Origin of the sequence: Citrobacter sp. RHBSTW-00887 (assembly GCF_013728095.1) — a bacterium.
Lineage (GTDB): Bacteria > Pseudomonadota > Gammaproteobacteria > Enterobacterales > Enterobacteriaceae > Citrobacter > Citrobacter braakii.
Map to the genome: position 1 here is coordinate 2,415,272 of NZ_CP056267.1, position 57,223 is coordinate 2,472,494.

General features: G+C 52.0%; 52 protein-coding genes and 4 pseudogenes (2 of these 56 cut by a window edge). 18 read left to right on the top strand and 38 right to left on the bottom strand.

Annotated elements, in window-relative coordinates; translation table 11 throughout:
* The 3 genes and pseudogenes from HV314_RS11500 to HV314_RS27600 all read left to right on the top strand — a co-directional run.
* Positions 1-942, top strand: the 3' portion of a protein-coding gene (locus tag HV314_RS11500; RefSeq protein WP_046275019.1) for a D-amino acid dehydrogenase. It extends 357 nt beyond the left edge of the window; 942 of the gene's 1,299 nt are visible here — the last part of the coding sequence; its start codon lies off the left edge, out of view; its stop codon occupies positions 940-942.
* A gap of 12 nt (positions 943-954) precedes the next feature.
* Entirely contained in the window at positions 955-2,025 is a 1,071-nt protein-coding gene (gene dadX, locus HV314_RS11505; RefSeq protein ID WP_046275018.1) for a catabolic alanine racemase DadX, read from the top strand.
* A 53-nt stretch (positions 2,026-2,078) separates the two neighbouring features.
* Positions 2,079-2,195: pseudogene (locus tag HV314_RS27600) on the top strand (hypothetical protein); the annotation flags it as partial.
* Here the strand turns inward: HV314_RS27600 and HV314_RS11510 are convergent.
* Both HV314_RS11510 and ldcA read right to left on the bottom strand, forming a co-directional pair.
* Positions 2,142-3,872: pseudogene (locus HV314_RS11510) on the bottom strand (potassium/proton antiporter); the annotation flags it as partial. The pseudogenes HV314_RS27600 and HV314_RS11510 sit on opposite strands and share 54 nt — an antisense overlap.
* A 97-nt stretch (positions 3,873-3,969) precedes the next feature.
* The gene (ldcA, locus tag HV314_RS11515; RefSeq protein ID WP_181548026.1) at positions 3,970-4,884 is read right to left on the bottom strand and encodes a muramoyltetrapeptide carboxypeptidase; all 915 of its coding nucleotides are present in this window, start codon (positions 4,882-4,884) and stop codon (positions 3,970-3,972) included.
* A gap of 98 nt (positions 4,885-4,982) precedes the next feature.
* On the opposite strand from ldcA, the gene emtA reads away from it, so the two are divergent.
* Entirely contained in the window at positions 4,983-5,594 is a 612-nt protein-coding gene (gene emtA / locus HV314_RS11520; protein ID WP_016153365.1) for a membrane-bound lytic murein transglycosylase EmtA, read from the top strand.
* Between the two features lie 11 nt (positions 5,595-5,605).
* On the opposite strand, the gene ycgR is transcribed toward emtA, so the two are convergent.
* Positions 5,606-6,340 (bottom strand): flagellar brake protein YcgR, encoded by a 735-nt coding sequence (gene ycgR, locus HV314_RS11525; RefSeq protein ID WP_016153364.1) that lies wholly within the window; start codon positions 6,338-6,340, stop codon positions 5,606-5,608.
* 200 nt (positions 6,341-6,540) lie between these two features.
* On the opposite strand from ycgR, the gene HV314_RS11530 reads away from it, so the two are divergent.
* Positions 6,541-6,795, top strand: a complete 255-nt coding sequence (locus HV314_RS11530; RefSeq protein ID WP_016153363.1) for a GlsB/YeaQ/YmgE family stress response membrane protein — start codon at positions 6,541-6,543, stop codon at positions 6,793-6,795.
* 41 nt (positions 6,796-6,836) lie between these two features.
* On the opposite strand, the gene HV314_RS11535 is transcribed toward HV314_RS11530, so the two are convergent.
* The 17 genes from HV314_RS11535 to HV314_RS11615 form a co-directional block, all read right to left on the bottom strand.
* Positions 6,837-8,807 (bottom strand): TonB-dependent receptor plug domain-containing protein, encoded by a 1,971-nt coding sequence (locus HV314_RS11535; protein ID WP_095715923.1) that lies wholly within the window; start codon positions 8,805-8,807, stop codon positions 6,837-6,839.
* Positions 8,808-8,830: 23 nt separating this feature from the next.
* The gene (modD, locus tag HV314_RS11540) at positions 8,831-9,688 is read right to left on the bottom strand and encodes a ModD protein (protein ID WP_181548027.1); all 858 of its coding nucleotides are present in this window, start codon (positions 9,686-9,688) and stop codon (positions 8,831-8,833) included.
* A complete protein-coding gene (locus tag HV314_RS11545) occupies positions 9,685-10,497 on the bottom strand; it encodes a class I SAM-dependent methyltransferase (protein ID WP_094761114.1) in 813 nt (270 codons plus the stop codon). The genes modD and HV314_RS11545 overlap by 4 nt, the downstream gene beginning before the upstream one ends.
* A gap of 9 nt (positions 10,498-10,506) precedes the next feature.
* Positions 10,507-11,268: an ABC transporter ATP-binding protein gene (locus tag HV314_RS11550; protein WP_151222596.1), complete on the bottom strand. Its 762-nt coding sequence runs from the start codon at positions 11,266-11,268 to the stop codon at positions 10,507-10,509.
* Complete coding sequence (locus tag HV314_RS11555; protein ID WP_369707202.1) at positions 11,265-12,224, bottom strand: FecCD family ABC transporter permease; 960 nt, start codon at positions 12,222-12,224, stop codon at positions 11,265-11,267. Before HV314_RS11555 ends, HV314_RS11550 begins: the two co-directional genes overlap by 4 nt.
* Before the next feature lie 26 nt (positions 12,225-12,250).
* Positions 12,251-13,273 carry an ABC transporter substrate-binding protein gene (locus tag HV314_RS11560; protein ID WP_181548028.1) on the bottom strand — a complete coding sequence of 341 codons (1,023 nt, stop codon included), beginning with the start codon at positions 13,271-13,273 and terminating at the stop codon, positions 12,251-12,253.
* A 209-nt stretch (positions 13,274-13,482) separates the two neighbouring features.
* Positions 13,483-15,195 carry an alpha,alpha-trehalase gene (locus HV314_RS11565; protein WP_016153356.1) on the bottom strand — a complete coding sequence of 571 codons (1,713 nt, stop codon included), beginning with the start codon at positions 15,193-15,195 and terminating at the stop codon, positions 13,483-13,485.
* A gap of 171 nt (positions 15,196-15,366) precedes the next feature.
* The gene (dhaM, locus tag HV314_RS11570; protein WP_046275008.1) at positions 15,367-16,797 is read right to left on the bottom strand and encodes a dihydroxyacetone kinase phosphoryl donor subunit DhaM; all 1,431 of its coding nucleotides are present in this window, start codon (positions 16,795-16,797) and stop codon (positions 15,367-15,369) included.
* Positions 16,798-16,807: 10 nt separating this feature from the next.
* Positions 16,808-17,440 carry a dihydroxyacetone kinase subunit DhaL gene (gene dhaL / locus HV314_RS11575; RefSeq protein WP_053389078.1) on the bottom strand — a complete coding sequence of 211 codons (633 nt, stop codon included), beginning with the start codon at positions 17,438-17,440 and terminating at the stop codon, positions 16,808-16,810.
* A gap of 11 nt (positions 17,441-17,451) precedes the next feature.
* Complete coding sequence (dhaK, locus tag HV314_RS11580; RefSeq protein ID WP_181548029.1) at positions 17,452-18,522, bottom strand: dihydroxyacetone kinase subunit DhaK; 1,071 nt, start codon at positions 18,520-18,522, stop codon at positions 17,452-17,454.
* 325 nt (positions 18,523-18,847) lie between these two features.
* Positions 18,848-20,122, bottom strand: coding sequence for a Glu/Leu/Phe/Val family dehydrogenase (locus tag HV314_RS11585; RefSeq protein WP_181548030.1), 1,275 nt, complete (start codon positions 20,120-20,122; stop codon positions 18,848-18,850).
* 321 nt (positions 20,123-20,443) lie between these two features.
* Positions 20,444-21,412: a Csu type fimbrial protein gene (locus HV314_RS11590; protein WP_049269127.1), complete on the bottom strand. Its 969-nt coding sequence runs from the start codon at positions 21,410-21,412 to the stop codon at positions 20,444-20,446.
* A gap of 13 nt (positions 21,413-21,425) precedes the next feature.
* A complete protein-coding gene (locus HV314_RS11595; protein ID WP_181548031.1) occupies positions 21,426-23,711 on the bottom strand; it encodes a fimbria/pilus outer membrane usher protein in 2,286 nt (761 codons plus the stop codon).
* 55 nt (positions 23,712-23,766) lie between these two features.
* Positions 23,767-24,489: a fimbrial biogenesis chaperone gene (locus tag HV314_RS11600; RefSeq protein WP_115190519.1), complete on the bottom strand. Its 723-nt coding sequence runs from the start codon at positions 24,487-24,489 to the stop codon at positions 23,767-23,769.
* A 14-nt stretch (positions 24,490-24,503) separates the two neighbouring features.
* Positions 24,504-25,034 (bottom strand): Csu type fimbrial protein, encoded by a 531-nt coding sequence (locus HV314_RS11605; RefSeq protein ID WP_016153348.1) that lies wholly within the window; start codon positions 25,032-25,034, stop codon positions 24,504-24,506.
* A 320-nt stretch (positions 25,035-25,354) separates the two neighbouring features.
* Positions 25,355-26,086, bottom strand: coding sequence for a MerR family transcriptional regulator (locus tag HV314_RS11610; protein WP_032931597.1), 732 nt, complete (start codon positions 26,084-26,086; stop codon positions 25,355-25,357).
* A 221-nt stretch (positions 26,087-26,307) separates the two neighbouring features.
* Positions 26,308-27,519 carry a diguanylate phosphodiesterase gene (locus HV314_RS11615; protein WP_016156768.1) on the bottom strand — a complete coding sequence of 404 codons (1,212 nt, stop codon included), beginning with the start codon at positions 27,517-27,519 and terminating at the stop codon, positions 26,308-26,310.
* Between the two features lie 318 nt (positions 27,520-27,837).
* On the opposite strand from HV314_RS11615, the gene ycgZ reads away from it, so the two are divergent.
* From ycgZ to HV314_RS11640, 5 genes are all read left to right on the top strand, one after another.
* A complete protein-coding gene (gene ycgZ, locus HV314_RS11620; protein ID WP_016153345.1) occupies positions 27,838-28,074 on the top strand; it encodes a regulatory protein YcgZ in 237 nt (78 codons plus the stop codon).
* Between the two features lie 42 nt (positions 28,075-28,116).
* A complete protein-coding gene (locus tag HV314_RS11625; protein WP_181548032.1) occupies positions 28,117-28,389 on the top strand; it encodes a hypothetical protein in 273 nt (90 codons plus the stop codon).
* A gap of 34 nt (positions 28,390-28,423) precedes the next feature.
* A complete protein-coding gene (locus HV314_RS11630) occupies positions 28,424-28,690 on the top strand; it encodes a biofilm development regulator YmgB/AriR family protein (RefSeq protein ID WP_016153343.1) in 267 nt (88 codons plus the stop codon).
* 128 nt (positions 28,691-28,818) lie between these two features.
* Positions 28,819-29,064 carry a hypothetical protein gene (locus HV314_RS11635; RefSeq protein WP_181548033.1) on the top strand — a complete coding sequence of 82 codons (246 nt, stop codon included), beginning with the start codon at positions 28,819-28,821 and terminating at the stop codon, positions 29,062-29,064.
* Entirely contained in the window at positions 29,064-29,615 is a 552-nt protein-coding gene (locus tag HV314_RS11640; protein WP_016156766.1) for a LuxR C-terminal-related transcriptional regulator, read from the top strand. The genes HV314_RS11635 and HV314_RS11640 overlap by 1 nt, the downstream gene beginning before the upstream one ends.
* Before the next feature lie 142 nt (positions 29,616-29,757).
* Here HV314_RS11640 and HV314_RS11645 read toward each other — a convergent pair whose 3' ends face one another.
* Positions 29,758-30,549 carry an SDR family oxidoreductase gene (locus tag HV314_RS11645; protein WP_181548034.1) on the bottom strand — a complete coding sequence of 264 codons (792 nt, stop codon included), beginning with the start codon at positions 30,547-30,549 and terminating at the stop codon, positions 29,758-29,760.
* A gap of 148 nt (positions 30,550-30,697) precedes the next feature.
* Between HV314_RS11645 and HV314_RS11650 the strand changes: the two genes are divergently transcribed.
* The gene (locus tag HV314_RS11650; protein ID WP_016156764.1) at positions 30,698-31,591 is read left to right on the top strand and encodes a LysR family transcriptional regulator; all 894 of its coding nucleotides are present in this window, start codon (positions 30,698-30,700) and stop codon (positions 31,589-31,591) included.
* Positions 31,592-31,615: 24 nt separating this feature from the next.
* Here HV314_RS11650 and HV314_RS11655 read toward each other — a convergent pair whose 3' ends face one another.
* Both HV314_RS11655 and HV314_RS11660 read right to left on the bottom strand, forming a co-directional pair.
* Positions 31,616-32,605 carry an aldo/keto reductase gene (locus HV314_RS11655; protein ID WP_181548035.1) on the bottom strand — a complete coding sequence of 330 codons (990 nt, stop codon included), beginning with the start codon at positions 32,603-32,605 and terminating at the stop codon, positions 31,616-31,618.
* 26 nt (positions 32,606-32,631) lie between these two features.
* On the bottom strand, positions 32,632-33,483 hold the full coding sequence (locus tag HV314_RS11660) for an aldo/keto reductase (RefSeq protein ID WP_181548036.1): 852 nt from the start codon (positions 33,481-33,483) through the stop codon (positions 32,632-32,634).
* A gap of 340 nt (positions 33,484-33,823) precedes the next feature.
* Here HV314_RS11660 and HV314_RS11665 point away from each other — a divergent pair, with 340 nt between their 5' ends.
* Together HV314_RS11665 and HV314_RS11670 are read left to right on the top strand one after the other, a co-directional pair.
* On the top strand, positions 33,824-34,426 hold the full coding sequence (locus HV314_RS11665) for a TetR/AcrR family transcriptional regulator (RefSeq protein ID WP_094761128.1): 603 nt from the start codon (positions 33,824-33,826) through the stop codon (positions 34,424-34,426).
* A gap of 80 nt (positions 34,427-34,506) precedes the next feature.
* Entirely contained in the window at positions 34,507-35,661 is a 1,155-nt protein-coding gene (locus HV314_RS11670; RefSeq protein ID WP_094761129.1) for an MFS transporter, read from the top strand.
* Between the two features lie 59 nt (positions 35,662-35,720).
* On the opposite strand, the pseudogene HV314_RS27360 reads toward HV314_RS11670, so the two are convergent.
* The 8 genes and pseudogenes from HV314_RS27360 to HV314_RS11705 form a co-directional block, all read right to left on the bottom strand.
* Positions 35,721-35,828 (bottom strand): annotated as a pseudogene (locus tag HV314_RS27360) (glycine zipper 2TM domain-containing protein); the annotation flags it as partial.
* A gap of 327 nt (positions 35,829-36,155) precedes the next feature.
* On the bottom strand, positions 36,156-37,220 hold the full coding sequence (locus HV314_RS11675) for an alpha/beta hydrolase (RefSeq protein WP_181548037.1): 1,065 nt from the start codon (positions 37,218-37,220) through the stop codon (positions 36,156-36,158).
* A 135-nt stretch (positions 37,221-37,355) separates the two neighbouring features.
* Positions 37,356-38,117 carry a carboxymuconolactone decarboxylase family protein gene (locus HV314_RS11680; RefSeq protein ID WP_137352333.1) on the bottom strand — a complete coding sequence of 254 codons (762 nt, stop codon included), beginning with the start codon at positions 38,115-38,117 and terminating at the stop codon, positions 37,356-37,358.
* Entirely contained in the window at positions 38,095-38,574 is a 480-nt protein-coding gene (locus tag HV314_RS11685; RefSeq protein ID WP_181548038.1) for a (R)-mandelonitrile lyase, read from the bottom strand. Before HV314_RS11685 ends, HV314_RS11680 begins: the two co-directional genes overlap by 23 nt.
* Positions 38,575-38,681: 107 nt before the next feature.
* Positions 38,682-39,329, bottom strand: a complete 648-nt coding sequence (locus HV314_RS11690; RefSeq protein WP_181548039.1) for a DUF4405 domain-containing protein — start codon at positions 39,327-39,329, stop codon at positions 38,682-38,684.
* A gap of 51 nt (positions 39,330-39,380) precedes the next feature.
* Positions 39,381-40,031 carry a flavodoxin gene (locus tag HV314_RS11695; RefSeq protein ID WP_423064584.1) on the bottom strand — a complete coding sequence of 217 codons (651 nt, stop codon included), beginning with the start codon at positions 40,029-40,031 and terminating at the stop codon, positions 39,381-39,383.
* Positions 40,032-40,101: 70 nt separating this feature from the next.
* Positions 40,102-41,571, bottom strand: coding sequence for a heavy metal sensor histidine kinase (locus HV314_RS11700; protein WP_181548041.1), 1,470 nt, complete (start codon positions 41,569-41,571; stop codon positions 40,102-40,104).
* A 15-nt stretch (positions 41,572-41,586) separates the two neighbouring features.
* A complete protein-coding gene (locus tag HV314_RS11705) occupies positions 41,587-42,267 on the bottom strand; it encodes a heavy metal response regulator transcription factor (RefSeq protein WP_181548042.1) in 681 nt (226 codons plus the stop codon).
* A gap of 219 nt (positions 42,268-42,486) precedes the next feature.
* On the opposite strand from HV314_RS11705, the pseudogene HV314_RS11710 reads away from it, so the two are divergent.
* Positions 42,487-43,537: pseudogene (locus HV314_RS11710) on the top strand (alpha/beta hydrolase).
* Positions 43,538-43,927: 390 nt separating this feature from the next.
* Here HV314_RS11710 and ychF read toward each other — a convergent pair.
* Positions 43,928-45,022, bottom strand: a complete 1,095-nt coding sequence (gene ychF, locus HV314_RS11715; protein WP_016153303.1) for a redox-regulated ATPase YchF — start codon at positions 45,020-45,022, stop codon at positions 43,928-43,930.
* A 115-nt stretch (positions 45,023-45,137) separates the two neighbouring features.
* On the bottom strand, positions 45,138-45,722 hold the full coding sequence (gene pth, locus HV314_RS11720; protein WP_181548043.1) for an aminoacyl-tRNA hydrolase: 585 nt from the start codon (positions 45,720-45,722) through the stop codon (positions 45,138-45,140).
* Positions 45,723-45,996: 274 nt separating this feature from the next.
* Between pth and ychH the strand changes: the two genes are divergently transcribed.
* Positions 45,997-46,278 (top strand): stress-induced protein YchH, encoded by a 282-nt coding sequence (gene ychH, locus HV314_RS11725; RefSeq protein ID WP_016153301.1) that lies wholly within the window; start codon positions 45,997-45,999, stop codon positions 46,276-46,278.
* Between the two features lie 124 nt (positions 46,279-46,402).
* Here the strand turns inward: ychH and lysC are convergent, their stop codons facing one another.
* Positions 46,403-47,764: a lysine-sensitive aspartokinase 3 gene (gene lysC, locus HV314_RS11730; RefSeq protein WP_181548044.1), complete on the bottom strand. Its 1,362-nt coding sequence runs from the start codon at positions 47,762-47,764 to the stop codon at positions 46,403-46,405.
* Between the two features lie 611 nt (positions 47,765-48,375).
* Here lysC and HV314_RS11735 point away from each other — a divergent pair.
* Complete coding sequence (locus tag HV314_RS11735) at positions 48,376-49,761, top strand: diaminobutyrate--2-oxoglutarate transaminase (RefSeq protein ID WP_019076946.1); 1,386 nt, start codon at positions 48,376-48,378, stop codon at positions 49,759-49,761.
* Between the two features lie 15 nt (positions 49,762-49,776).
* Positions 49,777-51,240, top strand: a complete 1,464-nt coding sequence (locus HV314_RS11740; protein WP_016156743.1) for a pyridoxal phosphate-dependent decarboxylase family protein — start codon at positions 49,777-49,779, stop codon at positions 51,238-51,240.
* A 97-nt stretch (positions 51,241-51,337) separates the two neighbouring features.
* On the opposite strand, the gene dauA is transcribed toward HV314_RS11740, so the two are convergent.
* From dauA to lolB, 4 genes are all read right to left on the bottom strand, one after another.
* A complete protein-coding gene (dauA, locus tag HV314_RS11745; RefSeq protein ID WP_239006877.1) occupies positions 51,338-52,993 on the bottom strand; it encodes a C4-dicarboxylic acid transporter DauA in 1,656 nt (551 codons plus the stop codon).
* Positions 52,994-53,144: 151 nt separating this feature from the next.
* On the bottom strand, positions 53,145-54,092 hold the full coding sequence (gene prs / locus HV314_RS11750; RefSeq protein ID WP_001518537.1) for a ribose-phosphate diphosphokinase: 948 nt from the start codon (positions 54,090-54,092) through the stop codon (positions 53,145-53,147).
* Positions 54,093-54,309: 217 nt separating this feature from the next.
* The gene (gene ispE / locus HV314_RS11755) at positions 54,310-55,161 is read right to left on the bottom strand and encodes a 4-(cytidine 5'-diphospho)-2-C-methyl-D-erythritol kinase (RefSeq protein ID WP_181548046.1); all 852 of its coding nucleotides are present in this window, start codon (positions 55,159-55,161) and stop codon (positions 54,310-54,312) included.
* Complete coding sequence (gene lolB, locus HV314_RS11760) at positions 55,158-55,781, bottom strand: lipoprotein insertase outer membrane protein LolB (protein WP_047358971.1); 624 nt, start codon at positions 55,779-55,781, stop codon at positions 55,158-55,160. The genes ispE and lolB overlap by 4 nt, the downstream gene beginning before the upstream one ends.
* A gap of 211 nt (positions 55,782-55,992) precedes the next feature.
* Between lolB and hemA the strand changes: the two genes are divergently transcribed.
* A protein-coding gene (gene hemA, locus HV314_RS11765) for a glutamyl-tRNA reductase (protein ID WP_016153294.1) crosses the window boundary here: on the top strand, positions 55,993-57,223 show its 5' portion. Its footprint extends 26 nt past the window's final position; 1,231 of the gene's 1,257 nt are visible here — the first part of the coding sequence; its start codon is at positions 55,993-55,995; its stop codon lies beyond the right edge, outside the window.

Below are 57,223 nucleotides of genomic sequence, written 5' to 3' on the forward strand. Positions count from 1 at the left end.
AAAGCGCTACGCGCCTCTACCGGTATCGAATACGAAGGACGCCAGGGCGGAACGTTGCAACTGTTCCGTACCGCTCAACAGTATGAGAACGCGACCCGCGACATCGCCGTCCTCGAAGACGCCGGCGTGCCGTATCAGCTCCTGGAAGCAAGCCGTCTGGCGGAAGTTGAACCGGCGCTGGCGGAAGTGGCACACAAGCTGACCGGCGGTCTGCGTTTACCGAATGACGAAACCGGTGACTGCCAGCTGTTTACCCAGCGTCTGGCGCTGATGGCGGAGCAGGCGGGTGTGAAATTTCGCTTTAATACTCCGGTCGATAAGCTGTTGAGCGATGGTGAGCAGATTTATGGCGTTCAGTGTGGCGAGGAGATAGTCAAAGCCGATGCCTATGTAATGGCGTTCGGCTCGTACTCTACGGCGATGCTGAAGGGGATCGTTGATATTCCGGTCTATCCGCTCAAAGGCTATTCATTGACCATTCCGGTGGCGCAAGATGACGGCGCGCCGGTTTCAACGATCCTTGATGAAACCTACAAAATCGCCATTACCCGCTTTGATAACCGTATTCGCGTTGGCGGCATGGCGGAGATTGTCGGCTTCAATACGGAATTGCTGCAACCCCGCCGTGAAACGCTGGAGATGGTCGTTCGCGATCTCTTCCCACGCGGTGGGCATGTGGAGCAGGCAACCTTCTGGACCGGGCTGCGTCCGATGACGCCGGACGGTACGCCTGTGATCGGGCGAACGCGCTTTAAGAATCTACTGCTTAATACCGGCCACGGCACGCTGGGCTGGACCATGGCCTGCGGTTCGGGTCAGTTGCTGAGCGACATTCTGTCTGGCCGCACACCAGCCATTCCTTACGACGATCTGAGCGTGGCGCGTTACAGCCCGGGGTTTACCCCATCTCGTCCACGGCATTTACATGGCGCACATAACTGATAAGGACGTGAGATGACTCGCCCGATACTGGCCAGCATTGACCTGCAGGCGTTGAAACAAAACCTGACCATTACCCGCCAGGCCGCGCCGGACGCCCGCGTCTGGTCGGTGGTGAAAGCCAATGCATACGGACACGGCATTGAACGTGTCTGGAATGCGCTGGGCACAACCGACGGTTTTGCCATGCTCAATCTTGAAGAAGCGATAACCCTGCGTGAGCGCGGGTGGAAAGGCCCGATACTCATGCTGGAGGGATTTTTCCACGCCGAAGACCTGATGGTGTATGACAAATATCGTCTGACCACTTGTGTACACAGTAACTGGCAATTAAAAGCGCTGCAGAATGCGCGCCTCAACGCGCCGCTGGATGTTTACCTGAAGGTGAACAGCGGCATGAACCGACTGGGTTTTTTACCGGAAAGAGTATCAACGGTCTGGCAACAGCTGCGGGCAATGCCCAACGTCGGTGAAATGACGCTGATGTCCCACTTTGCAGATGCGGAGCACCCGGAAGGTATCCAGGACGCCATGGCGCGGATTGCACAGGCGACAGAAGGGCTGGAGTGCAGACGGTCGCTGTCCAATTCGGCCGCCACGCTGTGGCACCCTGAAGCACATTATGATTGGGTGCGCCCGGGCATTATTTTGTATGGTGCATCGCCTTCGGGACAGTGGCGGGACATCGCCAATACCGGCCTGAAACCGGTCATGACCCTGAGCAGCGAGATAATCGGCATACAGACGCTGAAAGCAGGAGACCGGGTGGGCTACGGGGGACGCTATACCGCCAGCGGCGAGCAGCGCATTGGCATTGTGGCGACCGGGTATGCAGACGGTTACCCGCGCCATGCGCCAAGCGGAACGCCGGTGCTGGTGGACGGCGTACGCACGACAACGGTGGGGACGGTCTCAATGGATATGCTGGCGGTAGATCTGACACCGTGTCCGCAGGCGGGGATCGGGACGCCGGTAGAGCTGTGGGGCAAAGAGATTAAAATTGACGATGTGGCCAGCGCCGCGGGTACGGTGGGCTACGAGTTGATGTGTTCTCTGGCGCTGCGCGTGCCGGTTGTGACGGTGTAACGTATCTGAAGCCGGATGTCGACGCTGATGCGTTTCATCCGGCTACACCGTTTATGCGACGCAGAGCGCAAACCGGGCAAAGCGCTGCCGCCGCCCGGCAAAAAGCATCAACGCGCCTCATCCTCATCTTCAGCAACGCGAACACCGACCTTCAGCACCGCATTATCTTCTTTCTCAGCAACCGTCCAGATCATGCCAGCAAATTCAACCTGGTCACCGACGACCGGCGCGGCGCCAAGCAGATGCTGGACAATTTCACCCAGCGTTTGCTGTTTATCACGATACTCTGTGCCATCTTCCAGGCCATAAATCAGTGCCACATCGGCATATTTTGCGCTGGCCTCGAGAATAAAATCACCGAAGAAGCGCTGGTCTAACGACACCGGCGGCGACTGGCTGAACAGCTTGCCGAGAGCCGGGAGATCGCGCTCGCGGCCAATCACGCACAAAACGTCGCCTTCACGCAGCCGCGTACTGCCGGATGGGTGAAACAGCACGTTGTCACGAAACAGGGCGGCAATTCGCGTCTCTTCCGGCATATGCAGGTCGCGCAGTGCGGCTCCTACACACCACTTATCCGCGCTGAGCTGATAAACAAACTGCTCCCAGGGGTTTTCCGGATGAATATCCAGACCAATGCGCGAAACGGGCCAGCCGACGGGAGGAACCACCACTTTGGCTTTTTTGGCGGCCCAGGAAAGCGACGTTCCCTGAAACAGCAGCGAGATCAGAACCACGAAGAACGCGACGTTAAAGAACAGGCGCGCATTCTCCAGACCCGCCATCATTGGGAATACGGCGAGGATGATGGGGACTGCACCGCGCAGGCCCACCCAACTGATGAAAATGCGCTCGCGCAGATTGAAGCCACGAAACGGCAGCAGTCCGGCGAAGACCGACAGCGGACGGGCAATGAATATCATCCATGCAGACAAAATCAGCGCAGGGATCGCGATAGGCAGCAGGTCGGACGGCGTAACCAGCAGTCCCAGCACCAGGAACATGGCGATTTGCGCCAGCCATGCCAGACCGTCGAAGTTTTGCAGAATGCCAAATCGGTTGCGGATGGGGCGATTACCCAGCAGGAAACCACACAGATAGACCGCCAGAATACCGCTGCCTTCCAGTGCAGTGGTCAGGGCAAAAATCAGGATCCCACCGCTTAAGGCCAGTAGCGGATAAAGCCCGGCAGGCAGTGAAATGCGGTTAATCATTTGCTGAAGCAGGTAGCCCCCACCGAGGCCCAGTATGATCCCTAAGCCGAACTGCTGGATAATATGCACTGCAAACATCCAGCTTAAACCGGTCTCGTGATTTTGAATCATGGCGATAAGCGTGATGGTTAAAAACACCGCCATCGGGTCATTACTCCCGGATTCAATTTCCAGCGTAGAGCCAACACGCTCGTTAAGCCCCTTGCCGCCGAGCAGGGAAAAAACCGCCGCGGCATCGGTTGAACCGACAATCGCGCCAATCAGGAGTCCTTCGATAAGATCCAGATGAAACAGCCACGCGGCCATCATGCCGGTGAGTCCGGAGGTTATCAGCACCCCGACGGTCGCCAGCGACAGCGCCGGGCCTAACGCGACACGAAATGAGCTGGCTTGGGTGCGCATCCCGCCGTCGAGCAGGATAACCGCCAGCGCCAGGTTACTCACCATATAGGCGAAAGGGTAGTTATCGAAAGGAATACCGCCCACGCCGTCGACTCCCGCTAACATACCGATAGCGAGAAATATCACCAGAATAGGGATACCAAGACGTGATGAGAATGAACTGAGTAAGATACTGCAGGTGACGAGTACGGAACCCAAAATAAAAAGGCTAATTATTGCTGCGGCATCCAACGTTCGGTTACTCCTGAATTACGCTGTTTCGTATTTATAAACCCTAACATAATAACGACAGAAACAGCGTTTTACTTAGCCCTGTTAACCGCTTTTTTTACGATTTAAGTACCGGATGCCCACTTAAGGTGAGCTGAGCGCCGTTTTTATCATTTTTCAGTACCGCTCTTGCCCCCAACGGCAAGGTGACGGTGCGTTGTTCATGACCAAAATCGAGGCCGTCGATCAACGGAACCGATAACCTGGCGCGTAGAAAATCACAAACTGAGTCAAGACTGTAACCCGCGTCGTAATCATTAGGTGCGCTGCCGCTAAAACTGCCGAGGATAATGGCGTTTTGTCGGGCCAGTATTCCTGAGTGATACAGTTGCAGCAGCATGCGTTCAATGCGAAAAGGATGCTCGTTAATGTCTTCCAGCACCAAAATGCCGTTTTCGATAGCGGGCATCCACGGCGTGCCCATCAGAGAAATGAGCATCGCCAGATTTCCGCCCCATAGCGTACCTTCGGTCGCACATGCCGGACCGTTACCTTGCCACTCGAGGGTAAATTGGGCATTGCGAACAGCCTGCCAAAAATGGTGCTCGGTAAATGCGTTCATCTCCTCGGCGCCAAAGTTAGCCGCCAGCATCGGGCCGCTGAAGCTAATCACATTCCCCTGCGCCAGCAGACCACACTGGATCGCGGTAAAATCGCTGTGTCCGCACAGCAGCAGCGGGTTGTGTTGCTGACGGGCCGCCAGCGCCTGCCAGTCAATATCTGCCAGTAAACGGCTCGCGCCATAGCCGCCGCGTACTGCCATGACAATGGTATCGGGAGTGTTCAGATTTACGAGCGCGTTCACATCAGCAAGCCGTTCTGCTTCTGTACCCGCAAAACGCTGGCAGCGGCGCGCAATGACCGCTGAATTGTCGACCTGATGACCGGCCTCAGTAAGACGCGCCAGCCCGCGTAAGGCAGCCTGCTGGTTGATACAGTAGCCCGACGGGGCAATTAAGTGAAACCGGGACATGGCATTTCCTTGCTACAACTAAAACCAAATGTATATCATGCCGCGTAGGTATGTCGTTGTCACCTCAGCGACAGGTTCCGGCTATAAGGATAGATGACGTGAAATTGAGATGGTTTGCTTTTTTGGTTGTATTACTTGCGGGCTGTAGTTCAAAACAGGATTACAAAAATCCGCCGTGGAATGCTGAAGTTCCGGTTAAACGCGCAATGCAATGGATGCCGATCAGCGAAAAAGCCGGTGCGGCCTGGGGTGTCAGTCCACAATTGATTACCGCTATCATCGCCATTGAATCAGGTGGAAACCCGAATGCGGTCAGTAAGTCTAATGCGATTGGCCTGATGCAGTTAAAAGCCTCTACGTCAGGGCGTGATGTTTATCGTCGCATGGGGTGGAGTGGCGAGCCGTCAACCAGCGAGCTGAAAAATCCTGAGCGCAATATCTCGATGGGGGCCGCATACCTGAGCATTCTTGAGACCGGGCCGCTGGCCGGGATCGAAGATCCGCAGGTGATGCAATATGCGCTGGTGGTATCGTACGCCAACGGTGCGGGCGCGCTGCTGCGAACGTTCTCCTCCGACAGGAAAAAAGCCATTAATAAGATAAACGATCTCAGCCCGGATGAATTTATTGAACATGTTGCGGATAATCATCCGGCGCCGCAGGCTCCGCGCTATATCTGGAAGCTTCAACAAGCGCTGGATGTGATGTAATTCAGGTGATGCTAATCGCGCACCTTATTCGACTTTTCCCGGGCCTCGCGCTCGAGGGAAAAAATAATTCGCTGTAGGTTACGCTCCACCGCCGGGCCGACGTTGAGAAAACGAAAGCTCAGGCGGGGAGTGGTAATTGTTTCGTTTTTCCCGTCGATAACTTTGCGTTCGCTAATGGAAATTAGCTGGGCGTCAACCTGATACACTCCCCATTGCTCCATGTTCAGTTCAACCTGTGAAAAGCGCATGCCTTCTACCAGTCCCTCTGGTTTTGCCGTTTCTAACAGCCCGCCCATACCGCCAAGAGACAAATCGAATAAGCGAAAACACAGCGTGCTGTTATCCGGCATTTTTACCGTGCAGCGATAGGGGGGATGCAGTGGAGCACCGATACGGAAATATTCCCGACGCTGGACGAACCACAGAGATGGCGGCAATGATGAGATAAATGCGGGTAGCCGCTGGTATTCGCCTTTTTTCAGCTGTGGCAGGGTGAACTCCACTTTGGCTCCCTGCGTTTCGGCGATAATCGTAATTTGATTGGCCCGCTGCACGGCCTGGTTTTCATATTCCTGACTACCAAAATCCATGATCAGTTCGTCCGGGCTGACCGCCAGTATTTTGCTGATGAACTGGCCACCTGACCAGGAGATACGCAGCGGAACCTGCTGCGAATTTAAGTCCCGGAGTACGCCTAACACCGCTAATGGATTTTGCTTCAGGAACTGCTCATTGTAGTTACTCACACCTAATGACTCCTGGATGCCTGGTTTATCGTTGGATTATCGGCATCAATCAACGGAACTTAATACAAATGGATGAAATTTTTTACCAAACCCAATGAATTAAGTCTGAGGGAAAAAGCACGTAGCGATGGCTTGCCTATACTTAACGTGCTGGCGCAAGAATGTCTTGCGCGTGCGTTCACTGGAAAGAGGGCCTGGAAATGGGAATTATTACCTGGATTATTTTTGGTCTGATTGCGGGGGTTATCGCCAAACTGATTATGCCGGGGCGCGATGGCGGTGGATTTATCCTGACCTGCATTCTCGGTATTATCGGTGCTGTGGTCGGTGGATGGCTGGCTACGATGTTCGGTATCGGCGGCGATATCAGCGGGTTTAATCTCCACAGCTTCCTGGTGGCCGTGGTCGGCGCGATTGTTGTGCTGGGTGTCTTTCGGCTTGTACGACGAGATTAATCGAACGGCCCCTGACGGGGCCGTTTTTCTGCATTGTTAAGTCAGAACTGATACTCAATGCCCGCCCAGTAATTACGCCCCTCTTCAATAAATCCTTCACTGTAAACGTACTGCGTATCGAACAGGTTATTGACCGAAGCGTTAACGCTAAACCCGTGACCAATGGCGTAATCAGCGCGCAAATGGGTAATGGCGAAACCAGCGGCTTTCTGCGAGCCGTCGGTATTGCTATAGCTCGACGAACGGGCCTCTTCGGACAGCGTAATGCTGAGTGGCTCCCACGGTTTCAGCGTCATCCAGGCGGTCAGGGTTTGCGTCGGCAGATCGGTAATCTTACCGATATCGCTGCGTTTGGCGTCCGCATGAATAAGGCCGTAGCTCAGCCCGACGTCCAGCATATCAAAAATTTTACCTTTAACGCCTGCATCCAGGCCGGTGTAATCCACCCGACCACTGTTTTGGTTCTGGATGGTGTCGGCATCAATATTGTGCGAAAGAATCGCGTCGCTGATGCGGTTGTAATACACGCTGGCTTCGAATCCCCAGTTCTGGCTAAGTGAACCATTCCATGTCAGGTCCACGCTGCGGGCGCGCTCCGGTTTAAGCTGTGGATTGACCAGGGCCACCTGGTTATAGGCCGGTTTCGAGGTCGTGTAGCGTTCTTTTAACGTTGGGAAACGCGTTCTGTCAGAGTAAGACAGCGCTAATGTGTCTGAATTTTCAAAGTGGTATTTGGTCATCACCTGCCAGTTAAAGGCCGACTGATTGTTGTCATCGTAGTGCGTGACGCTGCCGTTTTTCTCGTGCTTCATACCTTCCAGACTGTCTCGCCAGTCATAGCTTATTCCCGCCACCACATCGACATTATCCGCCGCAGCCCACTGGTATTCACTGGCCACGGACCAGGTGCGGTCTTCGTAGCGGTCGTAAGCCGCATTCGGTGCGCCTTTCTCGCGGTGAACATCGTCCTTCCAGTTCACGGCGAAAGAGAGCAGATCGTTTTCTCGCATATCCGCAGCGAGCTGCAGGCCAGCCCCATCGCTATAGTCCGAATAATGGCTGTAGCTGCCTTTCTTATTTTTCAGGTCGGCCAGCGAATTGTACATCATCAACGTATTTTCAAAGGTGTCGCGATACAGACGGCTTTTCAGAGTAAAACGGTCGCCCAGATGCGTGGTTCCCTGATAGTAATAGCTCTCTTTATCGTATTGTGGCCATTGCCAGTAGCGTGATTTCTGACTGCTGGTTCCGGCATACGGTGGATTATCTTTTTCACCGTCCTGATTTATATAGGTCAGCACATATTCATCATCTCCACGAGGGGTAAAGCCCAGCTTCACGATGCCACGCTTGTCATCAGCGGAAGAGTTGATCATCTTGCCGTGACTGCCCGCAACCGGGTTGTCCACGCCATGCGGTAACCCAAGAAAATCCTGCTTCAACTGACTGCCGCTGAGCTGGATATAGCCGAGATCGTTACTGGCACCAAATGAAGCGTGCATATCGTGGGCGTTGTCTTTGCTGCGACTCCAGCCCTGGCGATAGCCGATGCTGCCTTCAAGCGGTTTGGTCGGTTTTTTTGTAGTGATATTGATGGCACCGCCCATCTGGTTTGGCCCCTGCAACAGAGACGAGTAGCCTTTGGAGACTTCAACCGAAGCGATATCGGATGTCAGAAAACGGCCTAAATCGAGGTTGCCGTCATAGGGGATGTACACCGGCACGCCGTCGAAAAAGACGGGAACCTGACGGCTGTCAAATCCGCGCACTTTTACCTGTTGCTCGTTGCGGTTGCCTGACTTTTGCAGCACGACGCCGGGGACGACGCTCAGCGCCTGCGCCACGTTCTGTTTATCCAGCTGTTGTATCGTTTCCTGGCCGAGAACCGTGGTGGTTGCCGCGGAGACCGGACTAGACCAGACGGTCATGGTTTCGCTTTCCTGCCCAGCAAAAGCACTGTGCGCGAAAGCAAACGACAGGGCTGTGTAAAGACAACTTTTGTTGAAATTCATTATTTTTAGTCCATTTTTTAATGTTATAGGCCACGTGCGTCCGGGCTCAGGCTCACTTTGATATCCGCAGGTGGAGCGTAGTAAGGCGCGGAAGTGATAAAGAGTCTGATACCGCAGTCGAGATAACCCGCCAGCGAGGCGAGGGTAATGCCGCCGGTCAGCGCCAGCGTGCAATGGGGGGCCAGAGCAGGGGCCTGACGGGCAATTTCTGCCGCCCGCTCGGGGGTAAATTTGTCGAGTTGTAAGACATCAGGGGCGGCGCGTAGGGCGGCCAATGCCTCATCTGGCGTATCCGCTTCGACCACGATCTTTTTTTCTGGCGCATGGCTGCGTAAGCGCGCAATCGCGCCTGTCCAGTCGTTTGGGTTGGTAAGAAAACGGCGGTGATTAGCAAACAGCAGTACCGTTTCGGCGCATCCTCCCCGATGGATAATGCCCCCGGCGGCAAGTATTGCCTGAGTCGCCAGTAAACGCGTACCGGGAATGGCTTTGCGGGTGCAGGCAATCTGCCCATCGGGATAGCATTGATGCAGCATGCTCAGCATCTCGACGAGATAGCCCGACATGCCGCAGCTCCACTCCAGTACATTTTGTACCGCTTTCCAGCCCTGGTGCAGCGCCGCCGCTGGTCCGTGTGCGCGAATCAGTCGCTGTCCGGCGTTCGCCCGTTCGCCATCGGACAAAATATCGGTGACGGTTAATCCCAATGAAGTCAGCATTTGTCTGGCAACAGCGGTACCGCTAACGCATCCGCCCTGGCGATGGCTAAACTCGATGACGCCTGGTTGGGCGCCGATACCCAGCGCGCGGGTGGTCAGATCGCCGCCCTGAATATCTTCCAGCAGCAGCGCGTCAATTTGCGCCTGCGAAAAGTAGATCATCGCAGCGCCTCCCGCGGGATGCTGTCCCACCAGATAAGCGCCCAGTCACGGCTGGCGGGGGCAATAGCGCGTGGATCCTGCTGTTGATACCAGTTTTCCAGACGTTCAACCTCGTCTGCGCTCAGTTCACCCATACTCCAGCGCACGTTTTCCAGAAAACGCGTCCAGATGCTGTTGTCCTGCTGACAGTTGGGACCGCGGATAAAATCAACGTGCGCGTGGATCCCCATCTGATACAGAACATTAAGCGCATAGATATAGTTGGGTAGTTCAATCACTTCGCGGCCCAGTGCGCGCTGAATGGTGGGAGAAACGAAAGATGAACTGACGAGGTGGGTGGTATAAACCCGCAGCCGGGCCTGATTATTCAGCTTGCTCATTGCCTGGCGCATATCGGCAACCAGCGTGGAGCGCGAGGCGACGGCGATATCGCACTGGGGTAAATCATCCCAGTGCTCTTCCCAGGCTCGTTGCACCCATTGTACGTGACGGGCGTTCATTTGTGCGGCGCGGCGGGCAGCTACGCTCAGCATTCCCTGGCTGTAATCTACGCCGTAAATTATTGGCATTTTTTTAGCCAGCGCCAGCGAGACTGTACCGGGGCCGCAACCCATATCAAACAGCGACTCTGCACCTTGCAGGTCGATTTTCCCCAGCAGTTGCAGCAGATAGCTGTCGGTTAATGAAGCGCAATTCTCCGCCATTTTTTCCGCACGTTTGTCCCAGTGCTCCGGCTTTTTCTCGGTTCTGTTCGCCAGCTGTAATTGCTTACGGTAAAGATCGGCAAAATCAATGTCGTCAATGAGCATAAATATTCCTTAATTGAGTGAACCATAAAGATGGTGGGTAATTTGTGACGGTGTAACGCGATACAGCGCGGCCAGGCGGTCGGCGGCGAGCTGATGTTCAGGCAGACCCTGCGACACCTCGCCGTTTGGTTCAACCCGTACCACGCTGTCGGCGATTGCCCGGGCGTGCAACGGGTGATGGGTCGACATCAGCAGGGCCATACCGGAATTTTTCAGCGTCACCAGCGTGTCGAGCAGACGGATTTGATGCCCAAAATCAAGGCTGGATGCGGGTTCATCAAGCAATAAAAGACGCGGGCGTTGCGCCAGCGCACGAGCGATCAACACCAGTTGCCGTTCGCCGCCGCTCAGGGTGTTCCAGCGTCGAAGTGCCAGGTGAGAAATCTCCAGCATCGCCAGTTGCTGATGCGCAATTTCACGCTCTTTAGCGCCGGGAACCGCAAATGCCGCCAGTTGCGGGGCCAGTCCCATCATCACCATGTCCAGCGCGGTGAAGGCAAACGCGCCGTCGTGCGCCTGAGGAACCCAGGCGATGGCTGCGGCGCGTTCCCGATCGCTGAGATGATTCACCGCGACGCCATCGAGCAGAATGTCACCGTGAAGCGGCGGAAGAACGCCGAGAATGGTGCGCATCAGGGTGGTTTTACCGCTGCCGTTAGCACCAATCAGACAACAGACAGAACCGGGCGAAACCTGAAAGGAGACATCGCGTAACACGGGTTGTTTACTGTGGTATCCCAGCGACGCATGGCGCACGAGTAATAGCGTCATGGGCGGTTTCCCCGCAGCAAAAGCAGCAAAAAGAACGGTGCGCCAATAAATGCAGTCAGGATCCCCAGCGGGATTTCCGTGCGGCTCAGCGTGCGGGCGAGGGTGTCGGTGAGCAGGAGTAAAATGGCGCCGATCCCCATGGACACCGGTAGTAACTGCTGGTGATTATTCCCGCTGAGGAGTCTGCCGATGTGCGGCACCACCAGTCCAATCCAGCCGATAATGCCGGCAATGGCGACGGTACAGGCGGTGACTAACGTTGCGCAGACGATCAGTCCCAGCCGCAGTCGGGAGACGTTGATCCCAAGCGATCGGGCTTCATCATCCGACAGAGTGAGCAGGTTCATGCGCCAGCGCAGCAGCAATAACGGGACCAGTCCAGCAAGGATCAGCGGTGCTGAGAACCACAGATCGTGCAGAGTAATTGTCGATAAACCGCCGAGCAGCCAGAAGGTGATCGACGGAAGTTGGGTATACGGGTCGGCCAGCGTTTTGATGAGCGAAATTCCCGCGCCGCAGACCGTACCCAGCGCAATCCCGACCAGCACCAGCGTTAACACTGGATCGTGACGCTTGACTCGCCGGGTGATCAGCCAGACACCGGCGACCACTAACAAACCGCCAGTGAACGCATACAGCTGAATAAACAGGATTGGTAGCCCCAGCAGGATTGCCGTACAGGCGCCCAAACCGGCACCGGCCGCTACGCCGAGGATATCCGGCGAAACCAGTGGGTTACGGAACATTCCCTGATAGGTGGTTCCTGCACCAGCCAGCGCAGCGCCGAGTAACAATGCAGCCAGAATGCGCGGCAGTCGGATTTGCCAGAAGACGATTTTGTCCTGCATCGGGACGCCATCTCTGCCCGCAATAAGATCCACGACCTGTTGTGCATCGAGGCGATAAGCACCCGACACCGCGGCGATGCTCGCGCAAAGCACCACCGTCGTAATCATCAGAAAACCGAGGGTAGATGTTTTCATCAGACGCTCACCAGTTGTTGATACTGTGCGTCGCTTAACGTGGTGTGCCAGAACAGTTCACTGTAGCGCTGCATATCGGTTTTAAAGCCCGCTTCAACCTGTGGATCAAGCCAGGCATGCAGACGGCGTAACCCCAGCAAGCGATTGATGCCGGGAGGCGCGTCCAGCCAGCCAAACGGCAGGCCGCTGAGAAACAGAATGTGCCGATCGGCAACCGCTTTGACTCCTTGCCAGACGGGATCTTCCCGCAGGTACTGTGCCGTAATGGCATCCTGTACCAGAATAATATCGGGCTGCCAGCTCAACAGGTTTTCCATTGAAACCTGCGCCAGCCCGTGCCGCCCAGGAATTTGCGCCACATTGTGTAATCCCAGTAGCTCTGCCGCTTCGGTATGCAATGAACCTTGTAATCCTGTTTCAAGTCCGCGGGCGCCGCGCGCGGCATAAAAACGCAGCTTTGCTGCGGGAGAGTGTGAAAACGCGAGGGCTTCATCAATAAAACGCTGGGCCAGTTTGGCCTGAGTCCTGGCCCGCGTTGCGACTCCCAGCGCTTCACCTGTCGCGAGTAGCTGTTGCGGGCTGAGCCGCAGTTCGCCATTAATCAGCAGCCAGGGAATTTGCGTTTGCGCATTCACTTGTCTGGCCTGAGAAAGCCAGGTTTCATCGGCATTGCCGCAGTCAATCACCAGGTCGGGTTTAAGCGCCAGTAGCGCTTCAAGCGAGAGTGTGCTTGCGCGCCCCGCCAGCTTGCCCAGTTTCGGTAAAGCCCGAATGTCTTCGTGAAACGGGATGGCGGTCTGACGAGAAAAATCAAAGGATGAAAAACCAACCAGTTTTTCCGGCGCGACGGCTAGCAGCAGCATGTCGGCGGGTGCGCCTGCGCTGACCACGCGTTGGGTCGCCTCTGGCGCTGGGTGGCCTCCAACGGCAACGGTTAGCGGCGTTTGAGCCAAGGCGGGAAGATGGCGTAGCAGCAGTGCAGATGCCACAAGCTGGGCAAACATCCGTCTTGTCAGTGGCATAATTGTTATCCTGAAGGTGATAAAATCGCTATATATTTACATATACAGCGAATAAAAACATGTTCAGAATCAATTTCTCACGGATGAAAACCCGGAATACCCCATAAGGGCTAGATGGCGTAGAGACATCAGGAATGGCGGAATAGAAGCCAGAAAAAAATCCGCGACGCAGCGCGGATTCGGGGAGTAAAACGCTTCAGGTAACGGCGTTAAGACGTCGGCTGAGCCTGTTTTTTAGGCTCGACTGGCGTGGTACTTGCCGGGGCCGGGCGCGATGCGGGCACGCTGTCACAGGGCTTTTCTTTGGCGCAGATCAGGTCGAGCATTTTTAGCGTTACGCCGTTGGTCCAGCCAAAACCATCCTGCAACGGATATTCGCCGCCGCCTCCGCCAGTGCCTGTGCTACTCACGTCATACTTTTCAACCAGCTTTTTCTCACGATCGTAGGTGTGCTGCACGTTGGTGAGGAATCGCCAGGTCACGTCCATGGCGACGTTATCCTGACCGTAATTCTGTAATCCCGATGCGGCGACCCACTGGAGCGGGGCCCAGCCGTTGGGAGCATCCCACTGCTGGCCGCTTTTCACCGACGTGGTGGCCAGGCCGCCGGGTTGCAGCAAATGCGCCTGGGTTGCCGCGGCCACTTTACTGGCGCGATCTTTTGCTGCTGCATTGACATACAACGGGAACAAGGCGGCGGCCGTGAGTTGGTTACGTACTTTGTGGCTCTTCAGATCGTAATCGGCATACCAGCCTTCTTTGTCGTTCCACAGGTGCTTTTCGATCCCTTTTTGTCGGGCATTTGCGAAGCCTTCATATTGTGCAGCTTTGGCATTATCCCCGGCGGCCTTGCTGGCGAGGGCGATCATCTTTTCCATTTTGTACATCAACGCATTGAGATCGACCGGAACGATGCTGGTGGTGCGCAGGGTGCCTAGTTGATTGGGGTTATCCATCCAGCGGGAACTAAAGTCCCAACCCGACGCGGCGGCAGAACGCAGGTCGCGGTAGATTTCTGTGGCCGGTCGGTTCGGATTGCTTTTCGCTGTGGCGATATCCTCCACCCAGGACTCTGGCCGCGGCGTATCGCGGTCATCCCAGTAGCGATTCAAAATGGTGCCGTCATCCAGCTTAACCACGCGCTTATTCTGCTGACCGGGCTGGAGCGTTTCGACGCCTTCCATCCAGTAGGTGTATTCTTTGAGCATCTGCGGGAGGTATTTTTTCAGCGCGTCATCCCCGTCATGCTGCGCCAGCAGTTCCACCATAAAGGCAAAGAATGGCGGTTGAGAACGGCTCAGATAGTAGGTGCGGTTGCCGTTAGGAATGTGTCCCCAGGAATCAATCTCGTAAGCGAAGTTTGCCACCATGTCGGAGACCTTATCCCAGTGATTGCTCTCGGCAAGCCCCAGCATGGTGAAATAGCTGTCCCAATAATATATTTCGCGAAAACGCCCGCCAGGCACGACATACGGTTCCGGGAGCGGCAGCAGAGAGTCCCATTTTTCAGCGTCGGTTGTCGAACGGGTGAGTACCGGCCACAGTCCATCAATATGCTCGCGCAGCGATTGCCCGGCTGGGGGGACGTATTTCTCGCCAGCTTTCGGCAAGGTGAAATTCACTTCCACAAAATGACGTAAGTCGAATCCGGACTGATTTTTCTGCATCCGGTAATCGGCAAGGATCATTAATGGATCGCTGTTAGGAACGGCGTCAGCAAAGGTTTTCTGGTCAGGAAACAGTTTGGCCGTTTGTACATCGTTAAACAGAGGGCCAAGCAAAATATCAGGCGGCTGAGGCGTAGCGGTTGGCGCGTCCTCGGCGTTGACGGCAAAAGAGGAAAGGGCAAAAAAGGTGCTTGCGAGCGTTAGTTTTATTGCAACAGAGAGCAGGCCTGGATGGCGAGTTGCAGGCGTTATCATCGGTTAATCTCCTTAGGGTGTGCCGAAGCAGCGGCATTTACCATGAGAAAACCTTAGTTCAGGATCGACCGTTGCGCGTGATCGACGCCCCATTTTGCGAATAAACAGACATTTCCCGACGCGAATCGAAAAGATGCACACCCCTTGTCGGCAAAGGGCGTGCAACCGACATCAGCCCGCGCGGGTTATCCGCTGGGCCACGCTGTCAAGGGTCAGGGTATCACCCATCGTGATACTCTCGATGGCCTCGCCTTGCTGACACAACCAACATAACCCCATTGCACGGGCGATAATCGCCGGGTGGGACGCTTCGCTCCCGTCCCGCAGGCAGATGCCTTTGATGGTCTTCGGATCGAGTTGCAGCACCGTAGATGGATAGATGACCTCCGCGACCAAAATAGTGGGGCGGATAAACGCGGGAATTTGTGCAGTCTCTCCCGTTAAATACTGCAGTGAACGAGACAACAAATCTTCAATATCGATGTATCGCGCCTGCAGGTAAGGATCGTCGAGCTGTAAATACTGCTGGCTGAGATCGCTCAGCACCTGATGCCAGGCCCAGGCCGCGCTGCACTGCGTTTCACGCATTAGATCACAGGCCATATCGAACAGATCCGGATCGTCCAACAGCGTGTGGTGACCGGAGAAAATAGCGGCGATATCTGCGGAATATCTCTCTTCTGCAAGCGCGGTTAGCTCGCTTAAGTCGTTCAGCGTGCTTTGGATAGCGACCCGTAACCGTTGCTGCTCAATCTGGAGTGAGGCTACAGGCTGCTGGCTTACCTGTGGTGAGAACGGTGTGTAACAGAATGCCGTCCCCGTGACCTGTGAGGGAACCTTCGTCACCACGGTATCAGCATGCGCGGGCTCGAGCGATTCACCAAAATTCTCAGCCGCCAGCTGTTTGAATGCGGCCAGTGCATCCTCTGCCTGTTCGCCCTTGGCAATCAGGCGCAGGGTGTCGTTACAGCGTACCTGCAGCAGGGCAATCTGATTCAGGCTATCAGGGACGACGCACTTGCCATTTTTCTCCAGCCACATATCGGCGTTAAAGCCAGACAGCGCGGAAACCAGCCGTGAAGCCGGACGCACATGAATGCCGTTTGGGTTTTTCACCACAATGGCCACTGAATGAGCATCTGCATCGGGCGCGAATTCGGCAGATGTCGGCTTTGCTGCAGATGGCGAAGGTAAACCCAGTTGCTCACATTTGGCGTCGAGGGCGTTCATGGCATCACAGATGACCCGCTCGATGTCAGCACCTGCGGCAGCGCTAACCGTAGCGGCGAGCGTGCCTTCGACCAGCGGCGCGGCGCACAGACGTACTTTGGCGGCAATGGCCGGATCGAGCAGTTCCAGCGCGGTTTCCGCACTCAGTAGCGCACTACCGATATCCATCATCACCAGCACGTGATCCGTATCGGCCACGGACTCAATGGCTTCCATCACCTTGATAGGATCGGTGCCAATCGGATTCTCTGGATCGTCAATGCCTGCGGCAATAGCGATTTTGCAACCATCACCCATTAACATCTGCCGGGCTAGCGCGCCGACGCCTTCGCCCAACTGGGCGCTGTGAGAAACAATAACCAGGTTTACCATCGCTTTATCCTTACTCTCTGGACGCCTGAGCCAGCATTTGCATCATAAACATTACGGACGTTGCGCCGGGATCCTGATGCCCAATGCTGCGCTCACCGAGATAGCTGGCGCGGCCTTTGCGGGCCTGCATGGTGATGGTGCTTTGCGCTGCTGCTTCCGCTTGTTGGCTTGCCGCTTCCAGCGCCGTCTGTACGCTCAGCTTTTGCTCGCAGGATTGGCGTAAAGATTCCACTACCGGCAGCCAGACATCGCACATGGTTTTGTCGCCAGGTTCAGCTTTACCGCGGCTAATCACACCTTCTGCGCCATCACGAATCATTTGATACAACTCCTCAAGCGTCAGGCTTTGATGAGCCTGGGTCACCTGGGCGGCACGGATAAAAAAGGTACCAAACAGTGGACCGCTGGCCCCCCCGACGCTTGAGAGCAGCACCATGCCGGTGTTTTTCAAAATAAAACCAATGTCTTTATCGGCGATGGACGGCAGCTTTTCGACGACTTTGCTAAAGCCGCGGTGCATGTTCAGACCGTGGTCGGCATCACCAATTTCCCGATCAAGACCGGTGAGAAAATCACTTTCGGTGGTGAAGATCTCACCGCAGCGATAGAGCCAGTTAACAATTTGTGTTCTGTTGAGGGACATCATGTATCTCCTTATTTACCCCAGTTGAGAGCAGGGGTGTGAACCGGTGCATCCCATAAGTTCAGCGTGTCGTCATCCACCTGTAACAGGGTGATTGAGAAGCCGGTCATATCCAGAGAGGTACAGTAAGAACCGATCAGGTTGCGCTCAATGACGATGCCGGCGTTCTGGCAACGGCTTTCGAGGCGGTTATACACGCCGAAGAGTTCTGACAGCGGCGTCGCACCGAGATTATTGACCAGCGCAATGACGCGATCGCCGCTTTGCAACGCGCGTTTGCTTTCTTTGCCTTCCTGCCACGCGCCCTGAACGTTGTCCCAGTGGCGGAGCGTACGGCTGTAGTTGCCGTTTTCCAGCAGGGTATCGAACATTTCATCAACGGTCTGATCGAGGGAAGTGAAGGTGCGGCGGTCAATGCCGGGTTCCCCGTGGATACCCACGCCAAACTCCATTTCGTTATCCTGCAACGTGAACGACGGTTGTCCGGCGGCCGGAACGGTACAGGCGCCAATGGCTATCCCAATGGAGTGGCCCTGATTATTCAGTTTACGACCCAGCGCCGCACAAACTTCCAGTGAGTCACCGCGTTCAGCGGCAGCGCCGACCAGTTTTTCGATCAATACGGTATTCGCCACACCACGACGACCGGCGGTATACAGACTGTCTTTCACCGCCACGTCGTCATCCACTACCATGGTGGTGACTTTGACGCCGCTTTCATGCAACAGCTCGGTGGCGGTTTCGAAATTAAGAATATCGCCGGTGTAATTTTTGATGATCAGCAGTACGCCTTCGCCGTCATCAATTTGCATGGCGCATTCGAACATTTTATCCGGCGTGGGTGAGGTAAAAATTTCACCCGGGCAGGCACCAGAGAGCATGCCCTGACCAATATAGCCGCAGTGCATAGGCTCGTGTCCGCTGCCGCCGCCGGAAAGCAGCGCCACTTTGCCCATTACCGGCGCATCTGCGCGGGTGACATATACCGGATCCTGATGCAGTGCCAGGGAAGGATACGCTTTCGCCAGTCCGGCGAGTTGTTCAGTCAGTACGTCTTCAACACGGTTAATCAATTTTTTCATTATTTATGCTCCGCAGACAGTCCTGGATGGCTGCCAGATTCGGGCAGGCATCTGATGTAGGGTATCGGGTTATACAACGCCACGGCGACTGCTCGCTGCCGATAAGGTAATTTTGCACACGGGTTGGCAAAAGAAAATTGCTGTAATGGGCGTTTCAATACGAAACGTAGCAACATAATAATGTTCCGTATTGGAACATCATGGTGCATAAAACAGCGAAAATGAGAAGTTGGGCCGTATTTGGCCGGGAAGCTGATTCACGGGTGTTTATGGAAAACAAACCACCTGCAGAGCAGGTGGTTTGTAGGCATGGTCGATTTCGGCGTTAGCCCGGATAAATTCCGAGATCTTTACGTGCCAGCAGAATGCGTTCGCAGGCAACAATGTAGGCTGCCGTACGCAGTGAGCAGGATTTCTCTGCCGCTTTTTCCCACACGTGTACCATCGCATCGGTCATGATTTTGTCCATGCGATTGTTAATCTCTTCTTCGCTCCAGAAGAAGCTAGCCATGTCCTGAACCCATTCGAAGTAGCTGACGGTTACGCCGCCGGCGTTACAAACAACGTCTGGGACAACCACGATACCGCGGCTTGCCAGAACGTCGTCGGCGTCCGGATAGGTTGGGCCGTTAGCGCCTTCGAGTACCAGTTTACAGGTCAGCGTTTCCGCGCGGTGACGGGTGATCTGGCCTTCGAGCGCGGCCGGGATCAGAATATCCATCTCCAGGCTCCAGAAGGCTTCGCTGGCAATGGTTTCAGCGCCCGGGAAACCGGCAATCTGTTTGTGCTCCAGTTGCCAGGCAGACAACGCGGCCATGTCGATACCCGTTGAGTTAAACAGCGTTGCGGTGTGATCCTGAATCGCGACCACGCGTGCTCCTGCTGCCGCGAACAGGCGGGCGGCTTCGCTGCCGACGTTACCAAAACCTTGCACCGCTACGCGAGCGCCTTCAACGTCGATGTTGGCACGACGCGCCACTTCCAGACCGCTGACGAAAACACCACGACCGGTGGCTTTATCACGGCCTAACGAGCCGCCGAGGTGAATAGGTTTACCGGTGACCACGCTGGTCACGGTGGTGCCGTGGTTCATGGAGTAGGTATCCATCATCCAGGCCATTACTTTTCCGTTAGTCCCCACATCCGGCGCAGGAATGTCTTTCTGCGGCCCGATGATAATGCCGATTTCGCTGGTATAACGGCGGGTTAAACGCTCCAGTTCACCTTCGGAAAGCGAGAACGGATCGACGCGCACGCCACCTTTCGCACCGCCGTACGGCAGGTTCAACGCTGCGCATTTGATGGTCATCCATGCGGACAGGGCCATCACTTCATTAAGATCAACATCAGGATGATAACGCACACCGCCTTTGCCCGGCCCGCGGGAGAGGTTATGTTGCACGCGATACCCTTCAAAATGACGGATAGTACCGTCATCCATCTGCACCGGGATATCGACAATCAGCGCGCGTTTTGGGTGGCGCAGGGTATCCACCCAATGGGAAAGTTCGCCCAGGTAAGGGGCCACACGCTCGATTTGTTGCAGGTAGGTATTCCAGGCAGATGTGCTGCTATCTGAAGCGTAAGATAACTTATCCATGATAAACCTTAGTTATAAAAGTAATATGTTCTTAATTTGGCCGTGGTATACAGTGAATCACACCATATGAACCTAAATTTAACATTTATTTCATAGAATGGCCTGTCCGGCTAACACGGTTTATCGGCATGAAGCGTGTGGGCTTTGGCCGAGAGGTGAATAGTTATTCTCTGATTGTGCTGATATTTCGGTAATTTTGCTGGCTGGGTAATTTAATATGCATGATTTATAAAAATCGCAATTTGTCAGATTTATGACGCACCTCTAAAAGTAAATAATATGATAATAAAATGTATTTGCTTTATTGCGATTAAGCTGGGGTCAGTAGGTCACGGCGATGGTAACGGTATCAGCATAGTTGTCAGGCGTGTAGTTCGCGCTGGGAACGGTGGCGTAAACCGGGTAGGTGGTGGTGGTTCCCGTACCGTTGCCCGCGACGGTATTGAGCGATGAATTGCCCCAAACCGTACCGGACGGCCCTGGCGTCGAGCTAAGTTGGTAGGGGACCTTGTCCGTATTTGACCCCGTGCCGGCCATCACGCCGCTGCCTGCCGTGTTGCCGTTAGAGGGCTGAAGTCCGATGGTGTAAGGCGTGTTATTGGAACATGCTACGCCCACGGTATTTGAAGCCGTTAGGTTACGCCCGGTCGCCCCGGCGGGCGCAAAGCTAATATTGGTTGCAGAGGTGATATTGCACTGTTTGCTGACCGTCGCCGATACGGTGAAGGGAAGCCTGGCGGCAACGGTATCGCCACAGGTGGTCGGCGGGAAAAGCAATCCAGGATTGAGGGTGACAAGGGCTGTCGCCGCCGTATAGCTATCCTGATAGCTTCCGGGGACCGCTGAGGTTTGTGGCGTGACAATCTGTGCTGATACCGTGAGTGAGCCCGTCACTGGCGTCAGATTCAGCAGGTTAAGCTGTACCATTGGAAAAGTTGTTCCCGACTGATACTGACTCCCCCAGACTTTAGTGTGCCCGGCATCCTGGTAAAGCTGGTATGCCAGCGTTCTGGCAGGTGTTCCGTTTAATGACATATTTCGAGGTGTCACCTGGCCACTGACGGCTGAGGCGCCAATATTAAAACAGAGGTTGATCCCTGCCAGCACGTCGCCAAGCTCTTTGGTGCAGGTGTAGTTGAACGTCATTGATGACGTTGCGCCTGTCGCAGACAGCGGATTGACTGAGCCCAAATTTATGGGTTGTACATTGCTCACCGAACAGGTTACGGCATGGCTAATCGCCGGACAAAAGAGTACGGCTGCGATGAGTAACAGATGCCTTAACCTCATGAGCGCACTCCTGTTAGTGTGGCCGGCAAACCAGTGGACCTATTTGCACAATCCCCTTTGCGGAAGCGGGATAGTCAAATTGCACGCGACAACTGCCGGTGTCTGTCTCAACGCGTAGCGCGTTGTGCTGTTCCAGCGTGTCGAACCAGGTCATCCCATCAAAACCAACGACAGACGATTGTCCTGCTCCGCTGATGGCGTATGCCATGCTGCCTTCGGGAATGGGTTTACCCTGATTGTCGACGAGGATGACCTGCGCAGCGCGCACCGGGGTAATGCCAAAGCTAACCAATGTACCGGAACGATCGGCAGGCGTTGCATTCGTCTCAACGCGCGCGATCCGCATATTGGCGGGGAGATCCATAGGGTCAATACTGATCAGGTTTTTTTGATAACTGTTCAGCGGCGTGACCAGCAATAGCCCCTGGTCGTCGCTGCGACCAATCAGGTTATTTTGTAATTTAATCGGGACGTCAGGAACGCCGTCAGTTGATACGACGGCAAAGCCATTGTTGATTTCTCGTGCTGCAAACAGGCCGCCGCCCATGGTAACAAGCGATCCGGTGGCGCCTGCGTAGCCGTAATGGTTATCCGGTAAACGGCTGAATCCCGCGTATGCTTTACCATAACGCCCCAGATATCCCACTTCTCCCTGACCGCTTTGCCGGGAAGCCTGCTGACTGGCGGCCAGATTCCAGCCCCAGCCGCCGTCGGCAGGAGGCGTCAGGCTGGCGTTGAGCTGGTAGCCGGTCTCATCATTGGTGCGTTGTAGGGTGCTGCTGGCACTTAGATTATTATCAGTGGTTATTGTCACCATCAAATAGAGACTGCGATCGCGGTTATCGTCGATGTTTTGGTTGAATCCGGCATTCAGTGAAATGTTGTCGGTAATCGATTTGAACCAGCTGGCGTTGGCGTAGCGCACCGCATTTTCGTGCGGATAACGAAACTGCAGGTAACTCAGGCTGACATTACCGGCAGCTTCCAGCGAATAGCCAATGACCGTATTGCTGTTAAGCGTCGGTGGCGGCTCGCCATAATGGGTGGCGACATCACGATAATCGCCGGAAGTGGCCGTCGTACTGGTACTGAAATTAAACCGTTCGCCGGACCAACGGTAACCAAAACTGTACAGAAAACCGTTCTTTCCTGCGTCGGTACTTGCGGCAATTGAGGTCGAAAACGTGCCGCTGCGGGTGCCTGGGATCCAGTCGTTACTGAAGCCCGCGTTAATCAGTCCATCGCTGGTTTCAGCGTGAGTCCCGGCAGTGAACGTATTGCTAAACCCACGACGCCATGTACCGCTCAGTACCGGTGCGCTGGCATAATCAAAAGAGGAGTAACCATAGTTTTCGCGTACCGTACCCAGTTCTGCAGACCAGGCAGTTAATCCTTCCCGCAGGAGTTGCTGATCGTTGTAGAACGAGAAATTTTGTACGCTCGTTCTGCCCAGCGCATCCGTCATCATTACCTGACCCGTTCCCGCGCCGCTAATGTTCGGCATTGTGTTGATCTGAAAGCTACCCGCGGGGACTTCTCCGTTGTAGTACCTGACGCCGTCGACGTACAGCTCAACGTTTGACGGTAACGTCGCGGAGCCAAGATATGCAGGGAGCGGGGTGGTTGGCATATAGGGCCGCAAACCAAAATCGGTTCCTATCTGAATGCCGCCGATACGCGTCGGTCGGGACCAGATAAGTGAACTGGTCAGGGTATCGCCAACGGTTACCGCCAGCATCGTTTCGGGAAATGACGTACGCCAGCTGGTATCGAGCCGCTCAACGCTGTTATCCGCATTTTCCTCGGTGGAATACTGCGTCAACTGGGTGGTGCTGAGCACGCCTGCAGCATTGAAAGCGCGGAGTTCGCTGAAGGTATTTATTGCGCTTTCATCCCCCTGTTGGGTATAGATATCGTAATTGAGCAGCGCTCCGCGTGATGTTGTCGCCGTCGGCGCGGTCTCTACGGGGGAGTTAAGCTGCGTGGTCGCAAGATCGAGTGAACTGAGTGGCGCAGTAAGCGAAAGCGTTTGCAACTGAACGTTATAGTCAATGGTTAGCTCGGGGATATCGTTCAGGCAGACGGCGTGAGTGGCGTCAGGCGCAAAGCGAAAGCCCATTTTTCGCAGGGTATCTGCCCCAGCATAGAGCTTTCCATTATCGTAACCCAAATGCACCAGCCCAACGGGATTCCCATTTAAGGTGACCTCGAGATACAAATTGACCCCCACGAGCTGCGCTGCGCCATTAATAACACCATCTTCGTTCTGGTTATTATTCAGCGTTTGTGCGCAAACCATTCCCGATATTAATACTCCATTGAGAAAGCAATATTTCACCAGAAGCCAGGATCTGTTACAGATCTTGTACTGTTTTTTGGCCATTGATTGTGACTTCAACTTTCCCGCCATCATGAGTATTACTGGCCGACGGGGAGACTATCCAGCGCATCGTTGAGCCGGGTAAAACGTAGCCTAACAGTCCGGGCGTAATAACTTTTTTAGCACCGTCAGGGCTTATAAATGTTGCAGCAGATAATTGTGCATGCCCATTTCCCTGGTTACTCACTTCAATAAATTTTTTGCCATCAAGCTGTTGTAATTTCCATTGCAATTTTGCCTGCGTTTGCGCCGCTGATGTTGGTTGAATGAAAACGGGGACGGAATAATGCAGCACAAACTGAAGCTTATTTTTTTCTACTTTTGCAGGCGGTAACTCATCTATCGATAACCGATAAGCGTCTTCAGCATTTGCCGAAGGTGGGCCGGTCCGAATAACGCGAATCAACTGACGTTCTCCAGGTGCTAATGCCAGCATCGGCGGGCTAATGACCAGCCCCTGAGAGGGGGAAAGTTTGTCGCCGTAAGCGCTCTGGCTCCAGTGAAAAACCCGAACCTGGGCATTGAGCACATTTTCACCCGCATTACTAAGCCAGATACCATCGGCATTTTGCGTCGCGAGCAAAGTTAATGTGACCGGGGCGATTTGCAGCCCGCTGGCGGCGGCAGGGTTGAGGCTCGCAACCATCCCTAACAGGCATGCGCAGGCACACTGCTGAACAGGCAGTTTTACTCTCATGTGGCTTCCTGAAGTTAGTAGTTAACGTTAACCGTTACCGTGTCGGCATAGTCGTCAGGAGTGAAGTTGGCGCTCGGTGCGGTGGCATAAACCGTAAACGTTTGCACCAGCCCGGTCCCCGTCGCCGCTACGCCGTTTCCAGGCGCGGTGTCGGTGGCGGTGTTCCCCCACACCGGACCTGTTGCTGATGTTCGATTTAGCTGGTAGGGCACTTTATCGGTATTGGTGGCAGCGTTAGCCACGGAGGACATGGCGCCTGAGCCCGTCGTCGTCCCCCCATTGGCGGCCGACGGCGCCAGGCCGATAAAATAGGGCGTGGTTTTTGAGCAATTAATCGAAATCGTGTTGCTTGCATTGGTATTTGTTGCCGTGGTATTCACCGGCCCAAGCGTGATATTTGAAGCCGAACCGGCAGTCACGGTACAGGCCTTTTGAATCGTCATCAGTACCTGAAATGTTCCGTTAACGGTTGCTGCATTTGCCACGGGAATAATGGAAAAGGCGCAGCAACAAAGAATTAAGCGTTTGTCTAAGACTAGAGCCATATCCTTTACCTTTTTCAAATAACCACATTTATTACTTTAGAAAAACAATAATGTGGTACAAGAAGACATGGTTTAACCCTAGAATAAGTATTAGGCGTGCGCCAGTTGATCTAATAAATTTTACTTAGGAAAAAGGTGATGTCGTTTGCAAAAAAATAATACCCACGGGTGAGTATATTGTTTTGTTTTTATGCTACTGCGGGTATTAAGTCAGGCGGGTAGGGAACACAGATTCATTGGATGGCATTCAAAATAACCACCCAAAAAATGAGAATTAGTAAGATTTATCTTACTCAGCTCATTACTGCGATACATGTTGGTTATGGGCTGTGAAAAATGACTTTATAACCTTGTTCGTTCCAGTGTTGTAGAAGTTCATTTTGTCTGCGGGTTGGCGTAATACCAGTCCAGACAAAAAGCGTTTGCCCGGGGAAAAGTTCAGGTCTTGGCGATTCAATAGGTTCAGCAAGCACGGCAATATGCCAGCCCGATTGCGATAAACGCCAGGCTTCGAGCCATAAACGGGTTCGGTCTTCAACATCCCAGGCCATCAGGATGGCATCTTTCCCTGATTTGCGGCGCGTTTCAGACAGCAGGGTGGCTACATATTCAATCAATGCGCCATCAAGCATACTGTTCATGATGCGGGATGTATTATGGTCAAGTATCAACCGCTGACGCACAGGAAGATAAACGCGATCAATCAACGCATCTACGGGGTAGGCGCGACCGAGTGCGATAATTTTGGCTCGCAGCTTCGGGGGATACGCCATACGAAGAATGCCCATCATCTCTTCTTGCAATTGATTCCAGTCGTCGTCAGTTTCACGGGTACTGGTTTCCAGCAATGCTTTAACTTTGCCAACGGGTGTGCCACTGCTAATCCAACGTTTTATTTCTTCAATACGTTGAATATCCTCTTCATCAAAGAGTCGGTGGCCACCTTCGCTGCGTTGAGGTTTGAGTAAACCGTAACGTCGTTGCCATGCCCGAAGGGTGACAGGATTTATCCCGCAACGTTCTGCGACATCCCCAATGCTGTAATAAGCCATAATTCCCCCAGACACTCATGATTCTCCGTCACCGATATGCGGTTCCTGCTACTTTGTACAACATGCATCAAATTGTACAAAAAATACATAGGATTCTAGCAAAATTAAGATTTACTTTACTATCACGTAGGGAGTAAATGCTGAATTTTTATGTTCAGCATAAAAGAGGTGGCGAGATTATTGTGTAATAACAATACGTTAATTATTATAACGCTGAGAAATCATTTTTTCTCTGGCCACGCGACAGACGGAGTACCATTCAGGCAGGCTCTTGCAAACAGGTTACCCTGGAAGATCTCAATACCCGCGGATTCAAGCCACATCCACTCTTCAGGTTTTTCGACGCCGACCGCAGAAATCATTATCTCCAGTGAAGCGCAGCATTTGATTATGGCCTGAATGATGGCCTGCCGTGGTCCACTTTTATGCACATCAGTGATGAGTTCGCGGCTTATCTTAATTCGGTCCGGTTGAAAGCGAGACAAAAGCTGAAGCCCGGCAAAACCTGCCCCGAAATGATCTATCGCCACACATATTCCCGCTGCCTTGAGTGACTTCACGGCCTGCGCGAACGTATCAAAACGCGAAATAACTTCACTTTCGGTAAACTCAACAATGATTTGTTCAGGCACCAGTCCATGCGCCGCGATTTCGTTTATAAGAAAGCTGACTGCATCGGGTCTGTTTACCAGGGTCATGGGTAACAGATTAACCGACAGCATTTTGTGATTAAGTCCCAGTGCGCTTGCCATTGCAAATGCAGTCTTTTTGCTCTGCAGATCAGCGGTATACACATCTTCAGGTTTGAATTTGTCAAAATACGTTGCGGGCGTTTCACCGTCTTTACCGCGAATAAGGGCTTCCAGCGCAATGACGCGCTGTGACATAGGATCGATAATTGGTTGAAAAGCAAAGCTGAAATCTGTATCTGACGGGAGTGTGCTTTCATCCAGGATGGTACAGGTATTGTCGGTTATAAAACTCCAGTAATCAGGCGCAGGTATTTCAAAATAGCTCGATTTTTCCGTGGCGAGGACAAATGTGCGGAAAAACTGTAATGCTCTGTCATCATACGTGAGCTGAAATTTGGACGTACCCTTATTGAGTACAGCTTGCAGGACGTCATTCCGTTCATGTTTTTGTAAATCAAATAACTCCATCCCTACATTTCCGAATCTTCTCGCAGGCGCGTAATCACACATCAGTTCAACGATATTGTGGTGCCGAGGGTCGTTACAAATACAACGATAGATCTCTTTTACCTGCTCCTCTGGGCCTTCAAGCAGTTGGAAAAAGTGATGGCCGTTAAAGAGTAAGATCCCCGTAACATCTGATCGCCTGTTTTTGATATTTGCGGCTGTCACCATATCCTCAAGCGCTTTGAGAGGGGCGTCTTCACGTAGATGGCTACGGTAAATAATGGTCGTGAGCATGGACAGTCCGGGATCAAGGAAGGAGAAGAGGTCTGGTCAGTATCAGACAAACCAGGTTACGCCCTGATTTTAATACATAATTCTAACTTTGTCTTTACAAGTAAGCGGGCTAATACAGATCAATTTCATTGATAATACAAAGTGATTTGTACAAAGAAATTGGATTTCATATAGATCTGAACTATCGTAACTACATGATTTAATTAATTTAGCATTTTTTGCTAAAAATTAGCGTGCTATGTTGTACACATTTTCGGTACAGCTTTGCTACTGTTATAAAACTTAATATTCACCAGCATTTTGTTACAGGAGCACTCCATGCAGCAGCATACCGTTCGCACTGATTCTGCAAGCGCGATTTCTCGTTACTTTGCTAAAGCGCATCTGCCAACCCAACAGGAAACGTTGGGCGAAATCGTGACTGAGATACTAAAAGATGGGCGCAATCTCAGTCGCAAATCACTGTGTACCAAACTTCTGCACCGTCTTGAAAATGCATCAGGTGAGAATGAACAGAAACATTACAATGCGTTAATCGGCCTGCTTTTCGAATAAAATAAAGCCCTACTATGATAATGGGTAAGTAGTGAAGGAGTTATGAAGAAACCTGACAGTGAACGCTTGAAACATGAAATTACAGGTTTGGCTGTGCTAGAAATTTTGCGAATGCATAAAGACGTTTCGTTAGCTGCACTGATTAAGCAATTGCGGCTTATGCATGCCAGTGAAATGGATGGTACACGTAAACAATTAATTGACAGCGTTATCAATGATTTCACAAATTTTAATCCGGGGAAGATAAGCAGAAAACCGGAAAAAACGAGAGATGAGAGTGCTTTCAGTGCCAGCAAAAACCCTAAATTACATTAAAGATAATTCTCCAGACTATACAAGCGAGGTTACCATGCTTCATGAAATTAATGTCCACAGTGTAATGACGGATAAAGCTTTATCAAGTTACTTCCATAATGCAGGTGAACTATTAGCAGATGAGTCAGTGGTATTGGGGCAGGCGGTAACAAATGTAATTCTGGCAGGTGATAATGTTAATAATAAAAACATCATTTTAAGCCTGATTAGTTCTCTGGAGTCAACAACTGACGTTGTCAAGGCAGACATTATCAGAAAAACCCTGGAAATAGTGTTACGTTATACGGCTGATGACGTCTAATGAGATAGCACATTAATATAGATACACAGCACAATTATTGTATGATGTAAGTTCTGTCGCTTCGCTGTTTGGATTAAGACTATACATAGCATCCTCTTATTTTTATGACTGCATATTATGGAGTTGATATGGCTAATTCAATTCCGGAAGATTTTATTTTCCGCTGCGCTTTGTATAAGGATATAGAGCGTAATGTCATGTTAAAACAGGGTTGTATCAGTAATGATGTTCTTATTCAGGCATTCAGCATGCAGTTGAAGAATGAGAAGAATGTGATACTGACCGATCTCTATTCACAGATTCTGGCACATCTTCAACTCGATAAAACTTCGCAGCCCGGTGAGGTCAATGGTGATTTTTCGTTGAGGTCATAATGATGAACATCGTGCAGGAACATGCTGGAAACGCAGTTTTATGGATTGATGATATCTATATCAGGCAAGGGTTAAAGAATATCCTTGCAGATATCGTTTTTGAAGATGACAAGGCGCGACTTGTTTTCTTCACCGCTAATCACTTTGACGCGGTAAAAAAGCAAAATTACGATCTGAATACATATCGTCTGGTGCTGCTGATTGATGGCCATCTGTATCAGTATCTCAATGACATCTCACTTTACAGACTGCCAGTAGATAGCGATGTTGCCTCAATCAAGCAATTTATTATTGATATTACTCGTGCTGGTGGAAAGCACGAGCATCAATCGGAACTCAATATCTCCTTGACTGCGCGAGATAAATATATTTTAACGCAGCTAGGGGAGGGGAGAACTGTTTTTGAGATATCTGCCATGTTAAATCTACACTTAAAAACCATTTACCAGGCCAGGCAGAATCTGATCAAGAAACTTGGTTGCTCAGGGCTGATTGATTTTCAGGGAATACTGCAAGCGCAAATATTCCGGAACTGGCTGAAGCATGCCTGACCATCGATACGCTGAACTTACCTTCAGCGATTTGTGTAAGTTTAAATCAATCGCTCGGGTTATCTTATCGATGATGTCTTCTGTTCTGAACATAAATTAACGCTCATTATAAGAGGGCGATGATACAGCCTTGTCGAGATGCTTATGATTTATTTATAGATTTCAGCAACCCCGTGCGGTTCAGCTCGTTAATAATGCACTCAGGTTCTTCACACAGAGGCATATTGTCTATATCTAAAACGCCATCATTTTTTTGTGGATCATCAGCCTGCAGGTCTGCAAACAGTGGAGTAAGATCCGGCGGTGCTTCGCCTCGTTCGGCCACCAGCTCAAACGTTTTATTTTTTGCCGCCTCGTTAGTCAGGGCACTGACCAGAACCTGGGCGATTTGCTGCCTTGATATCACACCATCTTCTGGTGTTCCTGCATGGCGACGATCCCCCTGGAGCAAAACGATTCTGTGTTCATCATCATTGTTGTAATCAAACCAGCCGGGTCTGACGATGGTATACGGGTGACCACTCGCTCTGACCAGACGTTCGGCACGTCTTTTCCAGTCATGAACCTCAGTGCGTTGATTCCAGGTACTGAGTCGTTCAGTCACGCCAATCGTGGTCATTAAACCGATGCGTACAGGTGTATCCCTGAAGAGTCGTAAAATGTTACGTACACCGCCGTAATCTATCGCTCTGGCGCCAATACGCCCCTGGCCATCGGAACCGAGAGTGAAGATGATGGCATCAATATCTTTCGGCAAATCGGTAAGTGTTTCAGGCATTGAAACATCGCCGTAAAAAACATCCGTTCCACGCGGAAGTAATTTTACTTTCCGTTTATTTCTGACCAGCGCCACGGGCTGATGGCCCATTTCGATAGCGGTATTCACGACATGAAGACCAATACTTCCGGTCGCGCCTGCAATGAGTATTTTCATAATAAACCTTCTGATAATTCAGACTTATTTTCTCTACAGTCAGAATATCAATTATCATTATTGTCAGTAATAGGGCTAAAATGATTGTGTCTATGAACACCCTTCATGAGTGCGCGATGAAGGGAATGCCACCATAAGGAAATCGCCGATGCTTAAAGAAAACTTCAACGAACTGCAAATCTTTCTGGTGGTGGCAAGGGAGCGAAGTTTTACCAAAGCAGCGGGCAAACTGGGTGTATCTCAGTCTGCACTCAGCCATGCGATGAAGGCTCTGGAGGAAAGGCTCAATATCCGCCTTCTGACCCGTACGACCCGAAGCGTTGCCCCTACGGAAGCCGGTGAGCGAATTATTGCCTGCCTTGAACCGCGTATTGCCGATCTTGAACAGGAGCTGGAATCGCTGGTTCAACTGAACGGCACTGCCTCCGGCAATATCCGCTTATCTGCCGGGGAGCATGCCGCGCGAAGTTTGGTATGGCCAAAGTTAAAACCTTTCCTCAGGGAATATCCGGAAATTAATCTCGAACTGGTGGTTGATAACGGCTTTGTCGATATTGTTGAGGGCCGTTTTGATGCCGGGATCCGCCTGGGCGAAAGCGTGGATAAGGATATGGTTGCTGTAAGAATTGGCCCGGACATGCGCATGGCCGTGGTGGGAGCACCGTCTTACTTCGCGGCAAACCCTGCACCTGAAACGCCGCATGAGCTACAAAATCATCGGTGCATCAATATGCGCCTGCCGACTGCCGGTGGGCTTTATCACTGGGAGTTTGAGAAGGAAGGGAAACCGTTACGGGTCAGAGTGGAAGGGCAGGTAACGTTTAATCAGCAGGCAGAAAGGATTGATGCTGCTTTATCCGGTTTTGGCATTGCCTGTATGCCTGAAGACAGGGTGCAGGATTATATAAAGTCAGGAGAGCTTATTCAGGTTCTGCAGGACTGGTGTCCATCTTTTCCCGGATATTATCTCTACTACCCGAGCCGTAAGCAGCACCCGCCCGCATTTGCGCTGATGATCGATGCACTTCGCTACGCCCAATAACGGGTCCGTAGACCCGTTCGGGTATTAACGGCCTACGCGGGCCAGGTGCTCAGGAGAGTAACGTTCACCGACGATGTTAATCGTTTCCAGCGCCTGGGTTATCTGCTGCGTATCCTTCTGCGAAAGAATGATGTCGGCAGCCCCCAGGTTTTCCTCCAGCCGGTGTAGTTTGGTGGTACCAGGGATAGGAACAATCCACGGCTTTTGTGCCAGCAGCCATGCCAGCGCGATTTGCGCAGACGTCACGCCTTTCTCTGCCGCCAGTTCACCCAGCAAGGTGACCAGCTTTTCATTGGCTTCAATCGCCTGCTCGGCGAAACGCGGCACTTGGCTTCTGTAATCATCCTTGCCAAAAGTTGTTCCTGGCTTAATCGATCCCGTCAGGAAGCCTTTGCCTAATGGGCTGAAGGGAACGAAACCAATACCCAGTTCCTCCAGTAACGGCAGGATTTCCTGCTCAGGCTCGCGCCACCACAGAGAGTATTCGCTTTGCAGCGCAGTGACCGGTTGTACGGCATGTGCACGACGAATGGTTTGTGCGCCCGCTTCGGACAGACCGAAATGTTTGACTTTGCCTTCCGCTATCAGGTCTTTCACCGTTCCCGCAACATCTTCAATCGGGACATCCGGGTCGACACGGTGTTGGTACAGCAGATCAATGATATCAGTCTTAAGGCGGCGTAACGATCCTTCCACAGCTTCACGGATATGCTCCGGACGGCTGTTTAAAATCTGCTGCTTATTGTCCGCACCGAAGGTAAAACCAAACTTGGTGGCAATAACCACGCGGTCACGAAACGGTTTTAAGGCTTCGCCTACAACCTCTTCATTAAGAAAGGGGCCATACACTTCAGCGGTATCGAAGAAGGTGACGCCACGTTCAACCGCAGCGCGAATAAGCTCGATAGCCTGACGGGTATCGGTCGCCGGACCGTAGCCATGGCTTAAGCCCATGCAGCCGAGCCCAAGCGCGGATACTTCGAGTCGGGATTTACCCAGATAACGTTTTTGCATTGAATGAATACCTCTTTTATCGCGACTTAAACATCAAGTTTGCGGCCGGTCAGCCATTCCACCATCGCCGGATCGCGGTGAGAGAAGAAGGCGCTGGTTGCAGTGTCGAGGGCAGCAATCTGCAGCATATCTTCAGAACTGAGTTCAAAATCGAGAATGTTAATGTTCTCTGCCATGCGTTCTTTGCGCACCGATTTCGCCAGTGAAATGATGCCTCGCTGGAAGATCCAACGCAGCACAACCTGGCCCACGCTTTTGCCGTACTTCTGACCAATTGCCGTTAATACGGGATGCTGGAACAGACCATTTTTCCCTTCAGCAAACGGAGCCCAGGCTTCCGGCTGAATGCCACGGCTTTGATTCCAAGGAACGGCATGCAGCTGCTGGTTGAAGGGGTTAACTTCAATCTGGTTTACCGCAGGGGCAACGTTGTTGAAGGCGATAAGGTCGGCCAGTCTGTCAGGATGGAAGTTGCTGACGCCAATGGCGCGAATTTTTTCTTCCTGTTGTAATTCTTCCATGGCACGCCATGCCCCATGAACATCACCGTAAGGCTGGTGAATCAGATACAGGTCAACATAATCAAGTTGCAGACGATTCAGGGAGCGTTCGAACTGGGCTTTAGCGCCTTCGTAATGAGTATCCTGCAGCCACAACTTGGTCGTAACAAAGAGTTCGTTACGGTCGATACCGCTTTGTTTCAGAGCGTTCCCGACCTGGGTTTCATTCTGGTAAGACACGGCGGTATCGATCAGGCGGTATCCCGTATCGATGGCATCAATCACGGCTCTTTCGCATTCAGCGGCATCAGACATTTGAAACACACCAAAGCCCAGCAGGGGCATTTCAATACCGTTGTTCAGTTTTACAGTTTGCATGACGTTATCCTTTGGCTGTTGTCGAGGAAAAGCATAACGCAAAGTTATTTATTCGATTAGATGGGGTAATTAGCTAGGGTTTATTAGATGTGTTCATTAATTTTGAGGAGGGCTGATGACCGGCGTTGTGCAAGAAGCTGAAGTTGGATGTTCATTAGAATACGGCAGATTCAGGTATGATGATTAACCATCACGCGTAAAAATTAAAGCTGTGGTGCGTGGCAATTCATAAGAAAATCTGTCTGCGCATCACCGCTGATTTTTTTCATGAAAATTATTTGACTGATCGTTCCATAATCAATACTATGCCGCTTCAACTCATTTCAAGTCCCACATCCCTATGAGTGCTGAAAAACCAACCTTTCCAGGTCGTCCACGAAAGTTCGAAGATCAGGATGTCATTGATGCTGCCGTCGCTGTTTTCAGCGCCAATGGTTATGCAGGCACCTCTGCGCAAGATTTATGCAATGGTACGGGATTAGGGCGGGGGAGCTTATACAATGCCTTTGGAAGCAAGCAAGCCCTGTACGAGCAAGCTTTGTTGCGCAGCCATGAACAAACTATGTCAGCACAGTTGACAATACTCACGCAACCAGGTCTGGTAAAAGAGCGATTGCATACCCTTCTGCTTTGGGGTATCGCCGAAGATCTTTCTCAGCCAGAGCAGCATGATGCGATGGTCTTATTTTCAGCCCTGGAGATGGGCAGTAAAGATGAAGCCGTTGCTAGCCTGAATAATGAATATCGTCAGCATTTAGAACAAACACTGGTGACGGTATTTATCGAAGGTCAACGAAGTGGTGAACTAAGCAATAAGGCATCAGCCGTCGAAATGGCGAGAGGCTTTATGGCTGGCTATTACGGTTTACGTGTACTGAATAAAAACATTTCAGATAGAAAAATCCTCGAAGATGTCGTCGCTGGTCTGTTAATCAATTTATAAATTTAAGCGAAAAACTTCATTAATTTCTTGCAATCATTTTTGTAATGATCGTTCCAATACAAGGGAGAAAATAAAAAACCATGCCATTAGTCATATATATTTTAGGGTTGGCCATTTTTTCATTAGGTACAGCAGAGTTAATGGTGGCAGGTATGATGACCACGCTATCTGAAGCATTTGGTGTTACAGTCGGTGAAGTGGGGCATTTGATTTCATATTATGCATTCGGTGTAATGCTAGGTGGCCCGGTATTAACCTACGCTTTTCTTAAGTTTAAAGCACCCTATCGCTCAACGTTATTATGGTTGTTAGGGTTATATGTTATCGTACAAGGATTAAGCGTCTTTGTCTCTGATTACAATGTGTTAGTTGCAATTCGAATCGTGACCGGTATTTTGTGTGCAGGGTGTTTAAGTCTTTCACTTGCGACAAGTATGGCTCTTGTATCTGTAGAAAATCGCCCTCGTGCCGCATCAATAGTAATAGCCGGTTTTATGGTATCTAATGTCTTTGGTGTACCTATCGCAACAATTATTGACCAGCACTGGGGCTGGAAAATGAGTTTTGGGCTGGTCGCGGTCCTGGTTTTCATGTGTCTGTTAGCATTAGTTCGCTTATTGCCACATATGAGCGGCGGCTGTGCTATCAAAATGGCTGAAGAGATTAAGGCATTTAAAAACAAAGCCTATTGGAAAGCCTGTGCAACCAGCTGTTTGATTTTGGGCGCAAGTTTTGCGGCATTCAGTTATTTTGTTCCCGTGCTGACTGATGTCAGTGAATTTACAATGCAGACCGTCCCCTTCATTCTGATGCTTTATGGGCTAGCCAATATTATCGGAAATATGATAACGGGACGTCTTGCATATCGCCATAGTTTAGCTGTTATGGTTGTCGGCTTAACAATATTGAGTATTTCTTTGCTCGGCATGGCACTATTTGTTCAATATCAGGTTATTGCTATTCTGGCTGTCATACTCATCGGTTTATCTGGCGTGCCAATGAATCCGGCAATGATGGCAAGAATTGTCAGCGTGGCACATCCAGGCCCAATGGTCAATGCCGTTCATACTTCAGTTATCAATATTGGATTAGGTGGCGGTTCTTATTTAGGTGGAATGGCAATTTCATCAGGTTTCGGTTTACGCTCAGCTTTATGGATCGGGATGGTATTAGCGGTTCTGGCTTTATTATCCGTATTACCTTATATTCGTCGTAGTCAACAAGGCTGGAGTTAATAGGTTTCGAAGATAAAAACGCCCCGATTATAAAAAATCACAGGGCATCGATTTAGCCATTAAATTTTATTTAAAACTAACAGGCCTTTATCGTCGAGTGGGCTCTGCGAACCGGGGTCTTTATCCATCCGGATTTTGCCCTGCTGATCGCCGTTTTTGATGCTTACAATGTCGGGAGTTTGGTCGAATCCTGCCCGGGAAGAACATCGCAAAATATTTTATACGCTTCGCTCGATGGACGCTGAGAAAGTGGCAGAATTACTCGCAGCTCATCTCATTGAAAGCCGCCTTCGCCTACTGGAATCCATCATTTCAGGCAAACATAGCCTGAGGGCAAGAGGTATTCTAATATCCTGACTTTGAGGAAAATTTCATCACCTCGTAACAAAGGTCAGCCTTTCGCTGTGAGTTCAACCGATGGACGCAACCCATTTTTTGATAAAGCTGATGTTTGTATTGAGCCCTCAATAATGAAGGCTCAATATTATCTCTTTCTACTGCAGAGCTTTCTCCTTCAAAAATTGACTCACCAAATCAGCAATCTGCACATTATTTAAATCGGAGAACGGGAAGTGGGTATTCCCTTTGATTCCTTCCTCAGGCAGATGCGTCACAGTGACATCCCCGCCATGCTTATTCACCACGTCACGCCACTCGCGAGCCATTGCCAGACGCACGCGCCAGCTGTCCTGCGCGGGCATGGCGACAGGTTTATCCGGGATGTTATCGCCGTAAATAATCAGAATCGGAATTTTAGTCAGTGCCATAAACTGCTCCATCGGCACCGGTTCACCCTTCAGCGTGTCGAACGCGCTTGGCATTGGGGCAGGGAGCTCTTTCTCCGGGAAGACAAAGCTGCTACCAGGCTCGAAGGCGACAATCGCTTTGACCTTGTCGTTTTTCATCGCCGTGTACCAGCCTGGTCCGCCACCCTGAGAGTGGGTGAAAAGGATAGCCGGGCCGGATTTATCCACGACGGCGGACATCGCATCAGAGATAACATTGATATCAAACGGCCCGGTATTCGGGGTCATCTGACGGAAATACTGATTTAGCGCTTCTTTATCGTGAGAAAACTGAACGCCCTGAAAATACTCCGGCCACACGCCAACGCGGAACTGGTTAAACCACATCTGTTCATCCGGTTTAGGCGTAACCGTACCTTCTACCGTCGTGCGCCCGGCGCTGCCCCGGCGGGGCTGATCGACAAGATAAGTTGAGAATCCACGACGCAGGAATATGTTCTGGAACCCTTCGCGACCATCCGGCGTGGTTTCCCAGGTGCGGGAGAACTGACCTGCGCCGTGCAGCATGACGATAGGGTATTTATGCGGATTCTCCGGAATTTGGTAGAACACAGACGCATGATCGCCATGCCAGGTTTGACCCGCAGAATCCAGCGGCGTTTTCGCGTCAAATTTCCCTGGTGCGGTGATGATAGTACCACCAGCAGAAAAGCTACCCTGTTCCTGAATGACCAGCGGCTCGGCGTATACCGACTGAGCCACCATGCCACCCGCCATCGCGCAGATGGCCAGCGTTTTTAAGACAGTTTTCAAGATTACATCCTCTGTTATGTTTGCCGTTCAATCATATCTGAGTTGTCAGCGTGAATTATTTAGCACCTTTGATTGCCCTTATTTGGCAGACTCATGAATGCGGAGGATTAGCACCGTATCGTCTCAAACCAACGCCTAACTGTTTGCTAACGCCCGTTGCAGCGCCTGTTCCGCCCGCGTAGCCGCATCTTCTTCGCCATGTTCACGCAGAACCTGTGCCAGTTGGCGCAGTTGCGCTGCCGTCAGGCCGACTCGCATGCTGGCTCGCGTATGCGATAACAGCTGAGCTTCAACGCCCGGCGTGGCGGCTAATGCGCCAACCGTTGCCAGCTCGCGGCTTTGCCAGTCGAGGTTATCGCGGGCGAAAATGTCGCCGAACAGATGCGTTTGTAGGAATTGATTAATGACCGGGGCAAAATCAAACAGAGGTCCCTGGACGGGGGCGCCGGAGATTTTAGTCTGGTTTGCGGTACCGACACGGCGAAGCTCATCTCCGACAGGGATGGCGGCGACCGGCTCTTTACCTTCAACGTCTTCAACGCCACGTTGTTTACGTGCTTCGACGACTTTCATCAGTTCATTCAGCGCGTTCAGGCTACGGGGAAATCCCGTATAGGCATAGAGCTGGACGAGAATCTCTTTGGTCTCGTTTATCGTAAGTCCTGCATCAAGCCCCTGATTCAGTGCGGCATTCAGCTTATCCATCTGACTGCTGGCCATTGATGCCGCAATCAACGGGATGGCTTGCTGGCGAGCTGACAGCGTATCTGAAACCGTTTGTTCGTGGTTCATTTCTGAGGCTCCTTTATTGACGGGCGCAGCATGTGCCGTGAGACCCAAACCAAAGGTCAGCAGTACCGCTGCCGTTAATGCCTTAATGGGCGTGGTATTGTTCATCTGTCACTTTCTCCATCCAGTTAACGCTTTTGCCATCCACAATCCCGGTTATCGCCAGGTGCGTCATTGCGCTGCCGGGGGCTGCCCCGTGCCAGTGTTTGACGCCCGCTGGGCAAGAGACAACGTCGCCAGCGCGGATGACCTGCACCGGCTGGCCTTCTTGTTGGGCAAGCCCAACTCCCGAGGTCACAATCAGCCGCTGGCCTGCCGGATGCGTATGCCAGGCGGAACGAGCACCTGGCTCAAAGGTGACATAAGCCCCGGAAACGCTAATTTCGTTATCTGGTTTGAAGAGAGGATCAACCCGGACGCGACCGGTAAAGTTCTCTGCTGGCCCGTACACCGCATTCTCGCTTCCGGCGGTGGCGATATGGACAGCGGGATTTTGCTCCGCCGCCCAGGATGAAAACGTAAAGAGGGGCAGTAACAGCCCGAGGTAACGTAAATGTCTGATCATGCAAAGCGTCCTTATCTACAATGATGGAGAGGGTCTGCAATGATTCTAATCAGGGGGAGATGTCGTCAGACTGACGCCAGCCTGACAATTCTGTCAGTTAACCCTTATTATGGTGACGCTGCTTTGTCTTTTCTAAAAATAAGGCACCAAAGCGAAAACCGTGTCATTAATGAAAATAAAACAATAATGGCCAGGTAGCGTAGATAAAAAAGAAGGGCAGATTCATCGTAATCGAAAAAGGAGAAATCGACCTTCATCAACAAATAATCGAGATAGTCCCGGTTTAGTAATTCGTACAATCCCAGTAGTGCGATTAGCGAAAAAACTCCTGGCATCATGACATTTGCATAGAATGAATTGCTGGAGATGTTCAGGACCCGGCAGAAAAAAGTCGCCAGCATTTTCCAGTGCAACCCGATATGCAGCGCCAGAATGAGCATTCCCCAGTGGACCGACGTCATGTGTACTTTCCTGACCCAGCTCGCCGGGTTGTGGAAAGCCTGGTCCAGAAGGATATGTCGGGACAGCATCATGCCCGAGACAATCGCGGTCAGAATGACAACGAATGTCACTGCATTAATGATTCTGTTAACTACCAGCATGGTTAACGGAATATTGGGCGACAGTGACCACAAGCGATGCCGGTTAAGATATAAATGCAGCATGATGAGCAGCGTAAAAATAATACCCGCCCATTCATGCACGATTTCACCGTGAAGGTGAAATCCCATCAATACCAACAGAAGTAACGTCATCAGCGCATCCTGCATGACCTGGAAAATATAAATTTTCTTCATGTCGAGGGATTAACGCTGTGGCTGGACTTGTTTTACCCATTGCTCAACCTGCGCGGGTACGTCAGGAGCTGAAATATCGTTGCGCGAGATCGCGAGCGCACTAGTGATTAATTTGGCCTGTGGCTGCATGCGAGTAATTTCTCGCAGGGAGTCGGCTAACCTGCTGCCACCATGGGTGGTAAAGGGAACGACCGTTTTGCCTGCAAAGTCATTTTGCTCAAAGAGGCTGTATATCACCATTGGCATGGTATACCACCAGATGGGGTAGCCGACGTAAATGGTGTCGTAATCGCTCAGGTCAGGGAGCGGCGTTTTTAGCGAGGGGCTGGCTTTCGTTTGCTGTTCCTTTTCGGCAACGCGCAAAAGTGCATCATGCTGGCGAGGGTAGGGAGTGGCGGTTTCAATGCGAAACAGATCGCCGTGAGTCTGCTTCTGAATCAGTTGCGCAATAAACTGCGTGCTGCCGGTCTCCGGCGTATTTTTTTGTAATACGCTGGCCCCGGAAAAACCATCCACGGCACCAGGTTTCATCTCCTCTGGCTGTGAAAAGTAGATAATCAGCGTGCGGGCGTGTGCGGATGAATCCTCTGATGTGAACGCGGGCTGCCCCAGAAGCCCCATGACCATCATCGCCAGAAACCCGCTAAATACCTTTTTCATTCTCACTGTTTCATTCCTTCAATCAGCCGTGGTGAGTATCAGCAGTGATTCTGGCGCAGATAGCCTGACATCAGACTGACGACTCTCTGACAATTTTGTCAGAAGTCTTTGCGCGCGGAGATCCCGATTTTGTCTCTGAAATCAGTCTCCCGATTCGGATAGCGTCAGGCTGTTTAGCAAACGTCAGGCCAAAGGTATTGATACCGTTCTCGCTACGGGCAAAGACATCTCCCCGGTGCATAATGGCGACGGCACGGACAATCGACAGGCCCAGCCCATGATGGGTATCACTCCTGGCTCGGGAGGTGTCAACACGATAGAACCGTTCGAAAAGCCGGTGTAAGTGCTCTGGCGCTATCGGATCGCCAGGGTTAGAAACGTCTACACAAACTTGATTGCCTTTTTCGCTTAAGCGCACCGTAACCGTGCTATTGGAGGGGGAATGCCTGGCGCTATTTTCCAGCAAATTAGCCAGTGAACGGTGAAACAGCCGCCTGTCGATATGCGCCGTGACGTCGCCCTCAACCTCCAGCGAAAGCTGTTTTTCAGCAAAAGAGGGTTCAACATATTCCGCTGTTTTCAGGGTTTCTTCGCGCAGGGAGACTTGCGTAAGCTGGGAAGCATGTTCACCCGCGTGCGCATGAGACAGGAACAGCATGTCGTTAACTATCGACGTCATGCGTTCAAGCTCCTCCAGGTTTGAACCCAATAACTCTTCCAGTTCATCTTGTGAACGTCGGCGTGATAGCCCGAGTTGCGTCTGGCCGATCAGGTTAGTCAGCGGGGTACGAAGTTCATGCGCAACATCGGCATTAAAGCTCTCGAGCTGTCGCCAGGCGATTTCCTGACGCTCTAACACACCGTTAAATGATGATGCCAGTTGCTGCAGTTCTTCGGGCAACGCGCAGGTATTCAGGCGCTGGCCATGGTCACCTGGTGCAAGGTGTTGTGCCTGCTGACTGAGCATGCCCACCGGACGCAGGCCAATCCGTGAAACAACGTATCCCAGTAAGGCGACAATCAGTACGCCCAGCGCGGCAATAATCAGCAGCGTTCGTGTGAACGCATCAAGTGTGCCCATATACGGCGTAGAGTCGATGGCAACCACATAGCGCAGCTCAGGCCTTTCACCGTTGGCGGGGATGGTTTTCACTAACAGGAACAGTGAGCATGCACCTTCCGATGCGCCGGGCACTTTATTAAATCCCTCCTGCAAAGAAGACCACTGAACGCCCACCGGTGGTATTCCCCCCATGCTAAAGCGCGGGTTATCGCTCACTATCCAGTAGCGAACGCGCTCACCTTCAGAATTGGTTAGCAGAGTAAATTTATTAGCCAACGTCGACCAGCCGTCAGCCGAGGTTCGTGCGGCGATCCACGGACTCATTAATGATTCCCGGAACAACAGTTCGTTGTGCATCTGCTTTTGCAAAGAGTCATGTAAGGAGCTTCTGAGCAAGATACCGATAATGGACACAATCAGCAGCGCGGATAAGGCAAACATCAGCGCCAGGTGAACGGAGATGGAACGTTTAGGCATGCTGAGCCTCTTCATTTATTCCGACCGGACTTCGAGGACATACCCCATGCCACGAACGGTATGTAACAGTTTGACGTCGAATGGGGCATCAACTTTGGCTCGCAGACGTTTAATGGCGACTTCAACCACATTGGCATCGCTGTCAAAATTCATGTCCCATATCTGCTCAGCAATCATCATTTTTGACAGGATCTCCCCCTGATGCCGGGCCAGAAGACTTAACAGGGAAAACTCTTTTGCGGTCAATTCCAGTCGCGTTCCGGCGCGAAATACGCGGCGGGCCAGCAGGTCGAGATGCAGATCGTGAATTTGCAGTTGGGTGATGTCTGCGCCATCCGTAGCGCGGCGACGCACCAGTGCCTGAATGCGCGCCACCAGTTCAATCAGCGAAAAGGGCTTAGGGAGATAATCATCAGCGCCAAGTCGAAGCCCTTTAACGCGCTCGTCGACCGAACCGCGGGCCGAGAGCATCAGTACCGGCGTTTGTTTGACGGTTCGCAGCCCCTCGAGTACCCGGTAGCCATCCATCCCCGGCAGCATCACATCAAGGATTATCGCGTCGTAGTCAAGCTCCAGCGCGTAATGAAGACCTTCAGCGCCATCTGCAGAGACATCTACCGTAAATCCCGATTCACTCAACGCACGGTTGAGATAGGTTGACGTTTTTTCTTCATCTTCGACTAGCAACAGGCGCATAACGGGATTTCCTCTTAACTGTTCAATCGGGCTTATTCTGCCTCTTGATTGCCAACATAAAGCTGACGCTTACCTGACAGCATTGTCAGAAACATGAAGCCATCTCAGCCTGCTTGCTGACAAAAATGTTATTTACCTGTCACGATGCTGACAGGCCTCTCTCTCTAACCTGAGTCTGCACATTTAAATCCGCAAGCCTGAAACTCATCGGGAGAGACCATGAAATTCAATCTGTTAACTGCAATACTGCTCACGGCAATAACCGGGGCCACCTCAGTCAATGCGGCTGATTACAAAAAAAAATCCATTCACCCTGGCCTATGACGGTGCCATCACTGAGAACGTCAAAGGCAAGGTCAACATTCATCCGGTGAAGTACGATCTGCATGGCATTCAGATAGCTGCGAATGTCTATACCCCTGCTAACTACGATCCCGCCAAAAAATACCCTGCCGTGGTGGTTGCACATCCGAATGGCGGCGTAAAAGAGCAGGTCGCAGGCTTGTATGCCCAGCGTCTCGCCGAGCAGGGCTACATCACGATTACTGCCGACGCGGCTTATCAGGGCGCGAGCGGTGGGATGCCTCGCAGCGTGGATAAACCCGCTAATCGCATCGAGGATATCCACGGCATGGCTGACTACATCAGCCAGTATCCGGGAGTGGATACTTCCCGCCTCGGTCTGCTGGGTATTTGCGGAGGCGGCGGTTTTTCACTTGTTGCGGCCGAAACGGATCAACGGTTTAAATCGATCGCAACCATCAGCATGTTTAATTCAGGCCTGGTGCGCCGCAACGGTTTTCAGGACTCACAGCTGGATACTATTCAGCAGCGTCTTCAGCAGGCTTCTGACGCACGTGCTCAGGAAGCTTCCGGAGGCGAAGTCCTGTACTCCGGTGATGCCAATCTGACTGATGAACAGATCGCTAAGTTACCTTTTGCCTTATATCGACAGGGCTATGAGTACTACTGGAAAACTCACGCGCACCCGAACTCTACGTTTAAATACACGACAAGCAGCCTGTTAGATTTGATGAGTTTTGACGTTACGGACCATATCAATCTCATCAATAAACCGCTGCTGATGATTGCTGGTACAAAAGCCGATACGCTCTATATGACGGAAGATGCGTTTGCGAAAGCCACCGGTACAAAAGACAAAGAACTCTTCCTGATCGATGGCGCTACCCATATCGAGACGTATTGGGTTCCTGAGTACGTTGACAAGGCTTTGCAAAAGCTGGACGTCTTCTTCGATAAGAGTATTTAACCCCTGTCAGACGATACCTTTGGCCAGCCACTCAGGCTGGTCATATCAGGACATAAAGAGTGTGTCCGCATGTGACCAAGACTAACGAAGTCGGGAGGAAAGATAATTACGCACATTAAATAGCCGCTATGAATGAAATTCATAAAACGGCAGGGACATCTGAGGATTATTTTTTGCCTGTAAGGTTTTACTTCGTGGTCCAGGCCAACTTTAGGTTTAGCATTACCGCATTGAATTCCGGTGAGCATAACGAGCTCTTGTTTGTACTGTCTCGTTACGAGATGGATTTACACTCTATGAAATGAAAAAATCCACGCAATTGCGTGGATTTTGTAGACTTTTTCAATATTCATGAGATTTGATGAAACCTCATGAGACGAGAAGTTTTGTTTAGACGTTGAAGAGGAAGTTCATCACATCGCCATCTTTAACGATGTAATCTTTACCTTCTGCACGCATCTTACCGGCTTCTTTCGCGCCCTGTTCACCTTTATAGGTGATGAAATCTTCAAACGCGATGGTTTGTGCGCGGATAAAGCCTTTCTCGAAGTCAGTATGAATTTTACCCGCCGCCTGCGGAGCCGTTGCGCCAACAGGAATGGTCCATGCACGAACTTCTTTCACGCCAGCGGTGAAGTAGGTCTGCAGGTTCAGCAGTTCGTAACCAGCGCGGATTACGCGGTTCAGACCAGGTTCTTCCAGACCCATTTCAGCCATGAATTCTTCACGGTCAGCATCATCGAGTTCTGCGATGTCAGCTTCAACGGCAGCGCAAACTGCAACAACCACGGAGCCTTCAGCTGCGGCGATTTCACGCACTTTATCGAGGTATGGGTTGTTTTCAAAACCGTCTTCGTTAACGTTGGCGATATACATGGTTGGCTTCAGCGTCAGGAAGCTCAGGTATTTGATAGCCGCTTTGTCTTCATCGGTCAGCGTTTTCAACGCACGCAGCATGCCAGCGTTTTCCAGCTGTGGCAGGCATTTTTCCAGTGCAGCCAGTTCCGCTTTAGCGTCTTTATCGCCGCCTTTAGCCTTCTTCTGTACGCGATGGATAGCGCGCTCACAGGTATCCAGGTCAGACAGCGCCAGTTCGGTATTGATAACCTCAATGTCGTCAGCCGGATCCACTTTGTTATTAACGTGGATGATGTTGTCGTTTTCAAAGCAACGAACCACGTGGCCGATAGCTTCGGTTTCACGGATGTTCGTCAGGAACTGGTTACCCAGACCTTCGCCTTTGGACGCGCCTTTTACCAGACCGGCAATGTCGACGAATTCCATCGTTGTTGGCAGGATACGCTGTGGTTTGACGATTTCGGCCAACTGATCCAGACGCGGATCGGGCATCGGGACAACACCTGTGTTCGGCTCGATAGTACAGAACGGGAAGTTTGCCGCTTCAATACCCGCTTTTGTGAGCGCGTTGAACAGGGTGGATTTGCCTACGTTTGGCAAACCGACGATACCGCATTTGAATCCCATGTTTAAATCACCTTAATCTTTTGATATTCAACCTGTTATGGAAAACAGATTGTAGAAAAGTAAATAACTCTGCCTATTATACACAGCACGCGAGAAAAATGCCGCACATCGCTGCTTATTGCGCTTTAAAGGTGTGTAACCGGCTCGTTGCCTTGGTCAGGCCATCTTTGAATAAAATCTCGGTACAACGTGCCGCTTCGTCAATTGCTTCATCAATTAACTTCTGTTCTGAAACAGGCGGTTTGCCTAAAACAAATCCGACAACTTTGCTTTTATCACCCGGATGACCAATTCCCACGCGTAAACGATGAAAGTTGGGGTTATTGCCCAACTTGCTGATGATGTCTTTCAGGCCATTATGTCCGCCATGACCGCCACCGAGCTTAAATTTTGCCACGCCAGGCGGCAGGTCTAATTCGTCGTGCGCGACCAAAATTTCATCGGGATTGATACGATAAAAACTGGCCATCGCACCCACGGCCTTGCCGCTGAGATTCATAAATGTGGTCGGTACCAGCAAACGGACATCTTCCCCTTCGAGCGTTACTCTGGAGGTGTAGCCGAAGAATTTCGGCTCATCACGTAGGGGCGCGCGTAATCTCTCTGCCAGTAAATCGACATACCATGCGCCTGCGTTGTGTCGCGTTGCCGCATACTCTGCGCCGGGGTTCGCCAGGCCGACAATCAATTTAATCGTCACGTGTTTTGTCCTGAGTGTTTCCATAAACGACGTGTAGTTTACTGTCTGATGCTGCTCTTGACAAAAAACTGCGTTCTAATCGCCAAAAACTGAATAATTGCACAAATGGACTATTAGAAATTGAGTATGTTCAGTAGCTTATTTGTAAAGTTTTGTTGCGCGAGTGTTTGTAATTGTGATCGCTCCCGCACTTGCGAACGGCAGTGTTGTCTATACTTTACACATAAGGATTAGGGGTATTCCCTGTAGCAACCCAAAGTTCCGGAGGTGACACATGAAACGCAAAAACGCTTCGTTACTCGGTAACGTGCTCATGGCTTTAGGGTTGGTGGTGATGGTGGGGGGTGTTGGTTACTCTATTTTAAACCAATTGCCGCAATTTAATCTGCCACAGTTTTTCGCACATGGTGCCGTGCTCAGTATTTTTGTAGGTGGTGTTCTGTGGTTGGCGGGAGCCAGAGTAGGCGGGCACGAGCAAATCAGTGACCGTTACTGGTGGGTACGCCATTATGACAAACGCTGTCGTCGCGGCGATACCACTCATCGTCATAACTAAATCGTTTCCCGGCAGAGAGGGCTGCGGTTTGAATACAAAGTCCTGGTTGAAAAACCAGGACTCTGCTTGTTCATTATCCTTGCATAGAACGCACTTTTATATTCGCTACGGAATATAAGAAACGTTATTCGAATAACCGATAATGTAACGTTTTAACCGCGCTATCCGCGTCTTCAGCGGGCAACAGGAAACACAGGTTGTCATTTGACGCGCCGTGGCAAATCATTCGCACCGTATGCCCTTCAAGCCAGGCAAAAACGTCTTTGCAAACACCCGCCGCCTGAGTCAGCCGATTCCCCACCAAAGTCACTAATGCCAGTCCGGTTTCCACTTCCACACGACAGTGGGAGGACAATGCGGTAAACAATGCGCTGGTCAGTATATGATCTTCACCTGAGGTTGCGTGAGTCGCGTCCAGCGCCAGCGCAATACTGTTCTCTGAGGTTGTAACCAAATCCACCGTGACCGCGTGGCGAGCTAAAATGGCGAAGGACTGCGCCAGGAAAGAACCTGACGGTTGTGTCTCCAGACTATGCAATCGCAACAGCGTCTGTTTACGGCGCACGGCAAGCGCACGATAGCGAGGTGGGTTGTCGGTGGTGGTATGCACCAGCGTACCACCGGCAGCAGTATCCTTACTTGAGCCAACAAACACCGGAATGCTTTTGCGCATTGCCGGAAGCAGCGTAGCCGGGTGGAGGACCTTCGCACCGAAGGCGGCCATATCGCTGGCCTCGGAAAATGAGATGTGGTCAATCCGTTTGGCCCGCGGCGCAATGCGCGGATCGGTGGTGTAGATCCCTGCGACATCGGTCCAGATGTCCACGCGTGCGGCGTGAAGCGCCTCACCGAGAAGAGTCGCCGTGTAATCACTACCACCGCGTCCCAGCGTAGTGGTATGCCCTGCGGCATCCCGGCCGATAAACCCCTGGGTCACCATAATCGCTTGCTCAAGACGAGGGCGCAGGTGAGTCTCCACCAGGTGGTGCAAGGTACCGAGTTCGGGTTCGGCGCAGCCGAAACTGGAGTTGGTACGCATCACGCTGCGGGCGTCAAACCACCCGGCCTCGGCATGCCGTTCACGTAAGACTTCAGTAAACAGTAAAGAGGACATCAGCTCGCCGTGACTGACCAATTCATCGCTTAGCGCATCAGACGGTGAAACGGTCGCCGTTTGTGCAAGATGGCGGATGTTGTTGAGAAGATTATCGATTTCCGTGCTGATAACGGACGGCTGCTTCAGGCGGGAAATAATGTTGTATTGGATGGCGCGTAAGGTCTCAAGCTTATCTAATTGTTGATGCGTTTCCAGACCTTCAGAAAGCTCGACCAGTAAGTTTGTAACGCCTGCTGAAGCAGACAGTACGACTAAACGGACATCTTGATCAGCAAGGACAATGCTGGCGCTTCGGTTCATCGCATCAAAATCAGCGACGCTGGTGCCGCCAAATTTGGCAACGACGGATGGTGGATAAATGCGAGTCATAACAATCTCATATCAGGGCGCCATAAAAGTATGGCTAGAAAATTTTCATTCTCGGCATAAGGGGAAACGGTGTTCGCCTTACGAAATGTCCGCCCGCGAACATTTCTGCTGACAACCCAGGGAATTCCTGTTGTCGAAAACGCGTGTCGCCTGTACGCGTTACCGGGTGCTGCGCATTAATTTTATTTACATAGCCTGCAAATAAGCGCGCCATACTAAGTGATTTATATTTAGGGATCGACTTTTTTATTCGATTTATCGACAAATAAGTGAAAAATCATGTCGTAACAAGAAAACGCGTACATTATTAATGGTAAAAACGTGTAAAAAAATAATAAAAACATGAAAATCACATGGTTTTTATAACATCGTATGCGTTGCAATTGGCTACGGTAATTGTTAATTAAATAGATATATTTCTTTAGGATTTCGTAATGAAGGGTGGCTGTTACACTTTGAATTATAAAGAAAAAACACCCGCTAAATGTGTTGAAAAATAAATGATTGAGTCCAGGGCTAAAACAACATATATTAGCCGCGCTTTTTTACAGGTAACCCTTATAACCATTTATTCAATCAGGCGTTAATCTACACCTGGTTGTAGGAGTGATATGATGACGGATAAAGTCCGTATTGATACTTTAAGTGCTAATTCATTACCACAGAGCAATGATACCTTTTTAGCAAGACAGGCTGAGTTTGAATCTAATGTCCGCAGCTATCCACGTAAACTGCCATTAGCGATTGCTAAAGCGCAGGGCGTCTGGATTACTGACGTAGAAAATAATCAATATCTTGATTGCCTGGCAGGTGCCGGAACCCTGGCGCTTGGTCATAATCATCCTGAAGTGCTGCAGAGCATTCAAAGTGTCATCACAAGCGGCTTACCGTTACATACGCTTGACCTTACCACACCGTTAAAAGATGAATTCTCATCGTATTTACTTTCTTTATTACCGGGCCAGGGCAAAGAGTATTGCCTGCAGTTCACCGGGCCGTCCGGTGCCGATGCCGTTGAAGCGGCGCTGAAGCTGGCGAAGAAAGTTACCGGCCGTTCCAGCATCATCAGCTTCTCCGGTGGCTACCACGGGATGACCCACGGCGCGCTGTCCGTGACCGGCAACCTGTCGCCGAAAGAAGCCGTCAGCAACATGATGGCGGAAGTGCAGTTTATGCCGTATCCGCATCAGTACCGTTGCCCGCTGGGTATCGGCGGCGACGCTGGCGTCAAAGCATTGACCTACTACTTCGAAAACCTGATCAACGACGTTGAGAGCGGCGTGCGTAAACCGGCTGCCGTGATCCTCGAAGCGGTGCAGGGCGAAGGCGGGGTAAACCCGGCTCCGATCGAGTGGCTGCAGCGTATTCGTAAAGTGACCCAGGAACACGGCATTCTGCTGATTATCGATGAAGTTCAGGCAGGCTTCGCGCGCACGGGTAAACTGTTCGCCTTCGAACACGCCGGTATTGAGCCGGATATCATCGTGATGTCCAAAGCGGTTGGCGGCGGTCTGCCACTGGCTGTACTGGGTATTAAAAAGCAGTTCGATGCGTGGGCTCCGGGCCATCACACTGGCACCTTCCGCGGCAACCAACTGGCGATGGCGACCGGTCTGACAACGCTGAAAATTCTCAAAGACGACAAGATTGCCGATAAAGTTGCTGCCCAGGGCGAGTGGCTGAAAGGCAAACTGACTGACCTGCAGAAACGTTACCCGGTTATCGGCCAGGTACGTGGTCTGGGCCTGATGATTGGTCTGGAAATCGTTAAGCCGAACGAAGCGCAGGATCACATGGGCTGCTACCCGGCTGATGGCGAGCTTTCCGCGCTGCTGCAGAAAAAATGTTTCGAAAACGGCCTGATTCTTGAGCGTGGCGGCCGTAACGGTTGCGTACTGCGTCTGCTGCCGTCTCTGTTGATCACCAACGCAGAGCTGGAGATTTTCCTCGATAAATTCGAAAATGCCCTGCTGGGCGCTGGCGTGAAGCCGGTTTAAACGGAGTTGGATCGAATGTCAGACGTAAATCCGATTCTGTCCGGCTCGGCACAAAGCATTGCTGCCTACCAGGACGCTATCGAGCAGAGTACGCAAGCGGTCGTTGAATGGTTGAAGCAACCTGAGATGTATCAGGGCAAAACCGTTGAGCAACTGCGCGAACGTATCAACCTGAATTTTACGTCTCAGGGCCTGGGCAACCAGGCCGCTATTGAGCGTGCGGTTGAATACTTTCTGAAAGACAGCTTGTTGGTTCACCATGCGCAGTGCGTGGCGCACCTGCACTGCCCGAGCCTGGTGATTAGCCAGGCGGCAGAAGTGCTGATCAACGCCACCAACCAGAGTATGGACTCCTGGGATCAGAGCCCGTCGGCGACCATCATTGAGATCAAACTGATCGAATGGTTGCGTGAGCAGGTGGGCTATGCGGCAGGCGACGCGGGGGTGTTCACCAGCGGCGGCACCCAGAGCAACCTGATGGGCCTGATGCTGGCGCGCGACGCCTTCTTTGCCCGCCAGGGGCATTCCATTCAGCAGAATGGTCTGACCGGCGACCTGAGCAAAATCAAAGTATTTTGCTCTGAAAGCGCGCACTTCTCTGTGCAGAAGAACATGGCGCTGATGGGGCTGGGTTACCGTTCCGTCACCCAGGTGAAGACCGATGCGTTCTCACGCATGGATCTGGCTGACCTGAAAGACAAGCTGGCCCAGGCGAAAGCCAACGGCGAACAGGTGATGGCGATTGTCGCCACTGCTGGTACTACCGATGCGGGCGCAATCGATCCGTTAGCGGACATTGCGGCGCTGGCGGCAGAACACCAGATCTGGATGCATGTGGATGCAGCATGGGGCGGGGCGTTACTGCTTTCTGAGCAGTATCGTCACTTCCTGAACGGCCTTGAACTGGCGGATTCCGTGACGCTGGACTTCCACAAACAGTTCTTCCAGACCATCAGCTGCGGCGCGTTCCTGCTGAAAGACGCGCGCCACTACGAGCTGATGCGTTACCAGGCGGCGTATCTGAACTCTGATTTCGATGAAGAGGCGGGCGTACCGAATCTGGTGTCGAAATCGCTGCAGACCACGCGCCGTTTTGACGCGCTGAAGCTGTGGATGGGGCTCGAAGCGCTGGGCAAAAAGCAGTATGCCGAAATCATTGATAACGGCGTAACGCTGGCGCGTGATGTGGCTGCGTTTGTGAAAACTCAGCCACACCTGGAACTGGTGATGGAGCCGCAGCTGGCAAGCGTGCTGTTCCGTTTCCGTCCGCACAGTGACGACATGGCGTTCGTTGCGCTGTTAAACCAGCGTATTGGCGACGTTCTGCTGGCTTCTGGTAGCGCCAACGTTGGCGTGACCGAAGCGGATGGCGTAACCTGCCTGAAGCTGACGCTGCTGAACCCAACGGTGTGTCTGGAGGATGTCAAAGTCCTGCTGGCAAGCGTGAAAGCGACAGCTGAGCAACTGCTGAACGCGTAAGCAATAAGCTGGTTATAAAAATGGCTCCCACACACGGGAGCCATTTTTTTGCCTGTCATTTGTAGTCCGGCGGCGCTTCGCCTGGCTGGGCTACACGTCAGCTGATATCTGCCAGCGCGGCGTCTTTATTCGGGAAGAACGTCAGGCGTCTGGCAATCGGCTGAATGCCCGCGCGCGCCATGGTACGTAACGGCTGGAATTCCAGATTACTGATCCGCAGTTCACACCCTTCCGGGAGGCGTTTTACAAAACGCTGGAAAGCGTCCAGACCACCGGCATCCAGTACCGGGACCGCGTCCCACTTCAAGACCACAATACGTTTACCTGCAATACGCGATTCGAGATCGGTAAATAATCCCTCCGCAGCGGCAAAGAAAAGTGGGCCAATAACGCGCAGCACCAGCACATCGTCAGGTACGTCTACGTTGACCGGCGCCAGACGCGTCATGCGCGCGATACGACGCATAAACAGCAGGGAGGCGAGAACGATACCGACGCTGATGGCGATCACCATGTCGAATAGCACCGTCAGCGACATACACATAAGCATGACAATGATGTCGTCTTTTGGCGCATGACGCAGCAGATCCACCACTTTATGCGCTTCACTCATGTTCCATGCCACCATTAGCAGCAGGGCGGCCATGGCGGAAAGCGGTAACCAGGAAAGCAGCGGCGCAAGCACCAGCAGGGCGAGGATCACCAGAATCGCGTGGATGACCGCTGAAATTGGTGAGGTCGCCCCGGCGCGGACGTTTGCCGCAGAACGGGCAATTGCCGCCGTGGCGGTGATACCACCGAAGAACGGTGCCACGATGTTACCCAGGCCCTGGCCAATCAGCTCACTGTTGGCTTTATGCTTGGTGCCGGTCATCCCATCGAGCACGACGGCGCACAGTAGAGATTCAATCGCCCCGAGCATCGCCATGGAGAAGGCGGCCGGTAACAGCGCCTGTAACGAACTCCAGCTCAGGGTAAAGTTTGACTCCGGCATGTCCCACGGTAATACCAGTTGCGGCAGCAACTGCGGGATGCCATTACCCTGCGAGCCATCAGCCAGAATGTAGTGGAACTGAGAACCGATGGTGGCGACATGGCCACCGGTCAGGTTCACAATCCCCATTACCGCACAGCCTGCCAGCAGCGCAGGAAGGTGGCCCGGCAGTCGGATCCCCAGACGCGGCCAGAAAATCAGGATCCCCAGCGTCACCACGCCAATTGCGGCATCGCCAACGTTGAGGGTTGGCAGGGCCATAAACAGCGCGCCGACCTTTTGCAGGTAGTGCTCCGGGACATGGGCCATTTGCAGACCGAGAAAATCTTTAATCTGCATGGTACCGATGGTGATACCAATACCCGATGTAAAACCTAACGTAACGGATACCGGGATATATTCGATCAGGCGACCAAAACGGGCGAGGCCGAAAAGGATCAGGAATATCCCGGACATTAGCGTTGCGACCAGCAGGCCTGCCAGCCCAAACTGTTGCGACACCGGATACAGAATCACCACGAAGGCGGCAGTTGGGCCAGATACGCTAAAACGTGAACCCCCGGTAAGGGCGATAACAATCCCAGCCACGGCTGAGGTATACAAGCCGTACTGCGGTGCCACGCCACTGCCTATTGCCAGGGCCATCGCCAGCGGAATGGCAATGATCCCAACGGTTATCCCGGCGATCAGGTCGCGGGTAAAGCGAGAAGCGGTATATTTTTCTTTCCAACAAGCGTCGATGAGGGCGCGGAAAGGCATCACATGTGAGGAAAATAATCTGTTCACAATAATGTTTCATCCATGAGCGCATCATCTGTCAACTAAATGGCAGGTGAAGGAGGCATAAGTCATACAAATAGATGTTGCAGATAAAAAAACCCGCCGCAGCGGGTTTTTGAGCCGGGCTCGATTAATGCTCGAACATAGCAGAGATGGATTCTTCGTTGCTGATACGACGAATCGCTTCGGCCAGCATACCCGACAGGGTCAATGTACGCACGTTTGGCAGTGCTTTGATTTCGTCAGTCAGTGGAATAGTGTCACAGACAACGACTTCATCAATCACTGAATTGCGCAGGTTGTTTGCCGCATTACCTGAGAAGATCGGGTGGGTAGCGTAAGCAAATACGCGTTTTGCACCACGTTCTTTCAGTGCTTCTGCTGCTTTACACAGCGTACCGCCGGTATCGATCATATCATCAACCAGCACGCAGTCACGACCTGCAACGTCACCAATAATGTGCATCACCTGAGAAACGTTCGCGCGCGGGCGTCGTTTGTCGATGATAGCCATGTCGGTATCGTTCAGCAGTTTAGCGATAGCGCGGGCACGCACGACGCCACCGATGTCCGGAGAAACCACAATCGGGTTGTCCAGATTCAGCTGCAGCATGTCTTCTAACAGGATCGGGCTACCGAATACGTTATCAACCGGTACGTCAAAGAAGCCCTGGATCTGTTCAGCATGCAGGTCAACGGTGAGGACGCGGTCAACGCCAACGCTGGACAGGAAATCAGCGACGACTTTAGCAGTAATCGGTACACGAGCGGAACGTACGCGACGATCCTGACGTGCATAGCCGAAGTAAGGAATAACGGCGGTGATACGGCCTGCGGAAGCACGGCGCAGCGCATCAACCATAACGACCAATTCCATCAGGTTGTCGTTAGTAGGGGCACAAGTGGACTGGATGATGAAAATATCACCACCGCGTACATTTTCATTAATTTGTACGCTGACTTCGCCGTCGCTAAAGCGACCTACAGCGGCGTCGCCGAGTGAAGTGTACAGGCGGTTGGCAATACGTTGTGCTAGTTCCGGGGTGGCGTTACCAGCAAAAAGCTTCATATCAGGCACGAGAAGAACCTCAGGCATGCGTCCATTGGTGGAAAGAATCTGCCGAAAACTGTGCGGGCCAGGCAGTATCCTCTCCATGCGGTGTATTAAAGAGCGCGATGCAACGTCTGGAACAGGGTGACGTTGTCACCGCAACTCAGCTTGCCCGGCTTACTCGTCATCTTTCACGTTTCATGTGTGCTGGCATATTTCGCCATCTTCCTGAAACCCGAATGATTTAGAGTAGCGCTCTGTGCAATGGGGAGAGGTTGACACCTTTCGCCACAAAGCCTTTGAGCCATTCCGGGGCTTGCTCAAGCGCCTGGCGAGCACGAGACTCAGTGTCAAATTCAGCAAAGACACAAGCCCCTGTACCAGTCAGGCGCGACGGCGCGTATTCTAACAGCCAGGAAAGCGCCGCATCAACCTCGCGAAAACGTTTTCTTGCGATAACCTCGCAATCATTGCTGAATTCACATTTTAGTAACGTTTTTATTGACCTTTTTGGCGTGTTGCGCGGGAGGTCGGGATCTTTAAAAATCACCGGCGTCGGAATACTGACTCCCGGGTGGGCGACCAGATACCATTTTTCCTCTGGCTCGACCGGCGTCAGAATTTCACCTACGCCTTCGGCAAAGGCCGCATGGCCGCGCACGAATACGGGAACGTCCGCCCCCAGCGTTAAGCCGAGTCCTGCCAGTTCATCAACCGAAAGTCCGCACTGCCAGAGGTGATTCAGCGCCACCAGGACGGTAGCTGCATTAGACGAACCTCCGCCAAGACCGCCGCCCATCGGTAGGCGTTTTTCGATACTGATATCGACGCCGCTCCCTTTGGGAAGGCGATCGCTTTCAGACGCCGCCTTCATCAGCAAGCGCGCCGCACGGACAATGAGATTGTCTTCATGTGCAACGCCTTCCACCGGCGTTAACAGGCGGATTTCTCCGTCGCTACGCAGTGCAATACCTATCGTGTCGCCATAATCAAGAAACTGGAATAGCGTCTGCAAGGTGTGATAACCGTCCGCACGCTGCCCGGTGATGTATAAAAACAGATTCAGTTTTGCCGGAGAGGGCCAGTGGGTCATCATTTCACAATCCAGTTATCCATTTTCAGCTTAATACGCTGATCGCCGTCGGACAGTTCCATGTTTGCCGGCATCGCAGGCTTAATTTTGCTGTCGTAGGCGCTATAGACCACTTTCCAGTTTTTACCGTCTTTGCTGTAGTTCACTTCACTCAGACGATACTGGTCGTCGAGTTTGTAATCGCTGGCGTCTCCCGGCAGGCCAAGGATCCACTGGCGCAGGCTATTCAATGGAATAGGCATGCCGGTCAGCTTACCAATCATCTCTTCGGCGTCGTCAGCGGTGTAGTGCTTGCCTTTGTTATCGACAAGTTCGACGTTGCCCGGCTGGGCATTGAGTTCCAGTTCAGTGCTGCCCAGGGGATTGGTCAGCAGGAGACGGTAGCGATCCTGTCCGGTTTGTTGCCAGAAAAAGCGGGCATAGACTTTCTGTTGATCGGAAATATACGCAAACGCACCGCGCGTCTGATATTGGTTCAGGGCGCGTACTTCCTGCTGGTGCTGGCGCCACTGTGGAGAGTCAGGGCTTTTGCCGGGACCTTTCGGCGCGTTGAGCGTACAGGCGGTAAGAGCCAGGGCCGCCAACGGCAGCAGGCGAATCAGGCGAAAATCAGGCAGGGTCATAATGATGACAAATCCTTGAGATACGTTGCAGTTATAACTCTTAATGCTAGCGCCGCCATCATACATCGTCTACGTTCAAGTTATCTTAAATCGCTCAAATTTGTGCACTAAGCTATTACTCCAAAAGGGGGCAGTCTCTTTTATTGACCGCACGCATCCTGTATGATGCACCCAGTCTAACCTTATCAACGCTGGTACTATTCCCGCACACATGACCCTTTTAGCGCTTGGTATTAACCATAAAACGGCACCTGTATCGCTGCGAGAACGCGTAACGTTTTCGCCGGATACGCTCGATCAGGCGCTGGACAGCCTGCTTGCGCAGCCAATGGTGCAGGGCGGGGTGGTGCTGTCGACGTGTAACCGTACGGAACTGTATCTCAGCGTTGAAGAGCAGGATAACCTGCAAGAAGCGCTGGTTCGCTGGCTGTGCGATTACCATAATCTTAATGAAGAAGACTTGCGCAATAGCCTGTACTGGCACCAGGACAACGACGCCGTCAGTCATTTGATGCGTGTTGCCAGCGGTCTGGATTCGCTGGTGCTTGGTGAACCGCAGATTCTGGGGCAGGTGAAAAAAGCTTTTGCGGATTCGCAAAAAGGTCACCTGAACGCCAGTGCGCTGGAACGCATGTTCCAGAAATCATTCTCTGTCGCTAAACGTGTACGAACAGAAACAGACATCGGTGCCAGCGCCGTGTCCGTAGCTTTTGCCGCCTGTACGCTGGCGCGGCAGATATTTGAATCGCTCTCCACGGTGACCGTGCTGTTAGTGGGCGCAGGCGAAACCATTGAGCTGGTGGCGCGACACCTGCGTGAGCATCAAGTGAAGAAGATGATCATCGCCAACCGTACCCGCGAGCGGGCGCAAGTGCTGGCGGATGAAGTCGGCGCCGAAGTGATTTCGCTGAGTGATATAGACGCGCGTTTACAGGATGCCGATATTATTATCAGTTCTACCGCCAGCCCGCTGCCGATTATCGGCAAAGGAATGGTGGAGCGCGCGCTTAAAAATCGCCGTAATCAACCTATGCTGCTGGTGGATATCGCCGTACCGCGCGATGTCGAGCCGGAAGTGGGTAAGTTGTCCAACGCCTATCTGTACAGCGTTGACGACCTGCAAAGCATCATTTCGCATAACCTGGCCCAGCGCAAAGCGGCGGCCGTGGAAGCCGAAACCATTGTGGCGCAGGAAACCAGCGAATTTATGGCCTGGCTACGCGCTCAGGGCGCAAGTGAAACTATCCGCGAGTATCGCAGTCAGTCAGAACAGATTCGTGATGAACTGACTGCCAAAGCGTTGGCCGCTCTTCAACAGGGTGGTGATGCGCAAGCCATTATGCAGGATCTGGCCTGGAAACTGACCAACCGCTTGATCCATGCACCAACCAAATCACTTCAACAGGCTGCCCGTGACGGGGATAGTGAACGCCTGAATATTC

What these genes read in the sequence shown, in the direction of transcription:
- HV314_RS11705 (WP_181548042.1), bottom strand. Translation starts at nt 42,267, where the DNA reads ATGCGCCTGTTGCTAGTCGAAGATGAAGAAAAAACGTCAACCTATCTC.
- modD (WP_181548027.1), bottom strand. Translation starts at nt 9,688, where the DNA reads ATGATCTACTTTTCGCAGGCGCAAATTGACGCGCTGCTGCTGGAAGAT.
- HV314_RS11550 (WP_151222596.1), bottom strand. Translation starts at nt 11,268, where the DNA reads ATGACGCTATTACTCGTGCGCCATGCGTCGCTGGGATACCACAGTAAA.
- HV314_RS11630 (WP_016153343.1), top strand. Translation starts at nt 28,424, where the DNA reads ATGCTTCATGAAATTAATGTCCACAGTGTAATGACGGATAAAGCTTTA.
- HV314_RS11640 (WP_016156766.1), top strand. Translation starts at nt 29,064, where the DNA reads ATGATGAACATCGTGCAGGAACATGCTGGAAACGCAGTTTTATGGATT.
- lysC (WP_181548044.1), bottom strand. Translation starts at nt 47,764, where the DNA reads ATGACTCGCATTTATCCACCATCCGTCGTTGCCAAATTTGGCGGCACC.
- HV314_RS11555 (WP_369707202.1), bottom strand. Translation starts at nt 12,224, where the DNA reads ATGATTACGACGGTGGTGCTTTGCGCGAGCATCGCCGCGGTGTCGGGT.
- ycgZ (WP_016153345.1), top strand. Translation starts at nt 27,838, where the DNA reads ATGCAGCAGCATACCGTTCGCACTGATTCTGCAAGCGCGATTTCTCGT.
- HV314_RS11700 (WP_181548041.1), bottom strand. Translation starts at nt 41,571, where the DNA reads ATGCCTAAACGTTCCATCTCCGTTCACCTGGCGCTGATGTTTGCCTTA.
- HV314_RS11565 (WP_016153356.1), bottom strand. Translation starts at nt 15,195, where the DNA reads ATGATAACGCCTGCAACTCGCCATCCAGGCCTGCTCTCTGTTGCAATA.
- HV314_RS11585 (WP_181548030.1), bottom strand. Translation starts at nt 20,122, where the DNA reads ATGGATAAGTTATCTTACGCTTCAGATAGCAGCACATCTGCCTGGAAT.
- HV314_RS11590 (WP_049269127.1), bottom strand. Translation starts at nt 21,412, where the DNA reads ATGAGGTTAAGGCATCTGTTACTCATCGCAGCCGTACTCTTTTGTCCG.
- HV314_RS11635 (WP_181548033.1), top strand. Translation starts at nt 28,819, where the DNA reads ATGGCTAATTCAATTCCGGAAGATTTTATTTTCCGCTGCGCTTTGTAT.
- dhaL (WP_053389078.1), bottom strand. Translation starts at nt 17,440, where the DNA reads ATGTCCCTCAACAGAACACAAATTGTTAACTGGCTCTATCGCTGCGGT.
- HV314_RS11645 (WP_181548034.1), bottom strand. Translation starts at nt 30,549, where the DNA reads ATGAAAATACTCATTGCAGGCGCGACCGGAAGTATTGGTCTTCATGTC.
- HV314_RS11605 (WP_016153348.1), bottom strand. Translation starts at nt 25,034, where the DNA reads ATGGCTCTAGTCTTAGACAAACGCTTAATTCTTTGTTGCTGCGCCTTT.
- HV314_RS11655 (WP_181548035.1), bottom strand. Translation starts at nt 32,605, where the DNA reads ATGCAAAAACGTTATCTGGGTAAATCCCGACTCGAAGTATCCGCGCTT.
- dauA (WP_239006877.1), bottom strand. Translation starts at nt 52,993, where the DNA reads ATGCCTTTCCGCGCCCTCATCGACGCTTGTTGGAAAGAAAAATATACC.
- HV314_RS11680 (WP_137352333.1), bottom strand. Translation starts at nt 38,117, where the DNA reads ATGAACAATACCACGCCCATTAAGGCATTAACGGCAGCGGTACTGCTG.
- HV314_RS11610 (WP_032931597.1), bottom strand. Translation starts at nt 26,086, where the DNA reads ATGGCTTATTACAGCATTGGGGATGTCGCAGAACGTTGCGGGATAAAT.
- HV314_RS11530 (WP_016153363.1), top strand. Translation starts at nt 6,541, where the DNA reads ATGGGAATTATTACCTGGATTATTTTTGGTCTGATTGCGGGGGTTATC.
- ispE (WP_181548046.1), bottom strand. Translation starts at nt 55,161, where the DNA reads ATGATGACCCACTGGCCCTCTCCGGCAAAACTGAATCTGTTTTTATAC.
- ychF (WP_016153303.1), bottom strand. Translation starts at nt 45,022, where the DNA reads ATGGGATTCAAATGCGGTATCGTCGGTTTGCCAAACGTAGGCAAATCC.
- HV314_RS11615 (WP_016156768.1), bottom strand. Translation starts at nt 27,519, where the DNA reads ATGCTCACGACCATTATTTACCGTAGCCATCTACGTGAAGACGCCCCT.
- HV314_RS11595 (WP_181548031.1), bottom strand. Translation starts at nt 23,711, where the DNA reads ATGGTTTGCGCACAAACGCTGAATAATAACCAGAACGAAGATGGTGTT.
- HV314_RS11695 (WP_423064584.1), bottom strand. Translation starts at nt 40,031, where the DNA reads ATGAAAAAGGTATTTAGCGGGTTTCTGGCGATGATGGTCATGGGGCTT.
- HV314_RS11600 (WP_115190519.1), bottom strand. Translation starts at nt 24,489, where the DNA reads ATGAGAGTAAAACTGCCTGTTCAGCAGTGTGCCTGCGCATGCCTGTTA.
- HV314_RS11625 (WP_181548032.1), top strand. Translation starts at nt 28,117, where the DNA reads ATGAAGAAACCTGACAGTGAACGCTTGAAACATGAAATTACAGGTTTG.
- HV314_RS11650 (WP_016156764.1), top strand. Translation starts at nt 30,698, where the DNA reads ATGCTTAAAGAAAACTTCAACGAACTGCAAATCTTTCTGGTGGTGGCA.
- dhaM (WP_046275008.1), bottom strand. Translation starts at nt 16,797, where the DNA reads ATGGTAAACCTGGTTATTGTTTCTCACAGCGCCCAGTTGGGCGAAGGC.
- HV314_RS11535 (WP_095715923.1), bottom strand. Translation starts at nt 8,807, where the DNA reads ATGAATTTCAACAAAAGTTGTCTTTACACAGCCCTGTCGTTTGCTTTC.
- lolB (WP_047358971.1), bottom strand. Translation starts at nt 55,781, where the DNA reads ATGACCCTGCCTGATTTTCGCCTGATTCGCCTGCTGCCGTTGGCGGCC.
- HV314_RS11545 (WP_094761114.1), bottom strand. Translation starts at nt 10,497, where the DNA reads ATGCTCATTGACGACATTGATTTTGCCGATCTTTACCGTAAGCAATTA.
- HV314_RS11685 (WP_181548038.1), bottom strand. Translation starts at nt 38,574, where the DNA reads ATGATCAGACATTTACGTTACCTCGGGCTGTTACTGCCCCTCTTTACG.
- HV314_RS11740 (WP_016156743.1), top strand. Translation starts at nt 49,777, where the DNA reads ATGTCAGACGTAAATCCGATTCTGTCCGGCTCGGCACAAAGCATTGCT.
- HV314_RS11660 (WP_181548036.1), bottom strand. Translation starts at nt 33,483, where the DNA reads ATGCAAACTGTAAAACTGAACAACGGTATTGAAATGCCCCTGCTGGGC.
- ychH (WP_016153301.1), top strand. Translation starts at nt 45,997, where the DNA reads ATGAAACGCAAAAACGCTTCGTTACTCGGTAACGTGCTCATGGCTTTA.
- dhaK (WP_181548029.1), bottom strand. Translation starts at nt 18,522, where the DNA reads ATGAAAAAATTGATTAACCGTGTTGAAGACGTACTGACTGAACAACTC.
- HV314_RS11670 (WP_094761129.1), top strand. Translation starts at nt 34,507, where the DNA reads ATGCCATTAGTCATATATATTTTAGGGTTGGCCATTTTTTCATTAGGT.
- HV314_RS11690 (WP_181548039.1), bottom strand. Translation starts at nt 39,329, where the DNA reads ATGACGTTACTTCTGTTGGTATTGATGGGATTTCACCTTCACGGTGAA.
- HV314_RS11735 (WP_019076946.1), top strand. Translation starts at nt 48,376, where the DNA reads ATGATGACGGATAAAGTCCGTATTGATACTTTAAGTGCTAATTCATTA.
- ldcA (WP_181548026.1), bottom strand. Translation starts at nt 4,884, where the DNA reads ATGTCCCGGTTTCACTTAATTGCCCCGTCGGGCTACTGTATCAACCAG.
- dadX (WP_046275018.1), top strand. Translation starts at nt 955, where the DNA reads ATGACTCGCCCGATACTGGCCAGCATTGACCTGCAGGCGTTGAAACAA.
- HV314_RS11665 (WP_094761128.1), top strand. Translation starts at nt 33,824, where the DNA reads ATGAGTGCTGAAAAACCAACCTTTCCAGGTCGTCCACGAAAGTTCGAA.
- HV314_RS11560 (WP_181548028.1), bottom strand. Translation starts at nt 13,273, where the DNA reads ATGCCACTGACAAGACGGATGTTTGCCCAGCTTGTGGCATCTGCACTG.